This window comes from Vibrio sp. 070316B (genome assembly GCF_013114115.1).
Classification (GTDB): domain Bacteria; phylum Pseudomonadota; class Gammaproteobacteria; order Enterobacterales; family Vibrionaceae; genus Vibrio; species Vibrio chagasii_B.
This window is the reverse complement of record NZ_VTYC01000010.1, coordinates 1-57,671: the sequence shown is the minus strand read 5'-3', so window position 1 is coordinate 57,671 and position 57,671 is coordinate 1. Positions and strand designations below refer to the sequence as shown.

43 protein-coding genes, 1 other RNA gene and 2 pseudogenes (1 of these 46 running past the window's edge) are annotated in these 57,671 nt (G+C 44.4%); 15 read left to right on the top strand and 31 right to left on the bottom strand.

Features of this window, described 5'->3' with window-relative positions:
• A protein-coding gene (gene purL, locus F0251_RS10235) for a phosphoribosylformylglycinamidine synthase (RefSeq protein WP_171730923.1) crosses the window boundary here: on the bottom strand, positions 1-2,914 show its 5' portion. 983 nt of this gene lie to the left of the window's left edge; the window shows 2,914 of its 3,897 coding nt (coding positions 1-2,914); the start codon lies at positions 2,912-2,914; its stop codon lies beyond the left edge, outside the window.
• A 329-nt stretch (positions 2,915-3,243) separates the two neighbouring features.
• On the opposite strand from purL, the gene mltF reads away from it, so the two are divergent.
• Positions 3,244-4,812 (top strand): membrane-bound lytic murein transglycosylase MltF, encoded by a 1,569-nt coding sequence (gene mltF, locus F0251_RS10230; protein ID WP_171730922.1) that lies wholly within the window; start codon positions 3,244-3,246, stop codon positions 4,810-4,812.
• A 327-nt stretch (positions 4,813-5,139) separates the two neighbouring features.
• Entirely contained in the window at positions 5,140-5,271 is a 132-nt protein-coding gene (locus F0251_RS24565) for a hypothetical protein (protein WP_017059878.1), read from the top strand.
• A 60-nt stretch (positions 5,272-5,331) separates the two neighbouring features.
• Here the strand turns inward: F0251_RS24565 and tadA are convergent, their stop codons facing one another.
• The 7 genes from tadA to F0251_RS10195 all read right to left on the bottom strand — a co-directional run bounded on the left by tadA (position 5,332) and on the right by F0251_RS10195 (position 12,283).
• Complete coding sequence (gene tadA / locus F0251_RS10225) at positions 5,332-5,880, bottom strand: tRNA adenosine(34) deaminase TadA (RefSeq protein ID WP_061033250.1); 549 nt, start codon at positions 5,878-5,880, stop codon at positions 5,332-5,334.
• A gap of 125 nt (positions 5,881-6,005) precedes the next feature.
• Positions 6,006-7,295: a hemolysin family protein gene (locus F0251_RS10220; RefSeq protein ID WP_061033251.1), complete on the bottom strand. Its 1,290-nt coding sequence runs from the start codon at positions 7,293-7,295 to the stop codon at positions 6,006-6,008.
• 187 nt (positions 7,296-7,482) lie between these two features.
• Positions 7,483-9,045 carry an AbgT family transporter gene (locus tag F0251_RS10215; protein WP_061033252.1) on the bottom strand — a complete coding sequence of 521 codons (1,563 nt, stop codon included), beginning with the start codon at positions 9,043-9,045 and terminating at the stop codon, positions 7,483-7,485.
• Positions 9,046-9,342: 297 nt separating this feature from the next.
• Positions 9,343-9,792 carry a prepilin-type N-terminal cleavage/methylation domain-containing protein gene (locus F0251_RS10210; RefSeq protein WP_061033253.1) on the bottom strand — a complete coding sequence of 150 codons (450 nt, stop codon included), beginning with the start codon at positions 9,790-9,792 and terminating at the stop codon, positions 9,343-9,345.
• Positions 9,782-11,119, bottom strand: coding sequence for a hypothetical protein (locus F0251_RS10205; protein ID WP_171730921.1), 1,338 nt, complete (start codon positions 11,117-11,119; stop codon positions 9,782-9,784). The genes F0251_RS10210 and F0251_RS10205 overlap by 11 nt, the downstream gene beginning before the upstream one ends.
• The gene (locus F0251_RS10200; RefSeq protein ID WP_239930931.1) at positions 11,116-11,751 is read right to left on the bottom strand and encodes a PilW family protein; all 636 of its coding nucleotides are present in this window, start codon (positions 11,749-11,751) and stop codon (positions 11,116-11,118) included. Before F0251_RS10200 ends, F0251_RS10205 begins: the two co-directional genes overlap by 4 nt.
• Complete coding sequence (locus tag F0251_RS10195) at positions 11,735-12,283, bottom strand: GspH/FimT family pseudopilin (RefSeq protein WP_171730920.1); 549 nt, start codon at positions 12,281-12,283, stop codon at positions 11,735-11,737. Before F0251_RS10195 ends, F0251_RS10200 begins: the two co-directional genes overlap by 17 nt.
• 102 nt (positions 12,284-12,385) lie before the next feature.
• On the opposite strand from F0251_RS10195, the gene F0251_RS10190 reads away from it, so the two are divergent.
• Positions 12,386-12,820 (top strand): type IV pilin protein, encoded by a 435-nt coding sequence (locus tag F0251_RS10190; protein WP_171730919.1) that lies wholly within the window; start codon positions 12,386-12,388, stop codon positions 12,818-12,820.
• 138 nt (positions 12,821-12,958) lie between these two features.
• Here the strand turns inward: F0251_RS10190 and dnaJ are convergent, their stop codons facing one another.
• The 4 genes from dnaJ to grpE form a co-directional block, all read right to left on the bottom strand.
• Complete coding sequence (gene dnaJ, locus F0251_RS10185) at positions 12,959-14,104, bottom strand: molecular chaperone DnaJ (RefSeq protein WP_008224495.1); 1,146 nt, start codon at positions 14,102-14,104, stop codon at positions 12,959-12,961.
• 284 nt (positions 14,105-14,388) lie between these two features.
• Positions 14,389-16,302 (bottom strand): molecular chaperone DnaK, encoded by a 1,914-nt coding sequence (dnaK, locus tag F0251_RS10180; RefSeq protein WP_061033258.1) that lies wholly within the window; start codon positions 16,300-16,302, stop codon positions 14,389-14,391.
• 471 nt (positions 16,303-16,773) lie between these two features.
• Positions 16,774-18,048, bottom strand: coding sequence for a dicarboxylate/amino acid:cation symporter (locus F0251_RS10175; RefSeq protein ID WP_004737574.1), 1,275 nt, complete (start codon positions 18,046-18,048; stop codon positions 16,774-16,776).
• Positions 18,049-18,448: 400 nt separating this feature from the next.
• Entirely contained in the window at positions 18,449-19,030 is a 582-nt protein-coding gene (grpE, locus tag F0251_RS10170; protein ID WP_105059105.1) for a nucleotide exchange factor GrpE, read from the bottom strand.
• A gap of 143 nt (positions 19,031-19,173) precedes the next feature.
• Here grpE and nadK point away from each other — a divergent pair, with 143 nt between their 5' ends.
• Complete coding sequence (nadK, locus tag F0251_RS10165) at positions 19,174-20,058, top strand: NAD(+) kinase (RefSeq protein WP_061033260.1); 885 nt, start codon at positions 19,174-19,176, stop codon at positions 20,056-20,058.
• A 294-nt stretch (positions 20,059-20,352) separates the two neighbouring features.
• Here the strand turns inward: nadK and F0251_RS10160 are convergent, their stop codons facing one another.
• Positions 20,353-20,640, bottom strand: coding sequence for a GIY-YIG nuclease family protein (locus F0251_RS10160; RefSeq protein ID WP_171730918.1), 288 nt, complete (start codon positions 20,638-20,640; stop codon positions 20,353-20,355).
• Between the two features lie 471 nt (positions 20,641-21,111).
• Here F0251_RS10160 and recN point away from each other — a divergent pair, with 471 nt between their 5' ends.
• Entirely contained in the window at positions 21,112-22,776 is a 1,665-nt protein-coding gene (gene recN / locus F0251_RS10155) for a DNA repair protein RecN (RefSeq protein WP_171730917.1), read from the top strand.
• Between the two features lie 167 nt (positions 22,777-22,943).
• On the top strand, positions 22,944-23,303 hold the full coding sequence (bamE, locus tag F0251_RS10150) for an outer membrane protein assembly factor BamE (RefSeq protein ID WP_004735159.1): 360 nt from the start codon (positions 22,944-22,946) through the stop codon (positions 23,301-23,303).
• Positions 23,304-23,487: 184 nt separating this feature from the next.
• Here bamE and F0251_RS10145 read toward each other — a convergent pair whose 3' ends face one another.
• Together F0251_RS10145 and F0251_RS10140 are read right to left on the bottom strand one after the other, a co-directional pair.
• A complete protein-coding gene (locus F0251_RS10145) occupies positions 23,488-23,796 on the bottom strand; it encodes an RnfH family protein (RefSeq protein ID WP_004737569.1) in 309 nt (102 codons plus the stop codon).
• Positions 23,797-23,799: 3 nt separating this feature from the next.
• The gene (locus F0251_RS10140) at positions 23,800-24,228 is read right to left on the bottom strand and encodes an SRPBCC family protein (RefSeq protein ID WP_008223363.1); all 429 of its coding nucleotides are present in this window, start codon (positions 24,226-24,228) and stop codon (positions 23,800-23,802) included.
• Positions 24,229-24,347: 119 nt separating this feature from the next.
• Here F0251_RS10140 and smpB point away from each other — a divergent pair, with 119 nt between their 5' ends.
• The 3 genes from smpB (at position 24,348) to F0251_RS10125 (ending at position 27,134) form a co-directional block, all read left to right on the top strand.
• Positions 24,348-24,833 (top strand): SsrA-binding protein SmpB, encoded by a 486-nt coding sequence (gene smpB, locus F0251_RS10135; RefSeq protein ID WP_061033262.1) that lies wholly within the window; start codon positions 24,348-24,350, stop codon positions 24,831-24,833.
• 65 nt (positions 24,834-24,898) lie between these two features.
• Positions 24,899-25,265: a transfer-messenger RNA gene (ssrA, locus tag F0251_RS10130) on the top strand.
• A gap of 321 nt (positions 25,266-25,586) precedes the next feature.
• Positions 25,587-27,134, top strand: a complete 1,548-nt coding sequence (locus F0251_RS10125; protein ID WP_171730916.1) for a DNA cytosine methyltransferase — start codon at positions 25,587-25,589, stop codon at positions 27,132-27,134.
• A 47-nt stretch (positions 27,135-27,181) separates the two neighbouring features.
• Here the strand turns inward: F0251_RS10125 and F0251_RS10120 are convergent, their stop codons facing one another.
• From F0251_RS10120 to F0251_RS10095, 6 genes and pseudogenes are all read right to left on the bottom strand, one after another.
• Positions 27,182-27,757 (bottom strand): GIY-YIG nuclease family protein, encoded by a 576-nt coding sequence (locus tag F0251_RS10120; protein ID WP_050633786.1) that lies wholly within the window; start codon positions 27,755-27,757, stop codon positions 27,182-27,184.
• 33 nt (positions 27,758-27,790) lie between these two features.
• Positions 27,791-29,845, bottom strand: a complete 2,055-nt coding sequence (locus tag F0251_RS10115; protein WP_171730915.1) for an AIPR family protein — start codon at positions 29,843-29,845, stop codon at positions 27,791-27,793.
• Between the two features lies 1 nt (position 29,846).
• On the bottom strand, positions 29,847-30,812 hold the full coding sequence (locus F0251_RS10110) for a PD-(D/E)XK motif protein (protein ID WP_050633788.1): 966 nt from the start codon (positions 30,810-30,812) through the stop codon (positions 29,847-29,849).
• Positions 30,809-33,511 (bottom strand): Z1 domain-containing protein, encoded by a 2,703-nt coding sequence (locus F0251_RS10105; protein ID WP_171730914.1) that lies wholly within the window; start codon positions 33,509-33,511, stop codon positions 30,809-30,811. The genes F0251_RS10110 and F0251_RS10105 overlap by 4 nt, the downstream gene beginning before the upstream one ends.
• The gene (locus tag F0251_RS10100; protein WP_050633790.1) at positions 33,511-34,920 is read right to left on the bottom strand and encodes an ATP-binding protein; all 1,410 of its coding nucleotides are present in this window, start codon (positions 34,918-34,920) and stop codon (positions 33,511-33,513) included. The genes F0251_RS10105 and F0251_RS10100 overlap by 1 nt, the downstream gene beginning before the upstream one ends.
• A gap of 192 nt (positions 34,921-35,112) precedes the next feature.
• A pseudogene (locus F0251_RS10095) lies at positions 35,113-35,290 on the bottom strand (AlpA family transcriptional regulator).
• Positions 35,291-35,454: 164 nt separating this feature from the next.
• Here F0251_RS10095 and F0251_RS10090 point away from each other — a divergent pair.
• A pseudogene (locus tag F0251_RS10090) lies at positions 35,455-35,691 on the top strand (JAB domain-containing protein); the annotation flags it as partial.
• Positions 35,692-35,973: 282 nt separating this feature from the next.
• On the opposite strand, the gene F0251_RS10085 reads toward F0251_RS10090, so the two are convergent.
• From F0251_RS10085 to F0251_RS10070, 4 genes are all read right to left on the bottom strand, one after another.
• Entirely contained in the window at positions 35,974-37,854 is a 1,881-nt protein-coding gene (locus F0251_RS10085) for a RimK/LysX family protein (protein WP_171730913.1), read from the bottom strand.
• A gap of 305 nt (positions 37,855-38,159) precedes the next feature.
• Positions 38,160-38,969, bottom strand: coding sequence for a M15 family metallopeptidase (locus F0251_RS10080; protein ID WP_065104999.1), 810 nt, complete (start codon positions 38,967-38,969; stop codon positions 38,160-38,162).
• Between the two features lie 80 nt (positions 38,970-39,049).
• A complete protein-coding gene (locus F0251_RS10075) occupies positions 39,050-39,778 on the bottom strand; it encodes a DUF429 domain-containing protein (RefSeq protein WP_171730912.1) in 729 nt (242 codons plus the stop codon).
• A gap of 50 nt (positions 39,779-39,828) precedes the next feature.
• Positions 39,829-41,541 (bottom strand): bifunctional 2-polyprenyl-6-hydroxyphenol methylase/3-demethylubiquinol 3-O-methyltransferase UbiG, encoded by a 1,713-nt coding sequence (locus F0251_RS10070; RefSeq protein ID WP_171730911.1) that lies wholly within the window; start codon positions 41,539-41,541, stop codon positions 39,829-39,831.
• 270 nt (positions 41,542-41,811) lie between these two features.
• On the opposite strand from F0251_RS10070, the gene F0251_RS10065 reads away from it, so the two are divergent.
• The 4 genes from F0251_RS10065 to F0251_RS10050 all read left to right on the top strand — a co-directional run bounded on the left by F0251_RS10065 (position 41,812) and on the right by F0251_RS10050 (position 47,217).
• Positions 41,812-42,756 carry a hypothetical protein gene (locus F0251_RS10065; protein WP_171730910.1) on the top strand — a complete coding sequence of 315 codons (945 nt, stop codon included), beginning with the start codon at positions 41,812-41,814 and terminating at the stop codon, positions 42,754-42,756.
• Between the two features lie 191 nt (positions 42,757-42,947).
• On the top strand, positions 42,948-43,715 hold the full coding sequence (locus F0251_RS10060; RefSeq protein WP_171730909.1) for a 1-acylglycerol-3-phosphate O-acyltransferase: 768 nt from the start codon (positions 42,948-42,950) through the stop codon (positions 43,713-43,715).
• 142 nt (positions 43,716-43,857) lie between these two features.
• Positions 43,858-45,213 carry an MBL fold metallo-hydrolase gene (locus F0251_RS10055; protein WP_171730908.1) on the top strand — a complete coding sequence of 452 codons (1,356 nt, stop codon included), beginning with the start codon at positions 43,858-43,860 and terminating at the stop codon, positions 45,211-45,213.
• Positions 45,214-45,669: 456 nt separating this feature from the next.
• A complete protein-coding gene (locus F0251_RS10050) occupies positions 45,670-47,217 on the top strand; it encodes a sodium:alanine symporter family protein (protein ID WP_008223346.1) in 1,548 nt (515 codons plus the stop codon).
• A 119-nt stretch (positions 47,218-47,336) separates the two neighbouring features.
• Here the strand turns inward: F0251_RS10050 and F0251_RS10045 are convergent, their stop codons facing one another.
• The 5 genes from F0251_RS10045 to guaB all read right to left on the bottom strand — a co-directional run bounded on the left by F0251_RS10045 (position 47,337) and on the right by guaB (position 55,947).
• Positions 47,337-47,930 carry a GPR1/FUN34/YaaH family transporter gene (locus tag F0251_RS10045; protein WP_004737553.1) on the bottom strand — a complete coding sequence of 198 codons (594 nt, stop codon included), beginning with the start codon at positions 47,928-47,930 and terminating at the stop codon, positions 47,337-47,339.
• Between the two features lie 848 nt (positions 47,931-48,778).
• On the bottom strand, positions 48,779-50,329 hold the full coding sequence (locus F0251_RS10040) for a Na+/H+ antiporter NhaC family protein (protein ID WP_171730907.1): 1,551 nt from the start codon (positions 50,327-50,329) through the stop codon (positions 48,779-48,781).
• A gap of 222 nt (positions 50,330-50,551) precedes the next feature.
• Positions 50,552-52,264, bottom strand: coding sequence for a chitinase (locus tag F0251_RS10035; protein ID WP_171730906.1), 1,713 nt, complete (start codon positions 52,262-52,264; stop codon positions 50,552-50,554).
• A gap of 301 nt (positions 52,265-52,565) precedes the next feature.
• Entirely contained in the window at positions 52,566-54,119 is a 1,554-nt protein-coding gene (gene guaA, locus F0251_RS10030) for a glutamine-hydrolyzing GMP synthase (protein ID WP_008223338.1), read from the bottom strand.
• A 364-nt stretch (positions 54,120-54,483) separates the two neighbouring features.
• A complete protein-coding gene (gene guaB, locus F0251_RS10025) occupies positions 54,484-55,947 on the bottom strand; it encodes an IMP dehydrogenase (RefSeq protein ID WP_061033280.1) in 1,464 nt (487 codons plus the stop codon).
• A 242-nt stretch (positions 55,948-56,189) separates the two neighbouring features.
• On the opposite strand from guaB, the gene xseA reads away from it, so the two are divergent.
• Positions 56,190-57,530, top strand: coding sequence for an exodeoxyribonuclease VII large subunit (gene xseA / locus F0251_RS10020; RefSeq protein ID WP_105059091.1), 1,341 nt, complete (start codon positions 56,190-56,192; stop codon positions 57,528-57,530).
• A gap of 71 nt (positions 57,531-57,601) precedes the next feature.
• Here the strand turns inward: xseA and F0251_RS24655 are convergent.
• A partial coding sequence (locus F0251_RS24655; protein ID WP_367613550.1) for an IS3 family transposase occupies positions 57,602-57,671 on the bottom strand: 70 nt, incomplete at its 5' end.

Below are 57,671 nucleotides of genomic sequence, written 5' to 3'. Positions count from 1 at the left end.
CAGACTTAATCACTAGCTCATCAGATGCTTCAACAGAACCAATTACGTGTGAGCACGCTTCTAGGCCGTTTGCCGCAAGAGTTGAAAGAACCGCGTCTAGGTCATCGTTGCGAACTTGGATTACCGCACCTAGCTCTTCGTTGAATAGTGCTGCTAGCGTGTCTTCACCTAGAGCTCCAATGTTTGCATTAACACCACAGTGACCAGCGAACGCCATCTCAGCCAGTGTTACGAACAGACCACCATCGCCTTTATCGTGGTAAGCCACAACTTGGTCGTTAGCAACCAGTGCTTGAACGCCTTCGTAGAAACCTTTTAGCTGTGCTGCGTTGTCTACGTCTGCTGGCTTGTCACCAAGCTGCTTGTAAACTTGCGCCAGTGCCGTTGCACCTAGACGGTTTTTGCCGTTACCTAGGTCGATAAGAACCAGTGAAGTGTCACCTTTGTCAGTACGAAGTTGAGGCGTAATTGTCTTACGAACATCTTCAACACGAGCAAATGCAGTGATAACAAGAGATAGCGGAGACGTTACTTCTTTCTGCTCGCCGTTCTCTTCCCACTTAGTCTTCATCGACATTGAGTCTTTACCCACTGGGATAGTTAGACCCAGTGCTGGACATAGCTCTTCACCCACTGCTTTAACCGCTTCGTAAAGGCCTGCATCTTCACCTGGGTGACCCGCTGGAGACATCCAGTTCGCCGACAGTTTAATGTGTTTGATATCGCCGATGTTAGTCGCTGCGATGTTTGTGATTGCTTCACCAACCGCTAGGCGAGCCGATGCGCCGAAGTCTAGCAATGCCACTGGCGTACGCTCACCAAGAGACATCGCTTCACCGTGGTAAGAGTCATAGCTTGCTGCCGTTACCGCACAGTTAGCAACAGGAATCTGCCATGGGCCAACCATTTGGTCACGAGCTACAAGGCCTGTTACCGAGCGGTCACCGATGGTGATAAGGAATGTTTTCTCAGCGACTGTTGGCAAGCGAAGAACACGGTCAACCGCTTCGTTCATCTCGATACCAGAACGGTCAATCGCAGGGTTGTTTGCTTTTTGCGTTTTCGCGTCACGGTGCATCTTAGGTGTCTTACCTAATAGGATGTCCATTGGCATATCGATTGGCGTGTTGTCGAAGTGTGAATCTTCTAGTTTAAGTTCACGCTCTTCCGTTGCTTTACCAACCACGGCGTATGGTGCACGTTCACGCTTACAAATCGCGTCGAACGTTGCCATGTCTTTATCAGCAACCGCCATTACGTAACGCTCTTGAGATTCGTTACACCAGATTTCAAGTGGGCTCATACCCGGCTCATCGTTTGGCACGTCACGCAGGTTAAAGATACCGCCACGCTCGCCATCGTCTACAAGCTCAGGAAGTGCATTTGAGATACCGCCCGCGCCCACATCGTGGATGAATGCGATTGGGTTCGCATCACCTAGCTGCCAACAACGGTCGATAACTTCCTGACAACGACGCTCCATTTCTGGATTTTCACGTTGTACAGAAGCGAAATCTAAATCTTCTGAAGAAGAACCAGAATCCATTGAAGACGCTGCACCGCCACCAAGGCCGATGTTCATCGCAGGACCACCTAGAACGATTAGGCTTGCACCTACTGGGATCTCTTTCTTCTGAACGTGCTCGTCACGGATGTTACCAAGACCACCAGCCAGCATGATTGGCTTGTGGTAACCACGTACTTCTTCACCTGCGTGAGAATTTACTTTCTCTTCGTAAGTACGGAAGTAACCTAGTAGGTTTGGACGACCAAATTCGTTGTTGAATGCCGCGCCACCAAGAGGACCTTCAAGCATGATATCCAATGCAGTAACGATACGGCTTGGCTTACCAAAATCTGTTTCCCAAGGTTGAACAAAGTTAGGGATCTTAAGGTTAGATACAGAGAACGCCACTAGACCTGCTTTTGGCTTACCACCAATACCTGTCGCGCCTTCATCACGGATTTCACCGCCTGAACCTGTCGATGCGCCCGGCCATGGAGAAATAGCCGTTGGGTGGTTGTGCGTTTCAACTTTCATCAAGATGTGTGTTTTCTCTTGGTGGTAGTTGTACTGACGAGTTTCTGGATCTGGGAAGAAACGACCCACTTCAGAGCCAGTCATTACTGCCGCGTTATCTTTATAAGCAGACAGAACGTTATCAGGAGTCACTTCAAACGTATTCTTAATCATCTTGAACAATGATTTTTCTTGCTTAACGCCGTCGATAGTCCAATCAGCGTTGAAGATCTTGTGACGACAGTGCTCTGAGTTCGCTTGTGCAAACATCATTAGCTCGATATCAGTCGGGTTACGTTCAAGCTTAGTGACAAAGCTTTCAAGTAGGTAATCAATCTCATCCTCTGCAAGAGCGAGACCTAGGGTAACGTTTGCTTCTTCAAGCGCTTTACGGCCGCCGGTAAGAAGATCAACTTCCGCATAAGGTGCTGGTTCTGCAACGGTGAACAATGCTGCTGCTGATTCGAAGTCAGTGAAAACCACTTCCATCATACGATCGTGAAGAATCGCTTTCAGCTCAACAAGTTGAAGCTCAGAAAGTTCAGAAGACGTTTCAATGTAGAAAGCCGTACCGCGCTCTAGGCGAGATACTTTCGCTAGGCCACAGTTATGTGCGATATCTGTAGATTTTGAAGACCAAGGAGAAATAGTACCTGGACGAGGTGTAGCAAGCAGCAGTAAACCTTCAGGTTCATGCTCTTCAATCGTTGGACCGTAAGTCAGTAGCTTTTCTAGCTTCTCAACTTCAGACGCGTCTAGGTCTGCTGTTAAATCAGCAAAGTGGGCAAACTCAGCGTAAATACCTGTTACAGGTAAGCTTAATTCACGACAAAGCTCTAAAAGCTTGTTAACACGAAACTCAGATAGAGCTGGGGAGCCACGCAAAATTCTCATGTGCTTAGGTCTCTTATGCAGTTGATTAAGGTGATATTGGAATAAATTCAGTGGGTTAAAGGAAAAACCTAACTGTTTTCTTCGAAGCTATTCCCGAAGGTTTAAAAACCTATGCCGATCCCACCTCTTCAATGCGAGCGCATTATAAAGCATTTTTTTTTGTGACGTAACACCAAAAGCAACCGTTTGCGTGATTTTTTTCATGTTTCTGCGTAAATGCCAGTTTTGCTGCATTTATCACCACTTTTACATCAGTTTAATGAAACCTACTTTGCCAGCCTTGCGGGGTTTGGTATAAAGGGGCTTCCACTTTTCGAGATTTCATTTTGATGCCTAAATTTTCTCTCATCTTTTTGTCTAAGTCCTTTCTGCTGGTTATCGCTCTGTTTGGGCTAACCGCATGCCAGATTGAATCTGAGCCTAAAAGTGTCCTCGAGCAGATACGAGAGCGTGGCGTGCTTCGTGTCGGTACTCTGAATAACCAACTCTCTTATTACATTGGTCCTGATGGCCCAGCTGGTCTCGATTACGAATTAGCTCGTGAGTTTGCACAAGAGCTGGGGGTGAAGCTTGAGGTTAAACCGGCTTACCGTCTATCCGGCCTATTCCCCGCCCTAAAGAAAGGCGAGATCGACCTAATCGCTACAGGGTTAACGCAAAACAACAAACTGACGCGAGCTTATCGTGCAGCGCCTGCTTATTACTACGTAAGCCAACAAGTGGTGTACAAAAAAGGCCAATGGCGTCCAAGAAACCTAGATCAACTGATCAAGTTTGAGAACGAACGTCAGGCTGAATTCATCAAAGCGCAAGCTGAATCAGAAGACGCGTCACCTAACGAGACTCTGACGCCCTCTTTAGTAGTGGTGAAAGACTCACACTTTGAGCCCACACTTAAGCAGTTACAGAACACGCATAATGACTTCATCTACGATGCAATAGGCAATGCCGACATCAATGATCTGCTAAAAGAAGTATCAACGGGCGAGCGCCTATTTACGGTTGCCGATTCTATCGAACTATCACTAGCACAACGTTTGTACCCAGACGTAGCATTGGCGTTTGAGCTTACTGAAGACCAACCTATCTCTTGGTACTTAGAGAAGTCTGAAGATGAAAGCCTGTACGCATTGCTGATTGAGTTCTTCGGTAATCTAAAACAATCCGGTGAACTTGCTTCGCTAGAAGAAAAGTACATCGGTCATATCGGCACTTTTGATTACGTTGATACTCGTGCCTTTATCCGCGCGCTCGACAGCAAGCTACCAAAATGGTCGCCACTGTTTCAAAAGTACTCGCAAGAGTTTGACTGGCGCCTGATTGCTGCACTGGCGTATCAAGAGTCACACTGGAACCCAGTCGCACGCTCACCAACCGGTGTTCGTGGCATGATGATGCTGACACTGCCGACCGCGAAGAGTGTTGGGGTGACCAACCGTCTCGACCCTAAACAGTCGGTACAAGGTGGTGTTGAGTACCTGCGTCGTATCGTGAACCGAGTACCAGATTCAATCACACAACATGAAAAGATCTGGTTTGCGCTTGCTTCATACAATGTCGGTTACGGACACATGATGGACGCACGTCGCTTAACCAAAGCGCAAGGCGGAGATCCTGATGCTTGGGGTGATGTAAAAGACAGACTGCCTCTACTAAGACAGAAGAAATACTACAGCCAAACTCGCTATGGTTATGCCCGTGGTGATGAAGCTAGAAACTACGTAGAGAACATTCGCCGTTATTACCAAAGCATCATCGGCCACGTTAATAAGCGTAATAAAGAACAAGAAGAGAGTCTTGAAGGGTTGATCGTTATTCCACCTTTAGAGACTTCTGGGGCTGAATCTAGCATCAGCGCTGCAGAGCCAACAGTAAGTGGTTCTGAGCCTTCGAAATAAAACCAAAAGAGCAATGCCTTCCAGCATTGCTCTTTTTTATTACGTTTTCTATCGCTTACACAAAGGAGAGATACGGATAAAAGACCGTGATAAAGGCGGTGTCATATTACAGTAACAATCGCACCTTATAACGACACACCACAATTAAGATTATCGTTCTGCTGCGCTTGGTTATTGGCTATTGGCCATTGGCCGAAGTTAAAGGCTTGAGACTAGGATTGCTCTTCTATGTCTGCCTCTGTGCGACAGACCAAACAGACGAATCACACTATAATTAAGTCGTTAATCCAAACGACACAGTCAGACGACCAATAGGAAATCATTGAGATGATGAAGAAACTGAAATCGAAACGCTTGGATAAGACAGTTGCAGCAAACCGTCGTAAGCGTATGCTTTCAAATAATAAGAAGAAGATCATTTGGCGCAACCGTGCTTTCATGCAGATGATTGCCGAGTAAACTCTATAACCAAGTAAGCTGGTTTGGCACTCTTACTATGAGAGTGCCTTAAACTTGCTGCTATTTCTTTTTAAGCGCCTTGTCTGCTTCTAACTGCTGCTCTTCTAGCAAACGCTCTTGCTTTCGCTTCTCTTTTATCTCTTTTCGACGACGCTTGAAAAACGCTTGTAGTTGCTCGCGACACTCATCCTCTAATAGCCCGTGCTCAACATCAGCATAGTGATAGGAAGCTTGGCTCTCAAACAAGTTCAACACCGTCCCTGCTGCACCCGCTTTTAGGTCTGGCGCGCCAAAAACAATGCGCTTCACTCGGCTGTGTAACAAGGCACCCGCACACATAGGGCATGGCTCAAGCGTGACATACAAAGTGGTATCAAGCAGTCGATAATTTTCCAGAACCTGTCCCGCTTTACGCAAGGTTTCTACTTCAGCGTGCGCTGTTGCGTCATGGCTGCCAATCGAACGGTTCCACCCTTCAGAGATAATCTCACCATCTTTTACCAGTACGGCACCAACAGGCACCTCTCCCTCACGCTCCGCTTTTTTTGCCACTTCGATGGCACGTCGCATGAAGATTTCATCTTGAGGGGTGAATTGATGGTCTGACAAAGGGGACTCCAAAAACAAACAATAGAAACAAAAAAGGTATGCGGTGAAGCATACCTAATCTTAGTGATGATGGACAACAAAGAGATGCCCACCAATAGCCATGGACTGGATGATTAACTGTCAGTCTAGCTTTCGGCTGCAAGCAAATCATTAACGATTTGCGTCGCTTTGACGCTCACAATACGATTATTCTCAACCGAGATAATCTCAAACTGCCACTGCTGACACTCAACGATCTCTCCCGTCTCAGGCAAGCGACCTAGCAGCCATGTGATGAGTCCGTTTAGAGTTTGGAAGCCCTCGCTTTCACCCTCTAACTCTGAAAGCTCCAAGCGATTTTTCAGTTCGCTAATCGGGATTAATCCATCCACCAGCAAGCCATCTGGCAGAGACTCAGTCCAAAGGTCGTTCGGGTTGTTTGATAACTCTCCCGCAATCGCCTCTAGAATGTCGTAATGAGTCACGAGGCCTTGAACATCGCCATACTCATCAACAATGAATGCCATCTCAGTGCCCGACTCTTTAAAATAACCAAGGAGGCGTAGCGCCTTCATCGATTCCGGTACATAGATTGGAGATTTAGACAGCCCCATGATCACTTGAATACTTAGATTACCCGCCTGATTCAATAAAGCCTTGGCAGACACTGTGCCTACCACCTTATTTAGATGGTCTTGGCATAGAGGGAATACGCTGTGCTTTGATGAGCGGAGCTGCTTCAAGATGTTCTCGACAGGTTGGTCGACATCCAGAAAATCGATGTCTCGACGTGGCGTCATCAATGAGCTCACTAAGCGATCATCAAGCTGCAAGATATTGCGAATCATCTCTTGCTCACCACGTTCAATCACACCGGAGTCTGAGCCCTCTTTAACAAGCGCATGAATATCGTCTTCCGTCACACTGTCTTCTTCGCCACCTCGGCCCATCAACTTAAGAATACCTTCCGTTGAAGCAGACAAAGCAAAAACAAACGGCGTCGCGATTTTAGACAACCAATAGATTGGCATAGCGACCAACACAGCGATGGTTTCCGCTTGAGATTGAGCAAAGCGTTTTGGTACGAGTTCACCAACAACAATCGCAAAGTAAGTAATACCGACAACGACGACCGCGGTAGACAGAACATTCGCTTGCGTTGCATCCATGCCCCACAGTTCTAGTTGCACGGCTAGTGGTGCAGATAACGTCGCCTCACCCACGATGCCGCTGAGCAGGCCTATGACGGTAATACCGATTTGAATGGTTGAGAGGAAGCGAGTTGGATTTTCTTTAAGCTCAAGTGCGATCTGAGCAGAACGGTGCTTTTCGGCCAAGCGTTTCAGCCGACTATTTTTTGCTGCTACCAATGCAATCTCAGACATGGCAAACAGACCATTTAAAACAATTAACCCTACCAGAAGCAGAATTTTCATGATGTTTTGGATTTCCTAATTTTACCGGCCAACAATTAGCCGTAATCCGGAGTATAAGCTGAGTACCTTTCTTTTTGATATAAAAATTTTTGGATATGAAAATAGAGCGGAAAAATAGCACAAAAAAGCCCGCACATTTCGGTGCGGGCTTAGTAATGAATAAAGCTTAATTTTGCTTAGTTCAATCTTACATTGTGTAAGTGTAAGGTGCTTGGATACCTAGTGGAATACCAAGAGCCCAGTAAGCTAGCAGGAAGATAGACCAACCGATTAGCATTGCAATCGAGAATGGCATCATTAGAGAAGCTAGAGTACCGATACCTGTAGACTTAACGTAGCGTTGGCAGTAAACAACAACCAGTGGGAAGAACACCATTAGTGGAGAGATGATGTTAGACACTGAGTCACCAACACGGTAAGCCGCTTGAGATAGCTCAGGAGAGATACCTACAACCATTAGCATTGGAACTAGGATTGGACCGATAAGTGCCCACTTAGCCGATGCAGAACCAACAAGAAGGTTAACTGAAGCCGTTAGTAGAATCATACCAACGATTGTCGCTTCACCAGGAAGGTCCATCGCTTTCAGGCCTTCAGCACCGTAAAGTGCCAGCATAGTACCAATGTTTGATTGACCGAATGCCGATAGGAACTGTGCACAGAAGAACGACATTACAATGTACGCGCCCATCGTAGCCATTGTCTCAGACATCGCCTTGATTACGTCATTGCTGTTCTTGAAAGTACCCGCTACACGGCCGTAAACGATACCTGGGATGATGAACAGGATGAAGATCAGAGGAACGATAGACTTCATAACTGGTGCAGAGAATGCTGTTAGCTCACCTTCAGGAGAACGCAGTGCAGAGTTCTCAGGGATTAGAGCCGCAACAAGCAGACCAATACCAGCAACCATTGCCCAACCTGCGTATTTGAATGCTTTTGATTCAATTGCAGTGAACGTACCTAGATCAGGTGCTTCTTCAGCATCTTCATCAACTGGCGTGTTCGCTAGGCGAGGTTCGATGATCTTCTCAGTTACGTACCAACCGATAGCAACAATAAGAACTGAAGATAGGCCAGTAAAGAAGATGTTCGCTAGAGGGTTAATCACGTATTCAGGGTCAAGAACGTTTGCCGCTGTTTGCGTGAAGCCAGCTAGTAGCGGGTCGATACCTGAAGGGATGAAGTTCGCAGAGAAACCACCTGATACACCAGCAAATGCTGCTGCAATACCCGCTAGAGGGTGACGACCCGCAGCGTGGAAGATGATACCGCCAAGAGGGATTACTAGAACGTAACCTGCATCAGCTGCTGTGTGAGACACGATAGCAACCAAGATTAGCATTGGCGTAAGTAGCTTAGCTGGCGTGAAGTTCAGCATCTTCTTAAGGCCAGTAGTAATGAAGCCTGAAGAGTCTGCAACGCCAACACCTAGCATAGCAACAAGTACGATGCCTAGTGGTGCGAAGCCTGTGAACGTAGTAACCATATTCGCTAGGAAGCTAGCAAGCGCTTCACCAGTCAGTAGGTTGTTTACTTCTAGAGCAGCACCCGTTTGAGGGTTGATTAGATCGAATGAAAGATTCGACAAAAGTGCAGATGCTACCCATACGATAACTAGAGCCCAGAAGAACAGGATTGCTGGATCTGGAATTTTGTTGCCGGCGCGTTCAATGAAGTTTAGAAAGCGATCCATTCCACTGATCTTGTCAGTCGAAGGTGCTTTTTTTACGGCTTGGTTACTCATTGTAACTCCATATGTGATGTTGTTTGTTTAGGCCTAATATAAGTTTTTACCACGGCCTATTGGTACAACACATATTCTATTAAAAGCCCCCATAAAAAGCACAAGATTCCACCCTAAATTCCATAAATGGAGACATATTTTGCAAAAATAACATACAACCACAACAATATAAAAACACAAAAAACACCATTCCATATACATGGATTTAACCAGTAATTAAACAATGTCCGAGGAGTGAAAATTGTCCGTAAAAGGAGTGGCGTAAGCCTTGGCATGCAGTAAACGTTTGCTTAGGGATCAGTCAAACTCACTGTATTTGGAAAGCATAGTTTCGAGATAAATACTTTGCGCGCGGTTCATACGATCTTGCCATGCAATTGTGACAGTAATGTTTTTGAGCGCGCCAGATAAGGCTCCGTTCGCATTGGTGACTTCACATGTCATCGAATACGCAGAGCCCGATAAACCGGATAAGGGATCTGAACTCGCAATGTTGAGACAGTAGCTCGATTGATTTAGTTCCTCAAAAGGAATAAGCCCTACCGCCCCACTAACATTGAGCGCGCGAGTTCGATAATACTCCATCTGCCTTTCCGCAAAATGCAAAGCTTCCACACTCTGGAGCGCATGATCCGACTTTTGTTCCGCATACACCTGTAATTTAACCAACCCTAACGACGCGACGCCAATCAGCAGAAAAGAGATAAGTACCTCTAGCAAACTGAAGCCAGAATTCTTAGAAATCACTCCATGAGCCTCGCTGCCATTGGTACGTAGAAGGCGGGTCACTTGGGTTCGAATCCGCACGAAAATCCATGTCCATATCCCCCACTATGGTCGTCACTCCCGAGGGAGAATCAAAGATAAGACCACCAGAAGGCAAACCAGAAGCAAATTGAATCCCGACACTCTTTTTAATCACGCTAGCCTCATCGATGTCTTTGATAAAAGGCGCAAACACGTTGTTAGCTACAAGCGAGTTCCAGAAATTATCGACTCTCGTTTTCACATGGCTCTTTTGATAATCAACCAAGTGATAAATCACCCCGTTGTAAGTCATGGCTCCATTCAGCGCGAGCACACCATCTTGAATCACGAGAAGTTGAGATGGGTTATTTGCAGCTGCTACCGCTGCATTGATGTGACAATTACCTTCAATCCATAGCCCTTTGGTTTGGCCTATCGTAAAGTGCTCCATGATCTCAGGGCCACACTCCGTCGCGTTCAATAGCTGAACATGCTTAAACAAGTCCGTATCTTGCGACAGATCGAGAATATTTTGTTCCGTTCTAGCCATACCAAAGAAGGTGTAAAACGGATTCATATTAGGATCTGGATTAAAGTCTTTCATGAACGGCGGTGGATTGGTTCCTTGATAATAGTCAGGGGCAGAGATCGAATAAGTACTGCCTGAAGTACCTTTCGGGATCGCCGTTTTATAATCGCTGTGACAAACGCCATCAAAGCCAGAAAAAGGGCCATCAGCTGCTGGATCCTTAACTTCTAACCCCAACACCTGCGTTGAATCACCATGAGTCGCATCATATTGATAAGTAAACAGATCAGCGAATGAGACACTGACACACTCATATTCATTACCACTGATTGGCTCTTCTTTCGCTGTTGGCTTGAGACTCAACGTACCAACTATCTCTATTGGCCCCGTCGACTGGATTGCTCCCGTGCCTAACTGAGACTGTTCTCTTATCGTCTTATAAAGGGAGTTGGTGTTCGAAGAAGACGTCACCAAATAAGCACTAGAACTAGCACTGCTCGATACATCGATTTGAGGCTGATTTTGATAAGGAGAACACCAATCTTCAAAGTCGGCTGGACGAGTACTGGCATCTTGAATATCAGCAACCGTCTTATCTAATTCAAGCAGATAAGCGTAAGTGCACTCTAAACCACCTTCCGCTTGCCAGTGTTCTTTGCGCGCTTGGACCTCATTTTGCGCCCGCTTGATTTGATAGAACGTGACCTTAAATGAACCAAGAGAAACGATCAGTACACCAATCAAGAGAATACTGACTAACATCAGCGTTATCGCTCCTTGTTGCTTATCACTCTTCATTGCCAGTTCCTTTGCACAACGGATGTCATCACTTTTTGGCTCAAATCCGCATTCACTAACGACGCCTCAAGCGTCATGTTGATCCTTTGAGAACTCGCCTGACTGCTCGATATGTCTTCCACAGAAACAGAGAACGCATCTATCTGAATTTGTCGTTCGAAGAACAAACTTTGACACGTCATCGTCACATCACCGCTTACATTGCTAAATGGCTTTTCATCGATAGCCAAAAGATCGGTCGATTCTCCAAGGCAGTAGTTGAGCTTATTGTCTTTGAACTGATAAACAATATTTCGATAAGCAGATGAAGTACTATTTTGCAGATAAACAAAACCAAGATAAGCTTCATCAGCACTGATTTTCTGGGCATAAATCGTATTTGGTGCACCTGATAACTTTACCGACTGTCCGGCATTGGCGTTATATCCGGCACGCAAAATCTCTTCTTTCATCATTTGTGCAGTGGAGAACAAGTTCTGTGAAAGGAGCACCTCCAGGCTTTTCTCTGAGCTTAGACGTTGGTTAGTGATGAACACACTACCAATCGTCCCTATAACAATCACGCCTATAGCAGAGGCCACCATCATTTCTACCAAGGTACTGCCTTGAGCAAGCTTAGTTGCAGATCTCATAACCATAATGACCAATGCTGTTGCGCCCATCGCTATTAGGGTCGCTGCTGCAAATCCGAATACGCCCTGTTGTATTTGATGCCTTAATAGAAAGTTCTTCAGACGGGGTACTCACTGAAGCTATGGTGACGTTACCATTAATAAAGCGACCTCTTACTCCATCAATAGAGATTGAGTTCTGATTTAAAAAGCTGAACGAGACTGTGGTATCTTGATAGGCTGAACCATCAAGATGCATCACCACATTACCTGGCACATAAGAAGCGGTAGTGCTGAGAACCAAATCCCACTCACCTTCTGTATCCTCAATCGCACCTAACGTATTCGAAACCAAAAATAGAAGGTGTAGTTCTTGATTTCGGGCAATGGCTTCGGATCGCGCAGTAACCAAGAAACCATGAACCTCAGGGGCGAGTCTTTGAATTTTGGAGGACGCTAATAGATAACTAAAACTCGGGGCAGCAGCAGCCAGCAGTACTGAAAGTACCACGACCGTAATCAGCAGCTCTAGAAGCGTAAACCCGCGAGTCATTTCCCAAATTCCTATGTAATTCAGTGCGTAACCGTATTTAATCTTGCAGCGATGCTACCACCGGAGAAGAATGTACTGGGTTATGAAAGGAAACTACTCGCGATGATTCGAAAAAATATATGCAACAGCAACAACATAAGCATGAGAGGGATGACATTGATCGAGTTATTGCTGGCTGTCGTCATCGTGGGAATACTTGGGGCTATCGCTTACCCGAGTTATACCAACCATGTCATGAAGGCGCATCGTGTCAACGCGTTGGCCGACATGACCAAAATACAATTAGAGCTGGAAACCCTATATACAGATGACTATGAATCCGCAGCACAGGGGATTATCTCCGCCGGGACGTGCAGCTTTTGCGATACCGATACAAGCCGATACACACTCGCTATCTCAGCAAGCAGCACTACCTATATCATTCAAGCTGAGCCGCACGCACCACAGACAAACGATGACTGCTTAGACTCAACGACTGATATTTTAGAGTTACACCACTCTGGGATCTCGGAACCAGAAGCATGTTGGAAGTCATGAGATAAGCCAATTAATCTCATGCATTACCTGTTATCTTTTTCTGTTTTCTACAGACACAAAAAAGCCTGCTAGATGAGCAGGCTTTCTATTTTCATCATTAAGTTAAAGTATCAATAACTTAAGAGTTCAATAACCTAATTACTTAGTTAGGTCATCGAAGAAGTTTTTAACGCCGCTGAAGAAACCTTCAGACTTAGGCTTGTGCTTGCTTGCCGCTTCGCCGCCACATGTCTCTTCAAACTCACGTAGAAGTTCTTTCTGACGAGAGCTTAGCTTAACTGGCGTCTCAACCACTAGTTTAACGATTAGGTCACCCACACCGCCGCCACGAACGCCTTTCACGCCTTTGCCACGCATACGGAACATACGGCCCGTTTGTGTCTCTTCTGGCACCTTAAGGTTTACACGACCATCCAGTGTTGGAACTTCAACTTCACCGCCTAGAGCAGCCATAGAGAAGCTTACTGGTACTTCGCAGTAAAGGTTGTTACCGTCACGTTCGAAGATGTTGTGCTCTTTTACGTGAACTTGTACGTATAAGTCGCCAGCTGGAGCACCTTGCTCTCCCGCTTCACCTTCGCCAGATAAACGAATACGGTCGCCAGTATCAACACCAGCAGGGATCTTAACGTTAAGTGTTTTCGTCTTCTGCTTACGGCCTTGACCGTGACAAGAGTTACATGGGTCTTTGATGATCTTGCCTTTACCGTTACAAGTAGGACAAGTCTGTTGAACCGCGAAGAAACCTTGACGCATTTGTACTTGGCCGTGGCCATGACAAGTGCCACAAGTTTGCGCAGAAGAGCCTTTCTTCGCGCCGCTACCATCACAAGTGTCACATTCAACCAGTGTTGGTACTTCAATCTCTTTTGATACACCACGAACCGCTTCTTCAAGAGTCAGTTCCATGTTGTAACGTAGGTCTGAACCACGTTGTGCACGTTGTTGACCACCACCACGACGACCACCGCCGAAGATGTCGCCAAATACGTCACCGAAGATATCACCGAAGTCACCTTGACCGCCGCCGAAACCGCCGCCGCCACCCATGCCGCCTTGTTCAAAAGCTGCGTGACCATATTGGTCATAAGCTGCTTTCTTTTGAGGATCGGTTAGGATCTCGTACGCTACTTTTACTTCTTTAAATTTGTCCGCTGCGCTCTCATCCCCCTGGTTACGGTCCGGGTGGAATTTCATAGCTAAGCGCTTGTACGCTTTTTTAATATCGCGCTCTGATGCATCGCGGCTTACGCCTAATACTTCGTAAAAATCACGTTTTGACATGTTCTAGGTCACCAAAATAATTGCTACTACCGAAAAGTAACTTCAGTAGTCTGTGTATCAATCTAGATAAAAGTTCTGCCGGCTGAATCACCGAATAAAGCTATTATCTAGATCGACAAGTCTAAATACAAATTTACGGGCGTGAGAGTTACCTCTGACGCCCGTATTAATAAGTCTTCGAGACAAATTTCTAAGCAGATAGCTTGAGTTCTAGAAGGAAGCGCGCAGCCTACGCTAGTAGGTGAGCACTTCCGACAACGAAATCAGGCTACTCTGCGACGAAATTATTTTTTGTCGTCTTTAACTTCTTCGAACTCAGCGTCTACCACGTCGTCGTCTTGCTTAGGTTGCTCACCCGCTTCAGCGCCAGCTTGCTGTGCTTGAGCTTGTTGTTGAGCGATTTCCATTAGCTTCTGAGCTGCTTGCATAAGTTCTTGAACTTTAGCGTCGATAGCTTCTTTGTCGTTACCAGACTTAACTTCTTCTAGTGCCGCGATAGCTGCTTCGATCTTCTCTTTCTCGTCTGCAGGTAGAGCTTCACCAGCTTCTTCTACTTGCTTCTTAGTACCGTGAATCATTTGGTCAGCTTGGTTACGTGCAGTTACTAGCTCTTCGAACTTCTTGTCCGCTTCTTTGTTAGCTTCTGCTTCTTGTACCATTGCTTCGATCTCTTCCTCAGACAGACCGCCTGATGCTTGGATAGTGATCTTCTGCTCTTTACCAGTCGCTTTATCTTTCGCAGATACGTTTAGGATACCGTCAGCATCTAGGTCGAAAGTTACTTCGATTTGTGGCATGCCACGTGGTGCTGGTTGGATACCTTCTAGGTTGAACTGACCAAGAGACTTGTTGTAAGTCGCTTGCTTACGTTCACCTTGTAGTACGTGGATAGTTACCGCGCTTTGGTTGTCTTCAGCTGTAGAGAACACTTGATCCGCTTTTGTTGGGATAGTTGTGTTTTTCTCGATTAGCTTAGTCATTACGCCGCCCATCGTTTCGATACCGAAAGATAGAGGAGTAACGTCTAGAAGTAGTACGTCTTTAACGTCACCAGCTAGTACACCACCTTGAACTGCAGCACCCATTGCTACTGCTTCGTCAGGGTTCACGTCTTTACGTGGCTCTTTACCGAAGAACTCAGATACTTTAGCTTGAACCATAGGCATACGAGTTTGACCACCAACTAGGATAACGTCAGTGATTTCGCCTACAGATAGGTCAGCATCCGCTAGAGCAACTTTTAGAGGCTCAAGAGAACGTTGTACTAGGTCTTCAACTAGAGACTCAAGCTTCGCACGAGTCACTTTGATGTTCATGTGCTTAGGACCAGTCGCATCAGCAGTAACGTAAGGTAGGTTTACGTCAGTTTGAGTAGTAGAAGAAAGCTCGATTTTCGCTTTTTCTGCTGCTTCTTTAACACGCTGCATTGCTAGTGGATCAGCTTTAAGGTCGATACCTTGCTCTTTCTTGAACTCATCTACTAGGTAGTTGATCATGCGGTTATCGAAATCTTCACCACCAAGGTGAGTATCACCGTTAGTTGAAAGAACTTCGAAAGTCTTCTCGCCTTCTACTTCATCGATTTCGATGATAGAGATATCGAATGTACCACCACCAAGGTCGTATACAGCGATAGTGCGATCACCACCTTGCTTGTCTAGGCCGTAAGCTAAAGCAGCAGCAGTTGGTTCGTTGATGATACGTTTAACATCTAGACCAGCGATACGGCCAGCATCTTTAGTTGCTTGACGTTGAGCATCGTTAAAGTAAGCAGGAACAGTTACAACTGCGCCAGTTACTTCTTCGCCTAGGAAGTCTTCAGCTGTTTTCTTCATTTTCTTAAGAACTTCAGCAGATACTTGAGGAGCAGCCATTTTTTGGCCTTGCGCTTCTACCCATGCATCACCGTTGTCAGCCTTAACAATGTTGAAAGGCATGATTTCGATATCGCGTTGAACTTCTTCATCTTCAAAACGACGACCGATTAGACGCTTGATAGCGAACAGTGTGTTTTGAGGGTTAGTAACAGCTTGACGTTTTGCAGGTTGACCAACTAACGTTTCGCCTTCTGTGTATGCGATTACTGATGCTGTTGTGCGTTCGCCTTCAGCATTTTCGATTACGCGTGGTTTGTCGCCGTCAAGAACAGCAACACAAGAGTTAGTAGTACCTAAATCAATACCAATGATTTTACCCATCAGGCTATCTCCGAAATATATTCTATTAAGTTTTTGCTATACCCACTGATGTGGGGGTGGTAATTAGAGATTCAACCCTAATACACAAAATTAAAGTGCAAATACAATTTGCTTTCGTATGCACCATAGATAAGGGCTCACGATACCTTTTCAAGGGTAAAAACGGATTTTTTTACATTTAATTTAATAAAAAGAATGATTAGGTAAGAATGCATCTCATTAACACACTAATATCCCCCTTAATTCGATTCAAAAGCCCCGTTTTACCTTGTGTGGACGACAGCTGGTGTTGCTGTACAAGCCTTATGGCTAACAATCGACGCTAATAAAAAACTCAACGCAACCGCGCTGCCCCACAGTACTCCAAATAAGATTTACAGTTATCACCCAATAAAAAACGGAGCCACTTGGGCTCCGTTTTCAATCAAGGCTTTCTACATAGACATTGTCTATGGAGGGAAGAACTTTTAATTAAGCTTCTGCTTTCTTCAGCTCAACTTCTTCATCTGCTTCAACGCCAATTTCGTTTTCAGATTTAGCAACGATAGTGTTTACCGCTGTGTCACCCACTACGTTTGAAGAAGTACAGAACATGTCACAGATACGGTCAACAGCAGCAACAATCGCTAGACCTTCTGGTGGCAAACCTAGTTGGTGCAATAGAACACCGACCATCACAACACCGCCACCAGGAACACCACCAGCACCGATAGACAGTAGCAGGATAGTTAGACCTAGAGTAAAGATATCAGCAGTGTTGATTGGCTGACCAAATGCGTTTGCTACGAACATAGTTGCTAGTGCGATGTAGATAGATACACCAGACATGTTCATTGTTGCACCTAGTGGTACACCGAAGCCCGCAACTGACTTAGATACGTTTAGCTTGTCAGTAAGAGTGCGCATTGTTACTGGGATTGTTGCATTCGAACTTGCAGTAGATAGTGAGAATAGAACTTGCTCACGAGTTGCACGTAGGAACTGCTTTGGAGAAATACCAGTGAATGAACCCACCATCATTGGGTAGAAGAAGAAGATCCAGAACACAAGCATTGCAACAACAAGCGCTACGTAGCCAGCTACTGACATTAGCGTGTTTGCATCTAGTGTCGCACCTAGTTGAATCATAAGAGCGAATACACCGTATGGCGCTAGGCTCATTACTAGGCCGATAAGCTTCATCATGATTTCGTTAGCCATCTTGAACGTCTTGATAGCTGGGCCACCACGAGAATCAAGCGCTTGAATAGCAAGACCAGTCAGAATCGCCATGAAGATGATTTGTAGCATGTCGCCGCTTGCGAATGCTTGTACTGGGTTGCTAGGAACGATGTTCACAACAAGAGAGAAGATGTCTGGTGTTTCTGTTGTTGTAAGTGCAATCGTCTCAGAAACCGTACCTGCTAGGTTTGCACCAGCACCAGGTTGGAAAATAAGACCAATCGTTAGAGCAGCCGAGATCGCGATGATGGTGTTAATAATGTAAAGACCAAAGGTTTTACCACCAAGACGACCAAATGAACGGATATCTTTTAGTTCAACGATACCGCAAACAATAGATACATATACAAGAGGCACTACTAGCAACTTGATAAGTGATACGAACATACCACCAGCGCCTTCTGCAGCACCAAGTAGGTAAGTGTCAAAAATAGCGATTCCGCTGAATAGGTACTGAATAGCAGTACCAATAATCAGGCCGACAAACAGGCCTACAAAAATCTTACTTGAGAGCGATTTATCCATCGTTCTTCTCCAGTCTGTTGTGTTTAAAATTTGTACTTTTATAGTTGTATATGCGAGTAATATCGCTATATGGCAGTGGATTTTACATACAAAGATAACAATTAAAAGCATTTGTTTACAAAAATATCACAAGTGTGACATCAAAACATTTTCTCATTAACAACCAGTTTCATAACACAAAACTCTAAACCGCTGTTCTGTATGAAATAAAAAGAACGACATCCTTAATGCACTTTGAAGGACTATTTACGCGGATTCTCAAATGACAGGCACGAAAAAAGAGAGGCATAAACCTCTCTTCTTATTTCACATCAACTAGTGAATTATGTTGTAACTGCAGTTCGCTTGATCAGTAAAAAGTCGAACCTTTCACTATGCAAGCACCACAAGCACCACTCAATTACTTAGCAACCATTACCATTGCAGGACGAACTACACGACCGTTTAGCTCGTAGCCTTTTTGCATCACGAACATAACCGTGTTTGATTCGTGATCTGGGCTCTCTTGGATAGACATCGCTTGGTGGAATTCAGGGTTGAACGCTTCACCTTCAGGGTTGATCTCTTTAAGACCAAACTTAGCAACTGTGTCTACGAATGTTTTGTGCGTAAGCTCTACACCTTCGTATAGTGGCTTAACCACTTCGTTTTCAGCGTCTGCAGCTTGCATTGCACGCTCAAGGTTGTCGATAACAGGCAGTAGGCCTTCAGCAAACTTGTTCAAAGCGAATTTACGCGCTTTATCAATTTCTTGCTCGCTACGGCGACGCATATTTTCAACTTCAGCTTTAGCGCGAAGAACAGAGTCTTGCTGATCTTTCACTTTAGTTTCGCTAGCTAGCAATGCCGCTTCTAGTTGAGCAATCTTTGCTTCCTGCTCATCAGCAGCGTCTGCGTTCAGTTCAGCTTCTTCAACTTTTTCTGCTTCAGCAATGATCTGATCTAGTTCTTCTTCGGTTACTTTGTTTTCTTCGTTGCTCATGATATCTCCAGAATTCGTTTCCAATGCAAGTGACAGGCGGGTTTGCGCCTCAAATTGATATAAAACACTCGCATAGACGTTCAACTTGCCTTTATTATGGGGATGAAGAATTTTGATTCAAGCCTAATTCGTTTGGAAACCTTATGAAAAAGCCATTTGAAGTGATCGCCATTATTGGTAAACCTCGAGATCAGCAAGCAATTCAGACTCATAGAGAACTCTATCAGTGGTTGAGTGCTGAGGGTTATCAAGTGTTTGTTGATGACAGACTCGCCAGTATTTTAGACGATATCCCAAAAGAACATTTTTCTAGCCTGGTCGACTTAGGTAAACGTGCCGATCTCGCCATTGTAGTCGGTGGTGACGGAAACATGCTCGGCGCCGCTCGAATCTTATCTCGTTTCGATATTTCAGTAATTGGTGTGAACCGAGGAAACCTTGGCTTCCTGACCGATCTCAACCCAGAAAACTTCCAGAGTGCACTGACCGATGTTCTCAAAGGCGAGTTCATGGAAGAAGAACGCTTCCTGCTTGAAACAGAGATCCACCGTCACGGCCAAATAAAAAGCCATAACGCGGCACTCAACGAAGCGGTACTTCACCCCGGCCAAGTCGCACACATGATTGAGTTTGAAGTGTATATCGACGACAGCTTCGCTTTCTCGCAGCGTTCTGATGGTTTGATCGTGTCGACACCAACAGGTTCTACCGCCTACTCACTTTCTGGCGGCGGCCCTATCTTGTCATCAAGCTTAAATGCCATCTCTTTGGTGCCCATGTTCCCACACACGCTTTCAAGCCGACCGCTTGTTGTCGATGGAAAGCGCCGCATCAAGCTGATCGTATCCCCTGATAACCGCGGCACTCAAGAAGTAAGCTGCGATGGTCAAATCTCGCTACCTGTATCTCCAGGCGATGAGATCCACATTTACCAAAGCCCAAATGTGCTCAAGCTGATCCACCCGAAAGACTACAACTACTACCATGTCCTGCGAAACAAGCTAGGCTGGTCGAGTAAGCTGTTCTAACTAAACGGCACTAGTAACAACCGAAAATTTCAAAGGCTGACGATATTCGTCAGCTTTTTTATTACCAAAGAGATTCCCTACTACGCTCCTTCGTCGCTATAGGGAATGACGGCAGCGAATAATAAACCTCATCCTAATCGCATTCCAGAACCGAGGAACGAGGTGTATAGAATCTCATCCACCAAAACAGATTCCCTACCACGCTCCTCCGTCGCTATAGGGAATGACGACAACGAACAATTAACCTCAACCGATCCGTCATTCCAGAACCGAGGAACGACTGAGTTGGGAATCTCATGTCAGTTCATCGTAGAGGTCACGTCGACTTGGATTCCGCTTATTGATCAAATTATCTTTCCAAGTTCGATTCCACCTCTTTAACTGCTTTTCTCTTTCAATTGCAGCTCTGAAGTCTTCAAAAACCTCAAAATAAACTAACTTATGGACATTGTACTTCTTAGTAAAACCATCAACTTCTCCTGTCCTATGTAACCAGCCCCTTCGCTTGAGATTCCCAGTAACACCAACGTAAAGAACTGAATTGGCGCGATTACTCATGATATAGACGGTAGGTTGTTTCATAGGCACTCTTGTTCGTTTTTCCTGAAGCTAGCAAACATTTGATTCTCAAGAGTGCGAGATAAGTATTAAGCAACCTTAAACAGATTCCCTACCACGCTCCTTCGTCGCTCTAGGGAATGACGACTACGAACAATAAGCCTCACCCGAACCGTCATTCCAGAATCGAGAGACGAGATGTCTGGAATCTCATCTACCGAAAAAATCAAAAAACAGATTCCCTACTACACTCCTTCGTCGCTTTAGGGAATGACGACTACGAACAATAAACCTCACCCGAACCGTCATTCCAGAACCGAGGAACGAGGTGTCTGGAATCTCTTTTCGCAAATAGACCTCAATATCAAGCACCTACAAACGAAGTTTGATTTGATCGATCTCACAAAAAATTTTCACCTGTCGACTTTACTGTATAAAGAAACAGTATATACTGAACTTATATACAGTATTGTTCAGTTATACAGGTAAATAAAAATGCTGGCTCATTTAAGTGTTAATAATTTCGCTATTGTTAAGTCTTTACAGCTAGAACTTTCTAAAGGCATGACAACAATCACCGGGGAAACTGGTGCGGGTAAATCTATCGCAATCGATGCTTTGGGTTTGTGTCTTGGAGGGAGATCCGATGCAGGAATGGTAAGACAAGGTGAAGAAAAAACCGAAGTCAGTGCTGCTTTTTTACTTGAGAACAATCTGCACGCAACTCGCTGGTTAGAAGATAACGAACTTCTAGACGGCACGGAATGCATCCTGCGCAGAACCATCTCTAAAGAAGGTCGCTCGCGTGCATTCATTAACGGTAGCCCGGTTCCTCTTTCACAATTGAAATCACTAGGGCAACTGCTGATCAACATTCATGGCCAGCACGCGCATCACCAATTGATGAAAAGCGACTACCAAATGGCAATGCTTGACCAATACGCGGGCCATTTAAACCTATTGAAATCGACACGTAACGCTTATCAAACTTGGCGACAAGCAGACAACCACCTAAAAGAGTTACGTGAAAACAGCCAACAAAACCAAGCTCAAAAACAGCTTCTTGAATACCAAATCAAAGAGTTAAACGAGTTATCTATTGGGGAGGAAGAATATGAAGAGTTCGAACAAGAGCATAAGCGCCTCGCCAATAGCGGAGAATTGGCCTCAACCTGCCAGCAAGCTATCGAGCTTATTTACGAAGGTGAAGAAGTTAATGCGCTTGGTATTCTGCAATCGGCCAATCACTCCCTAATTCAACTAGCAGAATTAGATGAGCGACTTGCTGAATTACCAAACCTACTTTCTGAAGCCATTATTCAGATTGAAGAGACCAACAGCGAGCTAAGAATCTACCTTGATAGCATCGACGTAGACCCTGCTCGCATGGCTTACGTTGAAGAGCGTTTCTCTAAAGTGATGTCGATGGCGCGTAAACATCACGTATTGCCTGAAGAGCTGTACAAACACCACCAAGACTTACTACAACAAGTAGAAGCGCTGGATTGCTCTGATGAGAAGCTCGAAGAGTTAGCGAATGACGTTGAAAACCAATACCAATCATTCGTAGCAAAATCTGAGAAGCTACATAAATCTCGCGTTCGTTACGCTAAAGAACTAAACAAGCTGATCACGCAAAGCATGCATGAACTGAGCATGGAAAAAGCGCAGTTTGCGATTGAAGTAAACAACACCAACACTCACCCTTCACCATTGGGTATGGATAACGTGACCTTTATTGTCTCTACCAACCCAGGTCAACCGATGCAGCCAATCGCTAAAGTGGCGTCCGGTGGTGAGCTATCACGTATCTCGTTAGCGATTCAGGTGATCACTGCACAAAAAGTAGATACACCAAGTCTGATTTTCGATGAAGTAGATGTGGGTATCAGTGGCCCAACCGCCGCTGTAGTTGGCAAGATGCTGCGTAAACTAGGCGAATCAACTCAGGTAATGTGTGTGACTCACTTACCTCAAGTTGCCGGTTGCGGTCACCAACAGCTGTTTGTGGCAAAGAACACGAAATCAGGTAAAACCGAAACTCAAATGCATACACTTGATGAGCAACAGCGCGTTTCAGAGCTGGCTCGACTGCTTGGTGGCAGCCAAATCACCGAGTCGACTCTTGCCAACGCAAAAGAGTTATTAGTCGCAGCTTAGATTAAATCTTCAGCAACTTTCTGATAATTTAACGAAAAATATTGGCAATTTTGCAACTAAATTCAAAATTGCCAGTCATAACAAGCTCAAAGCGCAAGGAGCTTTTTACTTCTTGCTGGAGCTTGTTTATTATCAGGCAGTATTTTAGCGAAGAAAGATCTCAAACTATGCGAATTAAAAAGTGGTTAGTTGCAGTTCCACTTGCACTAACAATGTTGACCGGTTGCTCTCTACTAGAGAAGTTGGTTTATCGAATTGACATCAATCAGGGTAACTATGTTGAACAAGAAGCTGTCGACCAGCTCAAGTTTGGCATGACAAAAACACAAGTTCGTTACGTTATGGGCTCACCTATGCTTATCGAAAATGGCTACCCAGATACGTGGTACTACATTTACCACCACCAAAAAGGTCATGAAGACCCGATTCAGAAAAACCTCGTCGTGAACTTTGATGCTACTGGCACCCTAGTTACGATCAACGGTGATTTTGAAGCCAGTGATGAGTTCTTCGAAAGCCTTCGCTAGCTTTCAATAGACAAGCTCTCAGCTGATAAAGCTACCCGTAGACAAAGTAAGAATCTTAAAAGCCTGCTCACTGAGCAGGCTTTTTAATATTTGCTTACAAATTAACCCGCCGAATCTCACTCACAGACATAAAAAAGCTCGCCAATGTGGCGAGCTCTCTGTGAATTCAATCCGTTTTTCGATGCTATTTAGCAGCAGCGGCTTTTGCTTGTTCGGCACGTTTACGGCGAATCTCTTTTGGATCAGCCAGCAGTGCACGGTAAATTTCAATTCGGTCTTTATCACGAACCGTTGCATCTAGCTTAACGTTGCGGCTGAACACGCCAACCTTGTTTTTCGCTAAGTCGATCTCTGGGTAAAGTTCCAAAACACCAGACTGCGCAATAATCTCTTCAACGGTCGCGTTCTTGTTCACAACCAAAGTAAACACACGCTGCTCATGCGGAAGTGCAAACACAACTTCTACGTGGATCATATCTGATTCAATAGTCATGGTTTAGTAAACCTGTTTCGCTCGTTGAGTAAATGCGCTCACCATGTTGGTCGTTAGCTCATTGAAAATCTTACCAAATGCCATTTCAATCATTCGGCTAGAGAATTCAAACTCTAACTTAAGCTCGACCTTACAGGCCTGATCATCCAACGGGGTAAAATACCAACCGCCTTGCAGTTTCTTGAACGGGCCGTCCACCAGCTCCATCAATATCTCAGCGCCATCCGCTAAGCGGTTAGACGTTGTAAATGTTTTGCTGATACCGGCTTTAGAGACATCAACCGAAGCCACCATAGCGGAATCTGAAGATTCGATCACACGAGAACCAGAACACCCTGGCAAAAACTCAGGATAACGAGCAACATCATTGACCAAGCTAAACATCTGGTCGGCACTAAATGAAACTAATGCTGAACGAGTAACCTTTGGCATATAGACTCCTGTTAAAGACGGCGTTACATTAACACAAACTGCAATTTTAATTGTATTGGGCCAGAGCGCAAATAAAAAGGATTCCCCAACTAGGGCGCAATCCGTATAATGAGGCCATTATGGCAAAGAATAAATCAAAATCAAAAGCCGGTAGCAATACCATTGCGCTTAATAAGAAAGCTCGCCACGAATATTTCATCGATGATGAGATAGAAGCGGGGCTTGAGCTACAAGGCTGGGAAGTAAAATCCCTACGTGAAGGCAAAACGAATATCGCAGAAAGCTACGTATACATCCGTGATGGCGAAGCATTCATTAGTGGTATGACAATCACTCCGCTTACTCAAGCGAGTACTCATATCGTGGCGAACCCAACACGTATCCGTAAACTCCTAATGTCGAGAAAAGAACTCGATAACCTTATCGGTCGTATAAATCGTGAAGGCATGACACTTGTCGCAACCGCACTTTACTGGTCTCGCTCTTGGGCGAAGATTAAGATCGGCGTAGCGAAGGGTAAAAAGCTGCACGATAAACGTACTGATATGAAAGAAAAAGATTGGGCGAGAGATAAAGCACGAATTATGAAGAGTAATTTGCGCTAATTTTAAGCACTTAAACGCACAGTGCTAGACAGGGTAAGCTTTTCTGGTACTATGCAAGAACACTTGGGGCTGATTTAGGATTCGACAGGAATTTTGAAGTCTGAGGTGCATGCCGTGGGGCGGTTGGCCACGTAAAAAGCCGCAAAAAAATAGTCGCAAACGACGAAAACTACGCACTAGCAGCTTAATAACCTGCTCAGAGCTCTCTTGCCCTAGCTTCCGCTCGTAAGACGGGGACCAACAAGAGATCAAACCCAAACAAGCTAGCGTGGCTTCTCCCACCTGAGAGGAAAAGCGCGAATTATAATTCAGGTTAGCCTTTAACTAGCGTGTCGGTTCGCAGGTTGCTGGTGAATTTAAAGATCGACTAAGCATGTAGTACCAATGATGAATAGTTTTTGGACGCGGGTTCAACTCCCGCCAGCTCCACCAAACGTTTGGAAAGGGCCAACTCGAAAGAGTTGGCCCTTTTTGTTTGCCTTCATGTCTCGCCCTGAAATGTGTTTACACATTGAAGACGAATTATGACTACTTCAAATAATACCTACGTTAAGCGCACTCAGCGTGACATTTAGAACGATTTATACCAATGCTAACCACGTAGAGGTGGTATATAGAAGCATTGAAATTGGCTTATGTGTCTAAACTTCACCCCCTTCCAATCTATATTAACAAGAACAACCATATCTTGTTGCCCTAAGAATTTAGCCTGGTATGATTGCCTAGAATTTTAATCAAAAGAAATAGTAAAAAATGGAAGCAGGCGAAATTCTAGTTATTGATCTATTTGCTGGTCCTGGTGGGCTTGGTGAAGGGATCTCGTCATGTACTACTAAAAATGGTATTAAGCCATTTGATATTGGCGTGTCGGTCGAAAAAGAACCATCAGCACATAGAACACTGACAACTAGAGCATTTTTTAGAAAAATCGCAGATAACTCCGCAGCTAGAAATGATTACTATAAATACGTTCGTGGTCTAATTACTCGCGATGAGCTTTTTTCTATATACAATACTCAAGCTCAAGCGGCACTTAAGGAAACATTATATCAACCAAGGGCTCTTGGTGAAGATAACGAGCTTATCCATGAAAGGATTCAAGAACTAGTCACCGGACACCAAGGTCCTAAGATAGTCATTGGCGGGCCTCCTTGCCAAGCATACTCTTTAGCTGGACGTTCTCGTAATGCGGGTATTAAAGATTATAAAGCCGAGGATGATCATCGACATTTTTTATACAAAGAATACTTAAAAGTCATATCTATTGCTCAACCTGAAGTGTTTGTAATGGAAAACGTCCGAGGGATATTGTCGGCTAAAGTTGACGGTAAGATGATGTTTCCCCAAATCCTTGAAGATTTAAGGAACCCTAATACGGTTACTGGTGTAGTTGGTATATCAGGTTACAAAATCTATTCTTTAGTTGTTGATGCGGATGATCAGAAAGATCCTCGCTATATTAACTCATCAGACTTCTTAATACGCTCAGAATTCTATGGCATACCTCAAGCAAGACACCGCGTAATCCTCCTAGGTGTTCGTGACGACATTGAAGCTGTTCCTAAGACATTACAACAGGCAGAAGAATATCCAATTACGACACGAAGTGTACTGAATGATTTACCAAAACTGCGAAGTGGCTTCTCTAAACAAAAAGATGATACCTGTATATGGACTAGTACCGTTAAAAAGCATGCTAAGCAATTAAAGCAATTCTTATGTAATCAGTATCCAAATGAAAAGCTTGCTGGGCTAGATTTAACGCCATATGACAATCTAAAGCGTAAAAATTCAGTACACTCCAATATAGATAGTGCAGAAATTCCGCAGCCACTTAGCAATTGGTTGTTGGATAAAAATTTAGGCTGTGTGCTAAATCATGAAACAAGAGGTCATATGAATGAGGATTTACTTCGTTACGCCTTTTGTGCAACCTACTCATTATTAAATAATGGTGTTTCACCTAAATCTCGTGATTTTCCAACGTTCTTAGCACCAGCACATGCTAACTGGAATACAGGGACACATGCTGATCGATTTCGAGTTCAATCTGCAAATAAAGAAGCAACTACAGTAACCAGCCATATTTCAAAAGATGGCCATTACTTTATCCATTACGATCCAAAACAGTGTCGTAGTTTAACTGTTCGTGAAGCTGCAAGATTACAGACATTCCCAGATAACTATCTATTTGAAGGTAATAGAACACAACAATATGTACAAGTAGGCAATGCTGTGCCACCTTTTTTGGCGCAGCAAATTGGTCAAATCGTGCTAAAACTACTAAATGACGTTACTTAGGGTAAGAAGCTCTTAGTTTTAGGTTTGGCATTTTTCCATATTCCTAATTAGAGCTTCTTGTACTTTCGGCGGTTACCAACTTTAGCACTTTCCAAAACACCTTCTTTGAGCAATAGCCCTAGCACGCTATAGCTAAGGTAATCTTGTTGATTACCTTCATTATCCGATTGTAGACCTAAATAATGAGCACAATCTGAATTTGTTATGCCTTCAGGATTCTCTTCTGCTAATGATGTTATAGAGTCTTTCAATAGTTTAAGGCCAAGTTGAGCTTTTTCTACTGAGCCTATTGCAACGCTAACATTAGAATCTATTTTCCTTGAAATTGATTTAGGTATAACACTGTTGTAGAGAGTGCCACCATTATCGATGGTCCCAAAGCTAGAAATAAATTCAAGTTCAATCTTTAAAGCTTGCTCTTCAGTGATATCTTCGACAATTTTACTAATGATTACTGTGGCACCAGCATCCAGAATGTTTTGAATGTGTTTACCTTTTCGCGTGTCATCTATTCGTTTTAAATGATCAGTTGCTCGGCTTCCTGTACCTTTCCCAATATAGAAAACTTGTGCAGGGCTAACTCGAGTATCTTTTAAGGCATATACGTAATAGGTGTTTGTCATTTTACTTCCCAATAACTACCTTGATATCTGTACTTAATTTTTTATAATATTCTCAAGTGATAACCTTTCCGAATAGCGACTCAATAGTTTAACTAATACTGTAGACTGTTTTTCTGATGGTAGTTTCGCGGGATTTTTTGCTACCTGCAAAATTCCTATCAAAGCCGGTGTTGCTGCATCGTCGTCGAGCAAGTGTAACTCTACTTGATCCCATACTTTCTTAGGTGTTTTTAAAACTCTTTCCTGCGCGTCAATACCGTCATCAATTTTCTGAACCTTCTTGGAAGTTACAGCTTGCTCCATAGCATCCGCTTTGCTTATCAAGAGAGTACTGACCTCAAGAATATCGCACTCTAAATTCTTTACAGTATCCCAGAACATTTGTCGCTTCGCGTATTCACTAGGGTTTCCAACCGGGCGGTGCTCAGAAAGCAATAACTCATGAACTGCATAAGACAACTTACGAAGAGTCATCATAATTGCTTCCGGTATAACTTGCGCTCTCCACATAACATCCAAATTCCAGTCTAAAGAATTCTCACTAACCTCATGTGATAACCGGGCAATAGCATAAGTAACGAGGTTGGCTCGATAACCAGTATACCAATCTTCTTTCATTATCACTTTTTCAAGAGCTCTGAAAATACTGGCTCTACAGATCAGCTTACGAAAATACGACTCATTAAATGCTAAATCATCTTTTTCCCACTGAGCATCGATAAGCTCTGCAAATTTTGCAAAGTTCTTCTGAGCACCTTTACTTACTTCATGTGGTAAGCAATCCCAAGAGTTCATAATCTTTGCTACATCAGTCTTTGTAAGTAACTGTGATCGTGGGTGAAGTTGCTGAAATTGTTTTTTCTTTGACTGTGTTAGATATGCCTGTGAATCTAGATACTGCCCTCTGGCTCTTTCATAAAACCAATGTGTCTGTGCGTTCTGACCTGTACGCACAGGAACCCAAATTCTTCTTGAAAATTCTTCCAGACGAACATGGAATGGATGATTAGAAAAAAGATCTGCATCAGAAACTTTATTCTGGGAGTTTGCGTACCTAGAAATCCTTGGAACAAGCTCTGTTGATGCCTCACTAGAAAGAACAGTTAGTTTCATTTGCAGGGATATTCGCGATAAGTCAGCCTTATCCTTGACGTATGCACTGTAAATAGAGGCTGTTGTTTGCCCACCGTTAACAATCTGGAGGTTTCTAAGCTCAACAATCATTGGTCCATGACTGGTTTGCTCAATTACCACTCCTTGAGCCGTTGTTGTTAATCCGTTGTTATATGCGAAAAAATGGCTTGGATCATTCAGAATGGTTGTCCTGATCCCCTTATTTACTTTACCTCTGTGCTGAAGGAAGCTTCTGACATTCTGCTCAAGTAATCGTGCCCCCCATTCCCCATAGAGCGAAACCAACCTAGTACCTGGCATTACAGCAAGTATTGACTGTTCCCCTTCTGTATCATCATGAGCTATCAAACATGGTAGCGGGTTATCACGAAAGTCTATAATCATCTCCTCTCGCTCATTACGAGAGGATTCGAGTTTAAATATCCGTTTAAGATCCCACAAATGGACGGTACAAGGTCGATCATCAATATCGTCCATTATAACATCACGCATTCTTTCTGAAGTAGGCCTGTTAGACACCACAACAAACCTGATTCTGGATATGTCGGACCAGTTATCCAAAATTAGACGGGCGGCTTGATAGCAGTTGCTAGATGGCTCAAAGACTGAAGGCAAGTGCTCTGTAAGAGTTTTTTTTACAAACTTGAAGAGCTTTTTAATTGCTGATTCAATTTCACGCTTCGTTAGTGTTGACGGCTCTTCTGACGAAGAGATTAGAGTTACAAACAATGACAAAGAAAAGTTACTTGTATCAAAGGAGTAACCATCAATCAACCACCTTCCTGCACCATCTCTACCATCTTCGACGATCACATAATCATCAAATTCACCAGCATCAGATAAAAGGTCAAGGATGTAGCTAAGAAATTCGAATTCAACTAAACGTCCTTCAACATCTGATGAAGCCTTTACATGCTCAATAAGCGAAGTGTAATACTCTGTCAGTTCACTCATATCAGCCCTTAGCTCTCGCACTAATCTCACTAATCGCACATGCCCAGTCAGCAGCTAAGATTAAATCAAGATCATATTTGACTCTACCTATTGCCGATGGAAGGTTATCTCCTGTCAACCGAGGAAAGTCATTTTCAACTAGAAATACTCTAGGTTCACCAAGTTCGAAATACAATTCATCGTAACAATCATCTTTGATATATCGAGCGCTAAGTAATAACTCATCAAAGGCGGCATATTGACTAGATGGAATCATAGTTCTCGTTTCTTCTATAAAGTCGTTAAGTGTCACCCCATCTCCACCCGAAGATAGACCTCCAGGATAGGCAGTTAGAAATAGATGCCCTTCGGCATCAAGTTGCTCGCGTGATGAGATTTTAACAACACTTGAATCAAAAGCATGAGATTTAATTTCTACTGTCACACCAATAGTCTCATCATAGAAGTCCTGTGCTGCCCCCATAGGCCCCTGCCAGCCCAAAACACCGTTTGTAGATACATCAGGGATCCAAGTTTCACGTAAAAACTTTAGTTCAGAAATGAGCCCTAAGCACTCTTCTGGACTCAGCTTTCGCCTCCCCTTTTCAAACAACCTTTGCCACACAAGAACTCTACGCTTTAAAATCGCCACAATCTGCTCTGGAGATGTAGAAAACTGACATGAGGACATAAGGTCAAGGCACAGCCGATAAAATACTGTCGCAAGCTCAGACGCACCGATTACCACCCCTAAATAATGCTCACCATTCATATCATTAACACGAGCAATATTTAGCTTTGACGTTCCCTTTATAGATGCAGTTGAAGTAACTGCATCACTGGGAAGCTGGATAGCAACACCAAATTGACCATCTTTACATCGTATCCAGTACCATGAATTATTTTTCTCTTGATCCACTAGTATTGTTGTTAATGCACCAGTTCTAGGTACTCGCATATTTGTCCATGGCGTTTCAATACTACTCATAATTCAGACTCATCGATTAACTCTATGCCATATTTTTCAAACCAATCGATAGTCACATTCCACAGAACATCAGGTTGAGGTTCAGAAGACTCAGGAATGGATATGGCCCAACCAAGAACATCACGCTCTGACAAGATATTTTTCCTATCGGAACCATCGTATTCACATGCTTTAATAACATGAAAAATTAGCGTAGGCTTCTTCCTAGCAGCTCGGTACTTCTTATCGGCAACAAGTCCTGAGCCTTGCTCCACAGCATCAATTTCATCTTGAGTGAGTCCTAACGCTTCTACCCCACGGCTAGTAATCGATTGTTTTCGACTTAACCGTAATTCATGAAGGTTTTTCTCGTTCTTTGGTTTATCAACTATCCCTCTTCGTAGGCGTGCAAATCTCTCCCCATCACTTGCTACCCATTCACCTTCTTTGGCCTTATTTGGCTGATAAACAAATACATCCCAAATTGCTAATTCATCACCTGAACGTTCCTCCAGGTACTGTAGGAACAAGTTATTCTCTGCCCAAAAACCACAACTTGGATGATTATTAAATGTTCTAAGACCTTTGATAATATTTCCTGCGTCTACATTCTTAAAATGAATATGCTGACGATGTGCTTTTGGTATATCAGAACCGCTGTAACGTTTATCCGCTATTCGTCCTAGAAAGTTAGAGAACTCATCAAAGTTGTTTTCAATGACATCTGGTCTTGAGTCAACACAATCTGTTTCCAAAAGTCTGTTATCAAAACGAAGTCGGGTCATAATAGTTTTTGCTGTTCTCATCTTGTTGGCCGCGGTTACCATCAGCGAATCTGGAGACGCCTGAACTCGAAGACCAAACTCGCTTGGAGTCATCTTTCTGCGCTGCATCTCAGCGGCTTGTTCACGTAAGTCGTCAGATGCTTCCGAGATATGAGCGTACCAATCCAAGGACTCGGAGGTAATCCAAAGACGTAACAGATCTTGATATCCATCTCTGTAACCATACCAACGTCCCATTTGCATGAGGCTGTCATACATTACCGAACGTCGATAAAAGTAGCTTACAACCAACCCTTCAAGCGTAAGGCCGCGACTGAGTTTAAGACCACCTATCGCAATCTGTTTTTTGGGACCATCTTTTTCATATGTCAGCGAATCACCGGATTTGCTGTGAACTGTAACTGTTTTAGGTTTCTCCATTTCAGCCAGAGAACTACGCACTTCATCCCAAGACTCTTTGGAGCAACCTTCGTAATGCTTACTCCAGATAGAGTAAAGAGCCTTCATACCCTCAGAGCTAACTTCAGATCCTAGTTTATGTGCGTGTACAGTTATCGCACTCCAATATTCATCTAGGCAAGTATCCACCAAAGGAGTGATATCAGACTGTACTGTCGTTAACCTCGACATATTGATAAGCATTGAGTCATGGTCGTGCTTGATCAGGTACTTATTACGGCGGATATCCTTAATAGCACAGGCTAGGAGGAAAGCTCCGATAGCTTCTTTTAACGACTTAGGTATGGAGGTAACAGCAGTACCCGGCTTGTGAGTTATAGGGAGATGTTCTCCCGCATCTTCAATTTCAACACAGGTTCGATCTGTCACCTCGTTATTCCTAAAGAAATAACGTGCACCACAGTAATTATTTGGCGGCTCCAATGCCACGATAAAGTCTTTAGGGAACAGATCGTCAGTGTCAGCCCTATCGCCTTCCGAATCTGGATGAATGAATATATTAGCAAAAGGAGTAGCCGTATAAGCTACATAGCTCGATTTTCTACATGCATGAAGTACTTCACGTATCAGACGATTGATGGTTTTTGGATCTTCATCATCGTTACCTGTATTAACTGAAGCATTGTCAGCTTCATCATCAATAATTAAGACAGGCTGTTCCACTCCACCATTTTTTGCATTGACCTCAGAAGTTAGCCAAGTAACAAGTCGTTGCAGTGGGTGCTTGTTCTTTTTGGTGACAACAAGAATTGGCTCACTTATTGTGGAAATTCTGTAACGAGGGTCCTTCTTGATATCATCATCTCTATCTGTCAGACAGAATGGAAGCCTTGAGTCATTTGAGCGACCAACCCCTATTATTTTTGTTTCTCTGTCTTTACTGGACTTCCCCGCAATTGAGACGCTACCAACAAAATCTTTATCAAGCCTTTCCTGAGTTTGCTGCCTGAGATCTTCTACGGTTCCGGTCAAGACAATGATTAGTTTATAGCCTGCATCGGCAGCCTTGTTGATTAAAGCAGAATAGTTGTTAGTTTTTCCAGCTTGGACATCACCGATCACCATTCCTCGACACGGAAAACCTGAGCTAGATTCAGGATCGCCAATGAGAGAAAGAATTCGGTCAGTATCAGTATCAGTCCTTTTTAATACACTTTCTGGTATATCTTTAGTCTTAAAATGATCCTTGAAGCGTCGCCAATAGTACCAGTCAATCGTCTGCTTCTTGTCTTCTGTTAACCACTCTTTACGTGGTTCATCGCTGATTAGGATTGCCGCCTCACCAACGGTAACAGCAACTTTTTCTCGAAAAAGTTTTTCGATAACCTCAACATCAGCCTGCTCAAGGTTTAGTTTGGTTCGATAGCTATCTAACTGCTCGTCAATCCAGTTTTTTGTTATTTCTCGATCGTAACGGTGTGCGTCTTTTTCCATCTGATTCACAACCATTTCAACGATTGTATCCTTAGATAACATTACCTAACCTCTATCTTATTTATAATTTTCTCGGCCTGCTCTCTAGTAAGGCCAATATTGCTGTCGTGAACTAACGCATTAAAGATAATTTCAAGATCGATTCCGGCTTTGAATAGACTTTCAGCCAATTTCTGACCTTGACCAAACAAACCTTCAGAGTCTTGATCTAGTTTTATATTTGTCGCGGACACATCATTTTTTATCAATGCTAAAGGCAACGCAGTCTCGATAATGCTTACTAAAGCAGACCTTGTTTGACCGCAAGTAATTGACTGTAGCATTAAAGCAAGCGCAGAATGACTGCGGTTAAGAACGTAATGAACTTGTTCTTTATCTCTATCATAAACTCGCTGCCAAACTGGCTCTATATCTAACGATGGCATCTTTGCCCGGCGAGTGAACGTAGTTGATGACTTCTTTGAACACTGAATTATGACTCTTCTAAGCTGCTCACGAAGTGAAGCGGGTAAATCTACTCGAGACTTCCGTACGTCAATACGCCATAAATGATCAGCATTGTTATCAAAATCCACTTGAACTCGAGCTAACTTGTTAGCTTCAGATGCTCTAGCAAGCCGATACCAGCTCCCGGAAGATATTAGTCTTCCCGCACGATAAATATATAAGCCTTGCCCAGCATGATGTTCACCGTTAAGAGATACTCTTTGAGCAAATGAGTGAGTCATGCTAGATGGGTGCGGTAATAGGTAGGCTTTTATCTTGATAGAGCAATGACCCAACCTCAGAGTCTCATCAGACAATAAAGTCGATGCTTGTCTGCCAGTTTCAGGCCGGGTTGCGAACGGATCCATCCCCTTAATAAGCCGTTTATTAAGACGCAGAGTAAGTTTCTTTGTACCCTCCCTACCTCTTATAAATCGATGAAAAGTAAGTGCAAGGTGATCAACTAGAGCGCTAACGCGCCTATCATAAGCTCGCTCAGCACTGGCAGCAGTTAAGTCTAAAGCTCTATCAAAAGTATTCCATATAACTGCAGTACCTTTTGAATGTTCGAATCCAACATCTTTCAGGTACAACTCACATTCAGCGGGCTTAATAATTTGCGCTAACCACTGGTTTTCTCTCTCAACTAAATCAAGATCCCATCGTATTCCGTACCAATCATCATTGCTGTCTGCCCTACTGATAAGTGTAAGCTTCTTGCATTGAGAAAATGATGCCGTTTTAAGCCCCATTCCAAATCGACCAAGGTCATTTTCAGAACGCTCATTGTCAGGACCAATAGTACCAAGCTGCATAGCTTTCTGTACTTCCGTTGGCGTCATACCATAGCCATCATCTATGATAGCAAGTACTGGATCAGCATTGCGCCATTCTGTAAATATTTCGACAGATCCTGCCCTTGCGGATATGGAGTTATCAATTAAATCAGCAACCGCAGATTCCATTGAATATCCAATACTTCTAAGACTCTGGACAAATGGCCCAGCCACTGGAGGTAACGACAACAGCTTCATAATTGACAATAACTCTCAATAAACCGTGAACTATTGACCCAACATAATCCACTACATGTCACATATACACACTAAAGCATAATAACGAATAAAGCCGATATAATCGAGAAGCTAGGCTATTGATTATAAATAAGTTGTGATATCACCCTTGATCTCGCAATAGTTCACCTCTAGCCAAGCCACATCTCTATCCCCTAAACAGATGGACTTAGGAAACTCGTCATTATTCATCTTACGATAAATTCGTAGAGCGGCTCAGGGCTGTCTTTTGCATTACTTCTTTTAGTTTTAGAAATCTCATGTCGGTATCTCCTTTATTCATCCACAAAAGGAGTTCGATGTGTATTTTTTAACCCAAGACGTCTCATAAGGTTCCAGCCACGTTCCAAGGTTCAACTCAAAGAATTTTCAAGCACATATTACCTAGGTACATATCCAAACAGATGCACCTAGGAGAGTTGAATTATGCAAATAGAAAATTTATCGACAGATTACCCAACAACAAACCAATTATCCGACCACTAGGTACTAGAGCAAGCGGCAGAGATCATTGCTAACAAGTATCTGAGGGGCGACGTATTTTCTAGTCCAGAAGCGACAAAGGAATTTTTAACCTACAAACTGGCGAACTATGAAAGAGAGGTATTTGCTGTCTTGATGCTAGATAACCAGCATCGACTTATTGAGTTTAAAGAACTGTTCTTAATAACTAGGGAATAATCAAACCAAGTATAGTTAGTTATATACCAACAATTTTAATTACAAGATCAACTCCCGCCAGCTCCATCAAACGTTTGGAAAGGGCCAACTCGAAAGAGTTGGCCCTTTTTGTTTGCCTAAAGCCCACAAAATGAGATGAGTTCAACGGCAAAGCAACTAGCAAATAACTCATCAAAGCAGTTAGTTATTAAAAAACCACACATCCCATTACTGAAATGTGTGGCCGTTTAGAACTGTTCAATTTAGCTTTAGTAAGTTAAGGCGTTACTCCATTTTCCCTAGTACGTAATCTTCATCACTACTTACTACCGCGCCGTACTTCAGGAAGTTCTTACCTAGAATCATGCTGTATTCGAAGCGAGAACGGTCTTGAAGGTTCACTCTCACCTCTTTTTCTAGGTCGCCTAGCTTCACTTTCATTTCGACGACAGGGCGAATGTTAACCTTCTCGCCTTTCTTCGCCTTAATGCGCATCACATCAATCACTGGCTTGGTGAACTCTTGCTTATCGCCTTGGTTGTTCTGATAAGTAAAGGTCACCATGTCTTGGCCATCTTTCTTAAATCTCTTAATGTTCACCGCGTTCATTGAGCTCACATCAGCACCGGTATCTAGCTTGGCAGGGAATGTCATGCCGTTCACTTCAACCACTTCAATGTGCCCTACTTTAAACAGAGGCTCGGCTTTCAATAGGTAGTCAGAGCGCGTGTTTACATAAACACCCTCTTTGGCCATCTTCTTACCGAGAATGAAGTAAGCTTCTTTTTCATTGCTGTTTAGCACATCTATAGCAAACTCTTGTGTGCGAACCTTGCCAGAGGCCGAGAACTCACCACTTACAACTGGGCGACTATCATCTCCGACTTTAAGCTTTTTAATGATTGGCTTTGTGACCTTCTGCTGTTCGCCATTCGCGTCAGTTAGGTAAAACTCAACGGATTCATCTTTACCCTTGCCGACAATCTCAAAGCTGTCCACCTTCAATAGAGGCGTGTTTACAGTAAAAGAAGCCACAGCCTTAAGCGGGAAGTCATCCAGTGTGATGTCCTCTTCCGGTGAGATAATCATAGGCTCACCCGACTCCGCCACATCACTAAAGCTCTCTGAACCTTCTGATAAAATGTTTTCAGCACTGGTGTCTATCATGAAGAGTTCGCTAGCGGTACTGGTTCCAAATCTCAACTGTGACTCACTACTTGAACGCTCACGTAGGTAAACCAGAACGTCTTTGGTGGTGTTCTCATCCAGTTGAACGGGAACATAGACTAAAGGTCTCTTCTTACCACTCACGCTTAGCATACGAACCAACGGCAATGTCATCTCTTTTTGCTTGCCATTGTTGTCGAACATATCAAACGTCACTTGTTTGTTCTTTTTGTCTATGTCGATGTCTTTTGCATGCAAAATGCTGTAGCGGTTCTTTAACGAGAAAGTCGCATTCATATCCATTCCCGAGATAGACACCACCTCTTTACGGCCAACCACGGTTGCGTTCTCTTGCTCTTGCAAATAGTCGTAGCCAGCAAATACCAGTGCGTTATCCGCTAGGAAGGTTTTACCGATCAATACAGGCGCAGAGAAGTGGCTTCTGTCTGTCAGGTTAACATCGGTTTTTAGCTCTTGGTCTGCGATGGTCAGCGACATTTTAATGGTCGGGCGAAGCAAAGGCGTGCTGCTGGTACGGCTTCGTATCATGCTGACACGCTCTAAAGGCGCTTTAATTAATACCATGTCACCCGTACGTGGGTTTTGAACCTTGAAAGAGACCACCGCTTCATATTTTGTAAAGGTACTGCCACCCCAATCATCGTAATCAACATCGGAATTGTTCAACAGGTCTTCGGTTATTGCCGCCATCAACTCTTTGTCTTTGAGGTTTTTGTAGTCGGCATTCGTGCTCTTCACATGAATGTCTTCAGCATGCATAGAAGTGGTTTCTGCACCGGTATCAATTTTACCAATGAAAGGAACATCTTTAAGCCCTTGAACACTAGAGAGGTACACATTCTCTGTACGGCCTAATACCGCCTTACCATCGAGTTCGTAAGTCGGGTTTTGAGTGGTGTGTGAAGTGTCTGTAGCCAAAGAATATTGTGAAAAAAGTAGAGTGCTTAAAAGAGTTAGAGCCAAAGGTATCTTTTTCATTAGTTGGTCCGTTGTGATCAGTTCACTAATAATACTGGCGATTCGGCAAAGAGTTCCCCCACCAGTAATGGTTCTCACAAAACGTTAACGCTATGAGTTTTTCAATGACAAACCGATGACTTTGCGTTGCATTCGCTTATCGATTATTGACTAATGGATACCCAATAACCTGTTCAATACGTGGTGTTCTATTAAAAAAATGAATACAAAAAAGGCCAACGACAAGCGCTGACCTTAGCTATTCAAAACACACCTGAAGCGAGTTTAACTTGCTAAAACACAAACGGTTCTAGATAAACATAGCACTAAAAAGTCCCGACTGTTTTCTTTGCACAGATAGCTCGAGCTTTTTCTGCGTTCTCACCTTTATTTTTGAGGTAGCACTGTCGATAAGATTCGACGTAGCGCTCAAATAACACTTTGGCTTCAGGTTGTGGTTTAGAGAGCAGTTGGTTAACGAATTTTCTTGAGCCGACCTCAAAATGCTGGGTATCGATTGGGCTATTCCAATCCCCTCCCCAGATCATAAATCCGTGATGGGCAAACAGCTCAACCACGTCTTCTGCCATGCCTCGGCGTTCAATTTCGTCACGAGCACGAAAGCGAGTACGGTTCACATAGCGAGTCGCAGATTGTGATGGCTTTACCGTGATGGTTCCGTTGCTATCGAACTCTAAGAAAGGATTTTGAACTGGGTTGATGTCTATCGCCACACCATAGGCATGCTTCGACCAACCTCCTCCACCAGTGACAGGACGAGCGTTAAAGGCACTGCTGTTGTTCGCGTCCATTGAGGCGCTATCATCACCTCTGAATTCACGCATTAGGCGAGCGGAATGAAGAGGGAAATTGCGTTGTTTAAGCTCTGAAAAGATTTGTTCAACAGCAGGCGCAATAACATCAAGCACGATCATATTGCCCTGTTGCGTTTCCCCTTTGAAGTTAATGAAATCGAAATCCACCTTGGATAGTCGCTCACAACCAACGGGCGCACCACTACTCAAGACGTTGTTCTTTTCCATCATGTCGCATTGCCATTGAGATATAGGGGCAACTTGAGCATAACTCACTGCACTGAGCAAAGTGGCCAGACAACCGACAATAAAACGTTTCATATCAAAGACTCAAAAATAGTAAGAGTGAAAAGTAGCAGAGTTGAAAAATAACATATTAAGCCAGTGGAGCGCCCGCTTTGTTAGCGCGTTTTGTCCCAATAGACAATCTCTCGAACTCGTCCGTTCTGATCGACATCCGCTTCTCCACCAACATCAGAAAGTTCAGGTAAGGTCGATAATTGCGGAGCGTAATAGGCAATCAACATCAGTACAAAAGCATCGTAAATATCATCTATCGCGACGTCTTTACGCTTGGTATTTGAAATGGCCAACGACAAGCCGTCACACCATTGAGGAGCAAGTTGCTGAATAATAGAAAGTCGTTCCTCTTTGCCTTCTTGTGTTCGTTTGGAAAACGTCAGCGGTTCGTCTTTCAATGCTGCAAACACAACTTCAGGATGTGATTCCCTGATAGAAAGATTGGGATGAGTTTCAATGAGCTCATCAAGCTCGCGAATCTTGGGCACAATTCCCCAAGTCTGTTTAGAAAACTTCTTATCAAGCTGCTCCACATTGGCATTACATCCCGCAATGTAATTGGTTTGGTAAACCGCCTCTCGGCACGGAACGGGAAAAACGGAAGAGCCACGCTTACTGGTGAGAAAGCGCCTTGCTGCTTTATCGCATAATCTATCCGGAGTCTGTGAATCGCTAAAACCAATCGGCATATCGATAAGCGCCGTTGAACCGATAAAATCACTCGCTAGCTCATCAAGTGCCTTTACTACTTTGAACACTGGCTCCTGATCATCAGAGACAATCCAAGCGATCCAACCCGCCTTACAGCCATCAATTCCGATGTATTTCATTGTTTACTCTACCGTTGTTAAAGGATTAAATTTGCGGGTAAACGTGGCGCTCAATGCCACTCATTGATTAGCAGTCGACTTTTCACACCACGTACCTGCAGACCCATTGCGTCAAACACCTCTTCAAAGTCTCGACACTGTGGTGGAATATTAGGTAAAGAAAGGGCCGCTTCAGAAAAGAATTGCTGTTCAAAATGAGCCGAATCACTCCACGCCAATTGCCACCATTCGAGAATACGAGGTTTAGACGCGCGAAGTTTTTCAGCGGTAGGCACTTTGTCACTTTTGCTTAGATTCTCTCTGCTTGTGGTTGGAAAAAGGTTCCACTTATCGTTATTCGGCCAGTAAGCAAAAGGCAGACAGTGATCAACGTGATACTCATTTTTTAACGATTTCCCACTCCAAACACTGACAATGTCTGCATGTTCAGCTCTAAGTTGCTCAACTCTTTTGCGTACGTCACGAGTGTCGTGGTTTCGGTCAATCCAGACTAAACAGTCATGATAGGTCTGTAGTGAAATGTTGCGCTGTCGATTTAACTCAAAACGCTGCATCTCCATCACCCATTGATTCACGACTAGCGGCTCAATCCAAGAGTGATAGATTCTGAAACATTCCCATAAGCTTTCATCCAGTGTGAAGTAACCAAAGCTTGCTAAGAACTCACTATCGATAACCAGTGATTCTCGACTCTTTCGTCGCTGTTGAGGTGGGAGTATCTCAAACAACTTATTCTCTTTGGAACCTTGATAAATAAAGGTCACTGGGCCCGATTTAATGGTGCTGATCGTCTGTGAAAACAACTTCTGCAGTGCTTTGGCTTCATCACCAATCAACAGAGTGCCAATCGCTAAATCATCGGCACTGAGGTGCTTGAGCTTGTTCCAGCCATCGTCTTTTACAAACCCTAGGCCTTTACTCGTGTTGCTGTTTTGCTGAATCCCAATGCCTTCTATATCGATATCAATCAGACGCTTAAATTGCCTCACCCAATACAGAGCAACCAAACCCACAGGTAGAGATATTTTGCCATCGGTTCGATCAAGCACAGCACCTGAATGAGCATCTGCGATTCGTAGCAAGGTTCTTAAGAGAGCCAATTTGTATGTAGCCGACTTATTGTCATTCACAATAATGTGGCGCACCTTGTTTAAGTCACCCGAGCCATCATCTGGCAACGTCATCACTACGGTTTGCCACCAAACCTCACTGCGCTTCAAGGTGTCTTGGCTGTTATCGACATGACGCACTAATAAAGCACTGTTCTTCGACAAACGCTCAAGCTCTTCAACCGAGACCTCATACCCCTCTCGGTCGTCATGAAACTCTCCGTGACGTAGCGTAATCACCAATTTGCCATTTGGGGCGAGCAAGTTAGATAACTTTCTGAATGCTCTCTCTCGATATGACGGTGCAAGGTGCATCCACACAGCACTCACCAGTATCAAGTCAAAACGCATTCCAAGGTTTTCAGTTCGACTCAAGGATGGGAGTGAATCATCCAACCATGTAACATCTGGCCCAGTATATTCTGAGCCCTGCTCACGTAATGACGCGCTGGGTTCTATCGCGATGACTTCCGCACCAGCCTTTTGCATCCATAACGCATCACGGCCACATCCCGCCCCTACATCTAGCACCTTATCGCCCTCTAAAGGCCAATAAGCTTGCCAGCTTTTATGAACAGCTTCGAAAGCAACAGAATGGTACTGCTGGCAAAGTAGGTGAGCATTTTTATCGTAAAAAGGAATCGATGAAGACATATGCGCTATTGGAGTAAGGAGTCTAGCTCCATAGTAATAGTGACCTAACAAGATTACTAGCGGCACATATCGGTTCAGCCACTCCCATCAACATTCACCATTAGTCGCTGTTTTATATAAACATATCTCCACCAACCCATCCAGATAACAAGCGACTAAAATCAAACTCGGTGGAAAAGTGAAACAAACCAGGTGCAAGGCGACAACCGAACAGAGATAATTGTTTTACCGTAATGTCCCCAACCTCAACACTCAGCCGATAGACGCTCAATGACTCAATACTCCTACATAGACATCCCATTCAACCTGCGCCACACCTGTTGGTTTTGTGGTGAGCCTTCTGATCACAGCGTTGAGTTTCCTAAAACCGCTTCGCTTTTTGCCAAGGTTGGTCATACGCCGATAGCACTGCCAGCGTGTAAAGAGTGCGCGAGTGTGAAATATGCCAAAGACCTAACTTCGATTTGGGCGGTGCGCGACCAGATAAAACATGCGCTTATTGATAAGTATGCTAAGCACTTAGGCATTGGTGAGAACTGGACTGAGCAAGAGCTAATAGACAGTGAGTTTACGGGGTCGACACTTGGTGGCTTTGGGCGCAGCGCTTGGAAGATGTATCAAATAGCCAAGCAACGAGTCGAGTATCAAGGTTGGCCTTTGTCGCTTGATAACATCGCCATTGAGGCCTACGACGAAACCAGTGGCTTTGAGTTTGAAGGCACTCGTTATGCTTCAATCCACTCTTGTATCGATTATTTCACCAAGGCAGCCGGGGTAGACAAAGAACTGCTGTCTGAGCTGGTCAATATAGTTTCATCAGAAAGATTTAGCTACGCACTGAGAATTGCAAAGCTGAACAAGAATGTCTCGAATTCCAAGCGTTTGGCTATCATCGATGAGGTGCTGCTGCAAGAATCTGAACAGCAAAAGATTCTGCTGGAACAGGCTAATACAATGTTTAACCCCAATATTGAAGAAGTGTCGGTTGCAGGCTCAACGGCTCCGGTGTTTGCGATTCAATGGGCACTGGCGAACAAGGTGGAAGATTTAGCTCAGCTGTGCGCGCTTGAAGATGATTATTTTGACTATTTCGAACACCTTGGCGGCCCTGCGGCTTTCATGTCTTATAACGGCCTCCAACTCTATTTGGAAGCTCGCCAAAATCCTGAATGGGTAGAAACATCAGACCCAAATAAGCAATATTGGCCCTCATAACCCCGTACTGGTGAACACGTGTAAGCTCGGTAAGCCTGTCTGTGAGTGATTGTTAGTCATTGTTTTATATACAGATCTAAAAATAGGCCTCACACACAGTTAATTGTTGCATTTCGGTTAAATAGAGTGAAAACTTCAATTATCTAAAACTATTTAATCACTGCATCCTTGTAGTGAGTAAGGAGTCAATTGTGCTTGCTGTTCTTCGTATTATCTTGGCTACGGTGTTTATTATTTTCACCACGTTATTTGCTTTTGTTTACTGCTTGTTTAGCCCCAAGAACCCTAAGCATGTGTACTTTTTTTGTCGTTGGTTCAACCAATTACAGAAGATCCTTGGTGTAAAACTGGTGCAGCGTGGCCTAGAGAATGCACCCACACCAGAAAAGAGCGTGTATATCTCTAACCACCAAAGTGTGTTGGATTTTGTCACCGATCCAGGAATGCTAAGGCCGCGTACTGTTTCTTTAGGAAAGCGTGATTTATTGATAGTGCCATTCTTTGGTCTACTGTATTGGATCACGGGGAACATTCTGATCAACCGTGAAGACAAGTCGAAAGCGCGCGATACCATCAAACAAGTGGCAGAAGCGATTCATCAACGAGACCTTTCTGTGTGGGTTTACCCAGAGGGAACACGCAGTAAGGGCCGCGGGCTATTGCCTTTCAAAACAGGCGCTTTCCGAATGGCGATTGAGGCAGGTGTGCCTATCACCCCGATGTGCACAAGCACCACTCACAATAAAATCGACTTTAACCGACTAAACAACGGCATTGTGATTACCGAGATGCTTGAACCTATTGATGTATCTGGATACAAACTGAGTGACGCAAGAGAACTGGCGAATCACTGCCATGCGTTAATGGCTGAGAAGATTTTAGAGCTTGATGCCGAAGTTGCTAGATTGGAATCACAACAAAACCCAGAGCTTGATTCCGACCGTTCTTCTACGAGCTAACTCGCAGCGAAAACATTGAGTTATCGCTCAATTACCGAAAAAGAGACCTTACGATCGCAACTCTCATTGTTCTTGTTTTACTTGCCGACGGTTATCCGCAAAATAAAACACGGGCAACGGCATAGAGCAATGGGAGTAAACGATGGAAGTGATTCACCATGGCGGTAAACATACGGTTACAGGATCTTGTCACGAGTTAAGAGATTCCGGCCAAGCCGTGCTCATCGATTGTGGCTTGTTTCAAGGCAAAGAGGTTCAGGGTAAAGACACACGCCCTCTTGATATCGATTTTGAAACCTCCCACCTCAATGCCCTGCTGTTAACTCATACTCACATAGACCATATCGGGCGACTGCCTTGGTTGCTCGCCACCGGGTTCAACCAACCGATTTATTGCACTCAAGCCACCGCTGAACTTGCCCCGCTTATGATTGAAGACGGCTTAAAGCTTCAAGGACTAAGCCATAAACAAGCAAAGCTAATACTGAAAAAGCTCCACTCATTGATTGCTCCCAAGCCTTATGGAGAGTGGTTTCCTATCGCCGCTAAAAAGCAAAATAACGGAAAGGATCATGGTAGGCCAAATACTCTGTATGCTCGTTTTCAACCTGCTGGGCATATCTTGGGTTCTGCCTATATCGAGATAAAGTTACCCAATCAACAAGTGGTGGTATTTTCAGGAGACTTAGGGCCAAGTAATACACCATTACTGCCCGACCCTATGCCTCCTCAGCAGGCCGACTATCTGTTTATCGAATCAACCTATGGCACGAGCACACACGATGACATTGCAACACGAGCCGAGCGCCTTAAAGCCATCATAGATCGTTCGCTACTTGATGGTGGTGTCATCTTAATCCCAGCATTCAGTATTGGTCGTACACAAGAACTCCTGTTTGATATTGAACAACTGATCTTTGAGCATCAACTCAGTGCCGACATTCCTATCATTCTTGATTCACCGATGGCTCTGAAAGTCACCCGCTCTTACCGACGCTTTAAAGAACTCTGGGGTCAAGAGGCAAAACAACGGCTTGAACTGAAACGTCATCCGCTGGCATTTGAGCAGTGTATTACTGTCGATGGGCATAGAATGCATAAGAAAATCGTCAATAGACTGCGTTCAACTGGTGAGCCTGCGATTGTGGTCGCGGCTTCCGGTATGTGTCAGGGAGGCAGAATCATGAACTACTTATCCGCCTTACTGCCAGATAAACGAACCGATGTAATTCTGGCGGGCTACCAAGCGCACGGCACGCTAGGGAGGGAGCTTCAACAAGATGAAATGCAAGTATCGATCGACGACAAGCAAGTGGAGGTGAATGCTCAAATTCATGGCATGTCTGGCTACTCTGCTCACGCCGACCAAGAAGATCTCAAGCGCTTTATTGCTGGCATTCCTGTGGCCCCCAAAGAAGTACATTTGATTCATGGCGAAACAGATACCCAGTCTGAATTCACTCAAAAGTTGATAAAACAGGGATTCAATGTTGTTTAAAACAGGCTTTTAACTGGGCACGGCTGCGGATATCGCGTGCCCTCTTGCCATCCCCTCCTTCAAAAGAAAACCTCCTCTTAAAGCTGTCAGTGCTCTAAATAGAGGTGATATATTCTAACTTATTGATAACATCCCGTCAGTTATAGCCGTTACTGCCAATCGGCTAAAAGAGCAATTTTCGCTCTCACCCCATTCTGAATCCTTCAAGCAACTCACACTTTTGTATTAATCACTATTGATGCACTTTGCAAAACCCGACCAAAAGCAACCAGTTGCATTTAATTTCAAATGGAACAATTATCGAAATAGCACTAAGCGTTAACAATTCGCTCCCACAACATGCTTTATGTCACAGTAATCCGAATGCGCAGTTAAATAATTTAACACTCAGGTTACAAGTGAAGTATTGTGTTGTTCGAAAAACAATCACAAGTAAAACTAACAGGGAAAATACTCATGCAGTCATTCGTTGATTTTTTGAATGGAATAATCTGGAGTCCAGTACTTATCTATCTATGTTTAGGTGCTGGTTTGTTCTACTCGGTCATGACTCGATTTGTACAAATCCGTCACTTCTTTGAAATGTGGCGTTTGTTACTATCTGGTAAAAGTTCGAATAAAGGTATCTCATCTTTCCAAGCTCTTGCTGTTTCGCTATCTGGCCGTGTAGGTACAGGTAACATTGCAGGTGTTGCTGCTGCTATCGGTTTCGGTGGCCCTGGTGCAGTATTCTGGATGTGGGTTGTAGCCTTCTTTGGTGCAGCAACTGCGTTTGCAGAATCTACGCTAGCGCAAATCTACAAAGAAGAAGACGAAGGCCAGTTCCGTGGTGGTCCGGCTTACTACATCGAGAAAGCGATGGGTCAGAAGTGGTACGCATGGATCTTTGCAATCGCGACGATTTTTGCTTGTGGTATTTTACTTCCAGGTGTTCAGTCAAACAGCATCGGTAACGCTGTAGAAGCTGCATTTGGTTCAGGCGCAATGATCGAAACAGCTGTCGGTACATTCAGTTTCGCTAAAATTTTCACTGGTACTGTTGTCGCTATCATCCTTGGTTTCATCATCTTCGGTGGTGTTAAGCGTATTGCGAACTTCACGCAAATCGTTGTTCCATTCATGGCATTGGCTTACATCATCATCGCGTTCGTTATCATCCTACTAAACATCAGCCAAGTTCCTGTTGTGTTCTCTATGATTGTTGGTGATGCATTCACACCTATGGCTGGCTTCGGTGCTGCGATTGGTTGGGGTGTTAAACGTGGTGTTTACTCAAACGAAGCGGGTCAAGGTACTGGTCCTCACGCAGCTGCGGCAGCAAGTGTTGATCACCCAGCTCAGCAAGGTTTGGTTCAATCATTCTCTATCTACATCGATACACTGCTAGTTTGTTCTGCTACGGCGTTCATGATCATCATCACTGGTGCTTACAACGTACACGGCGGCGCAGAAGGCGTATTCCTTGTACAAAACCTAGCAGCAAACGTTGGTGCAAACGGCCCTGTATTTACGCAGCTAGCGATTGAAAGCGCACTACCAGGTGTTGGTAAGCCATTCATCGCATTTGCTCTGTTCTTCTTCGCATTTACAACGATTCTTGCTTACTACTACATTGCAGAAACGAACATTGCTTACCTACGTCGTACCATCAAGATCCCTGGCATGATGTTCGTACTTAAACTTGTTCTTATCACTGCGGTTTTCTATGGCACAGTTAAAACAGCGAACCTTGCATGGGCAATGGGTGACGTTGGTGTTGGCTTGATGGCATGGTTAAACATCGTTGGTATTCTGATCATCTTCTTCATGTCTAAGCCTGCGCTAAAAGCTTTGGCTGACTACGAAGAGCAACAGAGTAAAGGCGTTACCGAGTACACATTCAACCCTGTAAAACTAGGCATCAAAGGTGCAACTTACTGGGAAGAGAAGTACAAGCGTAAGACGGGTAAGTCGCCAGAAGCTGAAGTGGCAGACAGCAAGCCAGTAGAACAGCCTTCAGCGTAAGGCCTTCAACTACAGCTTTTAAGTAATAAGTTGCTCTAGATTCTGTTTTTCTTTAGAGCAAATGCAAAAAAGGGTTAGCCATGGCTAACCCTTTTTTTATATTTCTAAGAAACGCGAGATTATGCAGCGATTTCTTGTGTTGCCATTTGAGGTGCTTTCTTCTCACCGATTGGCAGTACTGTGCGGCCGTATTCGTTGTTGATTACTTGTGCCATTGCGAAGTAGATAGCTGAAGCGCCACAGAAGATACCTTCGAAACCAGCGATAGTGCCGATTAGTTGGCTACCTGTGAAATCACGAGCTGCAAGTAGGAAGAACAAGATAGTCAGTGAGCCGAATACTACTTGCTTCGCTACTGGGTAGCATAGAGAACCGATGAACATGAAGCCTGTGAAGATGCCCCATAGAAGTAGGTACCAACCCATGAATGCTGCTGGGCTTGCTGGTAGGCCCATGTAAGGCATTACGATTAGACCAACTAGAGACAACCAGAATAGGCCGTAAGAGGTAAATGCAGTTGTACCGAACGTGTCACCACGTTTGAAACACATTGTGCCAACGATAACTTGGCTTAAACCACCGTAAAAAATACCCATCGCAAGGATCATTGAATCTAGTGGAAAGAAACCTGCGTTGTGGATATTAAGAAGAATAGTGGTCATACCGAAACCCATTAAGCCTAACGGCGCTGGGTTAGCTAGTTTGGTCGACATTGCGAATTTACCTTTATCAAATAGGGGGTTAAAAAAAACCAATAAAAATTGTAAGAAAATTTTAATTGATAAATCGATTTTGGGATAATCCAGTTATCGAAAACTAAGGTTGTTGAAATGATCTTATTGGGATTTTAATTTGGTTTCTGCGGTTTACATTCACGGAAGCTATGCGTTGGAGATTCCCTACCACGCTATAGAAAAGATGCGAGTAACGGGATACAGGATGCGAAGAGCGTGTTTAGATTCGAGTAAACAGGATTCGAGATACGAAAAACAATAGAGAGTGCGCTCTTCGCCACTCGCTCACTCGTATCCCGTATCTGCTCCTTAAGTCGTCATTCCAGAATCGAGGGGCGAGATGTCTGGAATCTCCTTAGATATCCACACCAACGATAAACACAAGAGATTCCCTACTACGCTCGTGCCTCGCTACAGGGAATGACGAATGGAGTGCATGTTGAGATGGTTAGGAAGAAACGAGTGTAACTTAGATGCGGGGAACGAGATGCGGGATGAGAAAAGAATCTCCAGATTTGAGTAAGCGAGAGCCCTTAGCATCAAACTTAGACAATAGAGAGCGAGCTCTTCGTTGCTCGTTTACTCGCATCCCGTATCTACTCACTCAACCGTCATTCCAGAATCGAGGGACGAGATGTCTGGAATCTCCTTTAGGTATCCCCACCAACGTCAAACGCAAGAGATTCCCTACTACGCTCGTGCCTCGCTATAGGGAATGACGGATAGAAAAAGGGAGGTGCGAGGTATCAAATAAACAACGATAGAGCGAGCTCTTCGATACTCGTTTACTCGCATCCCATATCTAGTCTCTCAGTTGAAATCTTAAATTATGCTTGTTGTGGTTTAGATTCAGACACTTGAGATTGAACTTCTGAAGATGCATTTTTACTCGCGTCGCGCTTGGCTAGCAGTGTCACCACAACCAATTGAGCGACAAGCGCACCTAACACAACCAACGAGCTACCAGTTAAGCCTGCGACAACAAAGCTCACTAAAGCAATACAACCGTTCATTAATGCGTAAGGTAACTGCGTCTTAAAGTGTTCAAACTGGTCACATCCGGCACCTGTTGAAGAGAGGATGGTGGTTTCAGATATTGGTGAGCAGTGATCACCAAACAAACCACCGGAAAGCACCGCACCAATCGCAACCAACAGCGGCGCATCAGTGGCAATCGCGGTTGGGATAACCAACGGCATCATGATGGCAAAGGTTCCCCACGAAGAGCCCGTAGCGAATGAGATGATAGCCGACAACAAGAAAGCAACAGCAGGCACTAACCAGTAAGGGAAACCGCTCTGCGCTTGTTCTGCAATATAAGCCGCTGCACCTAACTCTTTACCAATCGTGCTTAATGCCCACGCCAGTACCAAAATAATCGCAACCGGCATCATGTTACCCATGCCTTTTAGGTACACAGAAACGCCATCCGACAGTTTTCTCACGCCGTAGTAAGCCATCAGCGAGATCAAGGTAATCGCGGCAAAGAAATAAGCCGAAGACAGTGCTGCTCTGAATGATGAGCCCGCGACCTTTTGAAATGGGAAACCTTGTGGAACTAACATGGCACACAATACCACCAGCATCACTAACAATGGTGCCCAAACAAAAGAGGCCTTTGCATTTTTATGCGAGAAAGGATTGAGTGATTCGCTGTTCACGCCAGAGTTGATTCCGGCTTGGCAATCACGTTCCGCTTTTGCCATTGGTCCGAAGTCTAAACCTTTAACTGAAACCAAAGGAACAATGAAAATCGCTAAGAATGCGTAGAACTGAAAAGGAATCGCACCGATAAAAGCATCCCAATCAGACATGTTGACATTCAAAGCCGTAAACTCTTTTTGAATCAGACTCATGATGTAAACACCCCACCCGATAAAAGGGATAAGGATCGCGACAGGTGATGATGTTGAGTCAATGATGAATGCCAGTTTCTGTCTAGAAAGTTTCAGTTTATCGAAAAGGGGACGAAAGACAGGACCAACAATTAACGGAGTACCTAAGTCAGAGAAAAATATCACGATTCCTCCAAACCAAGCAGACAGTTGAGCTTGGCACTTGTTACTTACCCACTCCGTCACACGCTTGGCAAACGCGACACCACCACCCGACTTCTCCATCAAAGCAACAAAGCCACCGATGAATACCAACAGCATAATGACGCCAGCATTGTAGCTATCAGTAAGCTGTGGCACTAGGTAGCCTTTGACCATGGTCCCAAAGGTATCAAGAGGGTTTAGTTCACTAAACATTCCGGTGAGCATAGCTACACCACTGAGTACGCCAGCAAAAAGGCCAATCACTACATTCCTTGTCGCCAACGACAACACCAAAGTAATAACAATGGGGATGAGTGACGTGATATCTGTCTGTTCCATAGGTAAACCTTAACCCTAAAATAAAGAATAAGTATAATTTAAAAGTGAATATAAATTCACAAAAAGCATTTGTACAGGACTTTATTCTCTAAATGGAAAATTAGCATTCAGCTAAGAAGTGTCACGTTAGATCATCGAGGAACGTAAAGCCGAAACGCAAAAGCCGAAAGCAATCACTTTCGGCTTTGATTAATCAGTTAAGGTACTTAATTGGCTGAATGATTAATTGCAGCTGATTTCATCCCAGAACCAATTCGATTGAACTGGGCTTTCCCAAACACCTGGGCCGTTTTTAGCCACGAAGCACTTACCGTTATGCGTCACTTTATCGCCATTACTCACTTGGCTAACACCGGCTTGCCACGTAATAAATTCAGATGGATCGACAACCACTGGTGGCTCTGTCACAGGCGGTTCAACGGGTGTTGGGTCTACTGGTTCTGGATCGACAGGAGCAGGATCAACAGGCGTTGGATCTGTCACAACTGGTGGTGTTGGCTCACCTGCTACTAGTTTCCAAGGGCCACCATTGGCAGGGTCATCCCCTTGTGTCCACCATTTCGCTTCGTAGGTTGCGCCGTTGTGAGTCACTTGGTCACCGGCGTTGTAAACCTTAGTCGCACTCCAGCCGTTACCACCAGGGTCGGTTCCTGGGTCTACCGGATCAAGCTTATCGACCACCTTCACTTCAGGCCAACTTGCATGAGATCCATAGAAGTTAGTCACACACTTCTCGTAATCGCCCGGTACTAATGCAGAGTATGCAGTTTGGAAGCCGACTAACTCACACTCAAATGAGTAACCTTCTGGGCGATCTGCGTAGTATTTCCAGTTGCCATCCCAGTTGGTGTACAGCACATCTGTTGCGCCGTTGAGGTTCAAGCTTCCGTATGGCGTTTGCTGCCAACAGGTATTCTTTTCGTCTGCTTCAACAGGGATCTGGTAGTGCGCAGCTAGCCCTTCCCAGTAACGAATGCGGTTAACCGGTTGGCCTTTATCTTTATTCTGTTCACCACACTCAATACCACCGTTGATTACGTTGATGGTGGTACCAAAGCCATAACCAATGCCCGCATCCAGTTCACGTTGAGATGGTGTCCAAGTACGGTCAATAACATGCAGCATCGCTGGCTTCGGTGCTTGTGGCGTTAAGAAGAACCATATAGCCGAAGCCAAGTTCAACCATGAATCTGCAACTAGGCCCGGATTATTCAGCAGAACCGTTGCATCACCATCGAACATTACTTCAGAGAAAGCGCCGTAGTTAAAGTGGTAAGAAAGCTGTTTTGCACCACGGCCGAAATAACCCTGCCCTGCCGCACATGGCCAGCGTGCATTTTGCCAATCGTTCTGACCACAGCCAGTTGTGTAACCTTCTTGCCCTTCAGACCACCCCATCTCACGAACATGTACCAGCGCTTGCTGCCACTCTTCGAGAGCCAATGGGTTATCAGAGGTGTTGTCTATCGCGATGTGACCGCCCGTCTCTTGAGAGAAATGAGCAAAGGCTGTGATGATGGATTTCTTACAGATGGCGTCAGAATCACGACCATCAGTGTACTCTCCACAAAACGCGGGGAATTTACCAATCGCGCGTAAGAAACGAGTGTAAGTGTATTCAGGCGCAGCCATCTGAGTAAGGAAATCCCATTCAGATTGAGGGAATACGCGCTCAACCCGCTTTACGTTCTCAGGGTTGGAAGATAAACCGGGTTCAATCGCTTCAACGATGGTGTTCGAACGAGTTTGTAGTGCCTGTGACCAGATCGCATACATAGGGTCCGAGGTTTTCGCTTGCTCAGCAGCTTGTAAAGCCGACTTCTCAATAAGGTAACCATTCGGGTTTTGCGGATCAGGTTGAATGTTCAAAGACGCATGACTTTGTGCTGCTAAAGTGCAGCCCAATACTGTCGCCAAATATTTGATTTTTAACATGGTGGATTCTCTTATCTGTCCTTAATAAGTCCATCAAAGAGTATGCGGCACGTGACAAATGGCCTAGCTGTTGCGGTGTGATTTTATAAAAAGTGCGAGTGATAGTTTTATGTATAGTTGAAGGTAACAATGCGTCTCATGGTTTCTTGAGCTGATATCTAGTTTCCAACTAATTTGGTTTCTTACGCTCAATCCCCCTCAAACCACGACCATTACCTACGGGTGTTAGAAATAAAAAAGCCCCGAACTGAGTTCGAGGCTTTTAATAGCTATATCAAATATCGGTTAAATCTCTAAGAGATTATTCCCACTCGATAGTTGCTGGTGGCTTACCAGAGATGTCGTAAACAACACGTGAAATGCCATCAACTTCGTTGATAATGCGGTTAGAAACCTTACCTAGGAAGTCGTATGGTAGGTGCGCCCAATGAGCAGTCATGAAGTCGATCGTTTCTACAGCACGTAGAGATACAACCCAATCGTACTTACGGCCATCGCCCATTACGCCAACTGAACGTACTGGTAGGAATACCGTGAATGCTTGAGATACTTTGTGGTAAAGGTCAGCAGCGTGAAGCTCTTCAATGAAGATAGCATCTGCGCGACGCAGTAGATCACAGTACTCTTTCTTGATTTCACCAAGAACACGAACACCTAGACCTGGACCCGGGAATGGGTGGCGGTAAAGCATGTTGTATGGAAGACCAAGTTCTAGACCGATCTTACGTACTTCATCTTTAAACAGCTCACGTAGAGGCTCAACAAGACCCATTTCCATATCATCAGGAAGGCCACCAACGTTGTGGTGAGATTTGATTACGTGTGCTTTACCAGTCTTAGATGCAGCAGACTCGATTACGTCTGGGTAGATAGTACCTTGAGCAAGCCACTTAGCATTAGACAGTTTCTTAGACTCTTCATCGAAGATATCTACGAATACGTGACCGATGATCTTACGCTTAGCTTCCGGCTCAGCTTCACCTTCAAGTGCTTTAAGGAAACGATCTTCAGCATCAACCTTGATGATGTTTAGGCCAAACTTGTTGCCAAACATCTCCATAACTTGATCAGCTTCGTTCAGACGAAGAAGGCCGTTATCTACGAATACACACGTTAGTTTGTCACCGATAGCGCGGTGCGCAAGCATTGCAACTACTGATGAATCAACACCACCAGAAAGACCAAGGATAACTTCGTCGTCACCTACTTGCTCTTTAATACGTGCAACTGCATCTTCAATGATTGAAGCTGAAGTCCACAGACCTTCACAACCACAAACGTTAAGAACGAAGTTCTCAAGCATTTTCAGGCCGTTCTTAGTGTGTGTTACTTCTGGGTGGAATTGAACACCGAAGTATTTCTTCTCTTCGTTTGCCATTGCTGCGTATGGGCAAGTGTCTGTTTCAGCGATCTTTGTGAAATCAGCTGGGATCTCAACCACTTTGTCACCGTGGCTCATCCAAACATCTTGAGTAGACTCAAGATCAGCGAAAAGTGCTGATTCGCCAGTTACTTGTACCGCTGCGTAGCCGAACTCACGCTCAGTAGACGTTGCTACTTTGCCGCCAAGTTGCTCAGCCATAGTTTGCATGCCGTAGCAGATACCAAATACAGGAACACCTGAATCAAACACGTACTGAGGTGCACGTGGAGAGTTCTCTTCCGTTACACTTTCAGGGCCACCAGATAGGATGATACCGTCTGGATTGAATTCACGAATATCCGCTTCGTCTACGTCCCAGCTCCAAAGTTCACAGTAAACACCGATCTCACGAATACGACGAGCAACTAGCTGTGTGTATTGAGAACCGAAGTCTAGAATTAGAATACGTTGGTCATGAATATTTTTAGTCATTTTAAGCAGTCTTATTGGCTATGTGATCAAACGGAGGCGAGTTTACTCACCTCTGATTAACTCTTCAAGAAATAAAGCAAACGTTTTCGTTAGATATCTTTAACCTCGTGTTTTGCAAAATCATACGTTCAACAAAACAGGTGGTAGATATAATACCAATCACAGTAAGTAAGTGTTCAGGAATAGCGCAGGAAAAAAGCTTGAGAACAAGGCAGGATTTTCTGATAAGTAGTTATTCTACAATCAAAAATCCTAACGAAGTTATCGAGGTTTTTAACAAGCTAGGATGACCAGTTATTTACTACGATTGGTATAGTAATGTGCCGACTTAATCAGCACATTATTCAAACGTTTGGACGTATTATTAACCTAAACGGTAGTTAGGTGCTTCTTTAGTGATTTGAACATCGTGTACGTGAGATTCTTTCATGCCCGCACCAGAGATACGAACAAACTCAGCTTTAGTACGCATGTCTTCAATCGTCGCAGAACCTGTTAGGCCCATGCTCGAGCGTAGACCACCCATTTGTTGGTGAACGATCTCTTTTAGACGACCTTTGTATGCGATACGACCTTCAATACCTTCTGGAACAAGCTTGTCTGCAGCGTTGTCAGATTGGAAGTAACGGTCAGAAGAACCTTGAGACATAGCGCCAAGAGAACCCATACCACGGTAAGACTTGTAAGAACGACCGTTGTAAAGGATAACCTCACCTGGTGCTTCTTCAGTACCTGCGAACATTGAACCAACCATCACACAAGATGCGCCAGCAACGATAGCTTTACAGATATCACCAGAGAAACGGATACCGCCATCTGCGATTACTGGAATACCGTATTCGTTTGCAACTTCCGCTGCGTCTGCGATTGCTGTTACTTGAGGAACACCAACACCAGTAACGATACGAGTTGTACAGATAGAACCAGGGCCGATACCAACTTTAACTGCACTTACACCCGCTTCGATAAGAGCACGAGCGCCAGCGCCAGTTGCTACGTTACCACCGATGATTTGTAGATCTGGGTATGCAGCGCGAGTTTCACGGATACGGTTAAGTACGCCTTCAGAGTGACCGTGTGAAGAGTCGATAAGTAGAACGTCTACGCCAGCTTCAACAAGAGCAGCAACACGCTCTTCATTACCAGCACCAGCACCAACAGCTGCACCTACACGTAGGCTGCCGCGCTCATCTTTACAAGCGTTTGGTTTACGTTCTGCTTTGTGGAAGTCTTTTGCAGTGATCATTCCTGTTAGTTGGAAGTCATCATTTACAACAAGTACTTTTTCAACACGTGCTTCGTGCATTTTCTCTTGAACTTCTTCGCGAGTTGCACCTTCTTTAACAGAAGCTAGACGCGATTTAGGCGTCATTACTACGTCAACTTTCTTAGAAAGGTCTGTTACAAAGCGAACGTCACGGCCAGTAATGATACCAACCAGTTCGTTTGTTTCAGTCACTACAGGGAAGCCAGCAAAACCGTGCTTCTCAGTCAGGGCAACAACGTCAGCAATCGTTGCGTCAGGGCTTACAGTTACAGGATGAGAAACCACACCTGCTTCGTAAATTTTAACCTGGCGAACCATTTCAGCTTGTTGCTCGATAGACATGTTCTTGTGGATAAAGCCAATGCCACCTTCTTGCGCGAGTGCGATAGCCAGACGAGCTTCCGTCACGGTATCCATCGACGCAGAAATCATAGGGATGTTCAGTGAAATGTTTTTAGTCAACTGAGTGCGAAGATCAGCTGTGTTTGGGAGAACAGTGGAGTGAGCTGGCACGAGTAGTACGTCATCGAATGTCAGCGCTTCTTTGGCAATTCTTAGCATTTGCAATATCTCACAATTGAGGAGTAGAAAGAAAAATCCGACTTCATCGTTTCGCATAATGAAGTGCTTTGGATTAGATATTGCGGAGGGATTATACGCACGGGGAAATCGCTTGGCTACACATTTTTGTATTTTTAATTTGCATTTACCCCCTTGATATGTATTATATTGCCGCTATCTTCCATACTCACGCCCTGTGAGATTACAAGAAAGACCTTCCTGCAAGGAAAGATAGTGCTTCTATGACTAATCCAAACATCTTTACTGTTTCTCGCCTCAACTCAGAGGTTCGTCTCCTATTAGAAAACGAAATGGGAATAGTGTGGCTCGTTGGTGAAATCTCAAACTTCTCTGCACCTGTCTCTGGTCACTGGTACCTCACCCTTAAAGATTCTCGCGCTCAAGTTAAGTGCGCCATGTTTCGTGGCAATAACCGCCGAGTCACCTTTAAGCCTCAGAACGGCAATCAAGTATTAGTTAAAGCTCGCCTGTCTCTCTATGAGCCACGCGGTGACTACCAACTTATCATCGAAAGCATGCAGCCAGAAGGTGACGGTAAACTTCAGCAAGAGTTTGAAAAGCTGAAGATGAACCTCGCCGCAGAAGGGCTGTTCGCTCAATCGAGTAAGCAAGCTCTTCCTGAGCATCCAAAGCGCGTTGGTGTTGTCACCTCTAAAACCGGTGCCGCTCTCTACGATATCTTGGACGTACTTAAGCGTCGTGACCCTTCGTTACCTGTGGTGGTGTACCCAACCATGGTTCAAGGCGAAGAGGCGGCGATTCAGATTGCTCAGGCGATTGGACGTGCCAATGAGCGTAATGAGTGTGATGTGCTAATCGTCGGCCGTGGTGGCGGCTCACTGGAAGACCTATGGTGCTTCAACAACGAGATCGTTGCTCGCACTATTGCCGCAAGCCAAATCCCGATCATCAGCGCCGTTGGTCACGAAGTGGATGTTACTATTGCCGATTTCGTTGCCGATATGCGAGCCCCTACTCCATCCGCTGCGGCTGAATTGGTTAGCCGTGACAACAGTCATAAAGAACAAGCTTTTGCCTCTAAACGTGCTCGCTTAGTCAGTGCGATTCGCCACGTATTAATCAAGCAAGCGCAATCGACTCAAGCATTGAAACACCGCTTAGAAAGACAACATCCAAGCTACCAACTGCAAAAGCAAAGCCAGCAACTTGATGATCTAGATATGCGTCTGCGTCGCGGTATGGCTCAATACCTAAAGCAGCATGCACAGCGTGTCGAGCGTAAGCAACATCAGCTTCAATTGAATTCGCCAGTTAAGCGCTTGGGTGAACAAAAACTGCATCTGCAGCGTTCAGAGCAAAAGCTATTGGATGCGATGGATAAGACACTGCTCACCACTCGCCACCAGCTAGCGATGGCTGCCGAGAAATTAGAGACCGTTAGTCCACTGGCAACCCTAAAGCGTGGTTACAGCATTACTCATTCAGCTTCGAGCAAGACTGTGTCATCGATTAACGATGTCGAAGTCGGTGAAGTGATCACCACTCAGGTGGAAGATGGCGTGATTGAATCGCAAGTGACCCAGAAAACAGCAAAAGCGTAAGCAGCTAATCTGCACTCAATTAGAAAGCCCTATCAGATTGTGAAGTGACCCCGTAAAGTTGGACATTTCTGTTAAGCGGCTTTCAAGGCCTGAGTTCGATATTCTATCGGAGTCAGGCCTTTTAGTTTCACTTTTATACGT

Coding starts and splice junctions, on each gene's coding strand:
- F0251_RS10035 (WP_171730906.1), bottom strand. CDS start 52,264: ATGTTAAAAATCAAATATTTGGCGACAGTATTGGGCTGCACTTTAGCA.
- F0251_RS10120 (WP_050633786.1), bottom strand. CDS start 27,757: ATGACAAACACCTATTACGTATATGCCTTAAAAGATACTCGAGTTAGC.
- guaA (WP_008223338.1), bottom strand. CDS start 54,119: ATGACTAAAAATATTCATGACCAACGTATTCTAATTCTAGACTTCGGT.
- F0251_RS10050 (WP_008223346.1), top strand. CDS start 45,670: ATGCAGTCATTCGTTGATTTTTTGAATGGAATAATCTGGAGTCCAGTA.
- guaB (WP_061033280.1), bottom strand. CDS start 55,947: ATGCTAAGAATTGCCAAAGAAGCGCTGACATTCGATGACGTACTACTC.
- F0251_RS10110 (WP_050633788.1), bottom strand. CDS start 30,812: ATGAGTAGTATTGAAACGCCATGGACAAATATGCGAGTACCTAGAACT.
- grpE (WP_105059105.1), bottom strand. CDS start 19,030: ATGAGCAACGAAGAAAACAAAGTAACCGAAGAAGAACTAGATCAGATC.
- F0251_RS10195 (WP_171730920.1), bottom strand. CDS start 12,283: ATGACTCGCGGGTTTACGCTTCTAGAGCTGCTGATTACGGTCGTGGTA.
- F0251_RS10100 (WP_050633790.1), bottom strand. CDS start 34,920: ATGGAATCTGCGGTTGCTGATTTAATTGATAACTCCATATCCGCAAGG.
- F0251_RS10145 (WP_004737569.1), bottom strand. CDS start 23,796: ATGACTATTGAATCAGATATGATCCACGTAGAAGTTGTGTTTGCACTT.
- F0251_RS10205 (WP_171730921.1), bottom strand. CDS start 11,119: ATGAAGAGTGATAAGCAACAAGGAGCGATAACGCTGATGTTAGTCAGT.
- F0251_RS10085 (WP_171730913.1), bottom strand. CDS start 37,854: ATGAAAAAGATACCTTTGGCTCTAACTCTTTTAAGCACTCTACTTTTT.
- nadK (WP_061033260.1), top strand. CDS start 19,174: ATGAAAAAGCCATTTGAAGTGATCGCCATTATTGGTAAACCTCGAGAT.
- F0251_RS10115 (WP_171730915.1), bottom strand. CDS start 29,845: ATGAGTGAACTGACAGAGTATTACACTTCGCTTATTGAGCATGTAAAG.
- F0251_RS10065 (WP_171730910.1), top strand. CDS start 41,812: ATGACTCAATACTCCTACATAGACATCCCATTCAACCTGCGCCACACC.
- xseA (WP_105059091.1), top strand. CDS start 56,190: ATGACTAATCCAAACATCTTTACTGTTTCTCGCCTCAACTCAGAGGTT.
- smpB (WP_061033262.1), top strand. CDS start 24,348: ATGGCAAAGAATAAATCAAAATCAAAAGCCGGTAGCAATACCATTGCG.
- dnaK (WP_061033258.1), bottom strand. CDS start 16,302: ATGGGTAAAATCATTGGTATTGATTTAGGTACTACTAACTCTTGTGTT.
- F0251_RS10045 (WP_004737553.1), bottom strand. CDS start 47,930: ATGTCGACCAAACTAGCTAACCCAGCGCCGTTAGGCTTAATGGGTTTC.
- mltF (WP_171730922.1), top strand. CDS start 3,244: ATGCCTAAATTTTCTCTCATCTTTTTGTCTAAGTCCTTTCTGCTGGTT.
- F0251_RS10040 (WP_171730907.1), bottom strand. CDS start 50,329: ATGGAACAGACAGATATCACGTCACTCATCCCCATTGTTATTACTTTG.
- F0251_RS24565 (WP_017059878.1), top strand. CDS start 5,140: ATGATGAAGAAACTGAAATCGAAACGCTTGGATAAGACAGTTGCAGCA.
- F0251_RS10080 (WP_065104999.1), bottom strand. CDS start 38,969: ATGAAACGTTTTATTGTCGGTTGTCTGGCCACTTTGCTCAGTGCAGTG.
- dnaJ (WP_008224495.1), bottom strand. CDS start 14,104: ATGTCAAAACGTGATTTTTACGAAGTATTAGGCGTAAGCCGCGATGCA.
- F0251_RS10220 (WP_061033251.1), bottom strand. CDS start 7,295: ATGAAAATTCTGCTTCTGGTAGGGTTAATTGTTTTAAATGGTCTGTTT.
- F0251_RS10140 (WP_008223363.1), bottom strand. CDS start 24,228: ATGCCAAAGGTTACTCGTTCAGCATTAGTTTCATTTAGTGCCGACCAG.
- F0251_RS10055 (WP_171730908.1), top strand. CDS start 43,858: ATGGAAGTGATTCACCATGGCGGTAAACATACGGTTACAGGATCTTGT.
- F0251_RS10105 (WP_171730914.1), bottom strand. CDS start 33,511: ATGTTATCTAAGGATACAATCGTTGAAATGGTTGTGAATCAGATGGAA.
- F0251_RS10070 (WP_171730911.1), bottom strand. CDS start 41,541: ATGTCTTCATCGATTCCTTTTTACGATAAAAATGCTCACCTACTTTGC.
- F0251_RS10215 (WP_061033252.1), bottom strand. CDS start 9,045: ATGAGTAACCAAGCCGTAAAAAAAGCACCTTCGACTGACAAGATCAGT.
- F0251_RS10160 (WP_171730918.1), bottom strand. CDS start 20,640: ATGAAACAACCTACCGTCTATATCATGAGTAATCGCGCCAATTCAGTT.
- F0251_RS10075 (WP_171730912.1), bottom strand. CDS start 39,778: ATGAAATACATCGGAATTGATGGCTGTAAGGCGGGTTGGATCGCTTGG.
- F0251_RS10200 (WP_239930931.1), bottom strand. CDS start 11,751: ATGAGATCTGCAACTAAGCTTGCTCAAGGCAGTACCTTGGTAGAAATG.
- recN (WP_171730917.1), top strand. CDS start 21,112: ATGCTGGCTCATTTAAGTGTTAATAATTTCGCTATTGTTAAGTCTTTA.
- F0251_RS10190 (WP_171730919.1), top strand. CDS start 12,386: ATGATTCGAAAAAATATATGCAACAGCAACAACATAAGCATGAGAGGG.
- F0251_RS10175 (WP_004737574.1), bottom strand. CDS start 18,048: ATGGATAAATCGCTCTCAAGTAAGATTTTTGTAGGCCTGTTTGTCGGC.
- bamE (WP_004735159.1), top strand. CDS start 22,944: ATGCGAATTAAAAAGTGGTTAGTTGCAGTTCCACTTGCACTAACAATG.
- F0251_RS10125 (WP_171730916.1), top strand. CDS start 25,587: ATGGAAGCAGGCGAAATTCTAGTTATTGATCTATTTGCTGGTCCTGGT.